This window comes from Ochrobactrum sp. C6C9, from assembly GCF_022627935.1.
GTDB classification, from domain to species: domain Bacteria; phylum Pseudomonadota; class Alphaproteobacteria; order Rhizobiales; family Rhizobiaceae; genus Brucella; species Brucella teleogrylli.
On sequence record NZ_JABXGB010000005.1, the window covers coordinates 55,164 to 112,834 of the forward strand.

The window sequence follows — 57,671 nt, forward strand, 5'->3', positions numbered from 1 at the left end:
GGTATTGCGCTGGCCGCCATCTATGCACCGAATGGCTGGATCGGCAGCCTGTTTGCGCCCTTCGGCATCCGCATCGCCTTTACGCGCATCGGTATCGTGGTCGCGCTGATCTTCATCGGCCTTCCTTTCGTGGTGCGCACGGTGCAGCCGATCATGGAAGAAATCAGCCGTGAGGTCGAAGAGGCTGCGGCGACTCTCGGTGCCACGCGTTTCCAGACCATCTGGCGGGTGCTTCTGCCCAGCCTTCAGCCTGCGATCCTGACGGGCTTTGCGCTCGCCTTCGCACGCGGCGTGGGTGAATATGGCTCGGTCATCTTTATTGCGGGCAACACGCCCTATGTGTCGGAAATCGCGCCACTGCTGATCGTCGTCAAGCTGGAGGAATATGATTACGCCGGTGCGACGGCGCTCGCCACCATCATGCTGGTGCTTTCCTTCGCGATGCTCTTGTTCATCAATCTCATTCAGGCGCGATCAAGAAAGAAATACGGCTATGGCGAATGAAACAACAGGCACTGGCCGCGCCAGCCGCACTGGCCGCGCCAGCCGTAGCGCCGTGACGGAAAGCCGGACCACGCGCATCATCCTGATTGCGCTGGCGCTGGCGTTTCTGGCACTCTTTCTGATCCTGCCGGTGATTGCGGTTTTTGTGGAAGCGTTCCGCAAAGGCCCGACCGAATATCTCGAAGCCTTGCTGGAGCCGGACGCCTGGTCGGCGATCAAGCTCACCTTGACGGTCGCGGCCATCGCCGTGCCACTCAATCTGGTTTTCGGCGTTGCCGCTGCATGGGCCATCGCCAAGTTCGAGTTCAAGGGCAAGGCGCTGCTGACCACGCTGATCGACCTGCCGTTTTCGGTGTCGCCGGTGATTTCCGGTCTGGTCTTCGTGCTGCTGTTTTCCAGTCACAGCCTGCTTGGGCCATGGCTGGAGCAGCACGGGATCCAGATACTCTTCGCGGTGCCCGGCATCGTTCTGGCGACGGTCTTCGTCACTTTTCCCTTCGTGGCGCGCGAGCTGATCCCGCTGATGCAGGAGCAGGGAACCGGCGACGAAGAAGCGGCGATTTCACTTGGCGCCAATGGCTGGCAGACATTTCGCTATGTCACGCTGCCGAATATCAAATGGGGCCTTCTCTATGGCGTTCTGCTCTGTAATGCCCGCGCCATGGGTGAGTTCGGGGCGGTATCCGTGGTATCGGGCCGCATTCGCGGTCTCACCAATACGATGCCTTTGCACGTGGAAATCCTCTATAACGAGTATAATTTCGTTGCAGCATTTGCGGTGGCTTCGCTTCTGGCTCTGCTTGCGCTTCTGACGCTGGCGATCAAGACAATCCTGGAGCTGCGCTATAGCGATGAGCTGGCGGGCAGCAACGGGCACTGAAGGCAATTTGGAAAGCTGACCCGGGTGGTTGAAACCGGGCGCGGCTTCAAGGATAAATGGCCGCGAAGCGGCAGGGGAAGGATAGGGAATGGAAGTTCGTGTTGCCGACGTGCGTAAGGAGTTTGCCCGTTTTCCGGCTTTGCATAATGTGTCCCTGGATATCCGGTCTGGCGAACTGATCGCGCTGCTCGGCCCGTCCGGTTCGGGCAAGACGACGCTGCTGCGTCTGATCGCCGGGCTGGAAAGACCGACGGAAGGCACGATTTTCTTCGGTGAGGAAGACGCCTCGCAGAAGAGCGTGCAGGAGCGCAATGTTGGTTTTGTGTTTCAGCATTATGCGCTGTTCCGGCATATGACGGTCGCGGACAATATCGGTTTTGGCCTGAAAGTGCGCCCCGGTTCGACCCGTCCTGCCACCAGCGAAATCCGTCGCCGTGCGCTGGAATTGCTCGATCTGGTGCAGTTGCAGGGGCTGGAAAAGCGTTATCCCGCCCAGCTTTCCGGTGGTCAGCGCCAGCGCGTCGCGCTTGCCCGCGCCATGGCCATCGAGCCGAAGGTTCTGCTGCTCGATGAGCCTTTTGGCGCGCTCGATGCGCTTGTGCGCAAGGAATTGCGCCGCTGGCTGCGTGAAATTCACGACAAGACCGGCCATACGACCGTTTTCGTCACGCATGATCAGGACGAAGCGCTCGAACTCGCCGACCGCGTGGTGGTCATGAGCCAGGGACGGATCGAACAGCTCGGCACGCCCGATGAGATCTATGACAATCCGAACTCGCCTTTCGTCTATGGATTTATCGGCGAGTCCAGCACGCTTCCGGTCCGGGTCGAAAATGGCGAGGTCTGGCTGACGGATCGCAATATCGGCCTCACCGCCGAGGGCGCGGCAGAGGGCGAGGCGCAGCTCTATTTCCGCCCGCATGATGTGGAACTGCTCGACGGTTGCGGCGGCTGCATCGCAGGCACGGTTGTGGCAAGCCGACGCTCCGGCGGTAAGCGCCGGGTGGAGCTTGAAGTGGGCGGCGCGCGTGAGCGCATCGAAATCGAAATTCCTGCCGAACACCCGGCTGCGGAGAAAAGCCGCATCGCGTTTCGTCCGCGCTACTGGAAGCTGTTTCCGGCAGGCGGACCGGAAAAGGCTTCGAGTGAAACTTCGGCGAAGATTGGTGCCTGAATCGCGGTTTTTGACTGGCTAAGCAGACTAAAAGCGGCCTCCGCACGATGATTCTCGCGCGGAGGCCGCTTTTTTTGCCGTTCTGGACGAGAATGGCGGCGCGCGTTAAAATGGCTGCGACCGTACCCAGGGTGGTATTTTTTATAAATTCAATATGTTAGGGTTGTATTCAACGAGTTGATCCATAACGCAACATTACTACCGGGAAAGAATTGTGCGTTGCGATTTAAACGGTTTGAATATCAGCACAATCCGCCGTCGCATTTTGGCCAAATGCGGGCGACATGCAGGGAACCGATTACGGATACTGTCGTTTCCCTACATTGAATTGAAATGAATTTAGTATCCACCGCCGCAGATAACTCATCCCTTCGGAAAGGCTGTTAAGGCAGATGCCGGAATCGTCTTCGTCGCACTCCCATTCAACCTCAACCGAGAATAAATCGTCAAAGCCGCCCAAAACGAATAGTCCGATGGAGCCGAAATCCACTGGGCAGGGCGGTTCTGATCAGATTCCGCCGGAACAGCCATCGCCGATCCGCGCGCTTTACAAGACGGAAGATGAGCTGCGCGTTCTGGCGAGCACCGTTGCCCGCGGGGAAGACATTCCGCTGCCGGGCTATCTGGCGTTTCCGTTCGATCAGCGCCTGTCCGAAAACGGCAAGCTGATCCTGCATGCCTATCGCGCGTCCGACGCCGCGTCGCGTGCCGGTGAGACGATTACGCCTGCCGCGCAATGGTTGCTCGATAACCATTATCAGATCGACAAGAATGTCCAGCAGGCACGCCGCGATCTGCCGCGCCGATTCATTCGCCAGTTGCCGCCTTACAAGGCTGTCGAAGGCATGCCGCGCATTTTCGCGCTGGCCTGGCTTTATGTCGCCCATACGGACAGCAATTTCTCGCTCAAAACCCTGACGGCCATCGTAAAGGGCTTTCAGGAAGTCGAGCCGCTGAAGATCGGTGAATTGTGGGCGCTGCCCTCTGCCGTGCGCTATTTCCTGATCGAAAATGCGCGCCGTCTGGCTCTGCGTGTCGATCGTGCGCGCCTGATGCGCAATCTCGCCAATACGGCGGCCGACCGCATCGTGGTCGCTGCCGACGGCGCGGAACTCGATGCGGTTCTGGCGCAATATGCGCAGGCCGCCCGCGACAGCACTTTCGCCACGCATCTTCTCTATCGTCTGCGTTCCGCCTCCACCGACACGACGGCGGCGGCAAGCTGGCTCGAACGGATTCTGGAACAGGAAGGCAGCAACCCGGAAGACGCCATCGTCGAGGAACATGCACGCCAGTCCACTGGCGGCGTGACGATGGGCAACGTCATTCGCAGCCTGAAATCCATCGACGACGTGGATTGGGAAACCTGGTTCGAAACGGTCAACGAGGTCGATGCGATCCTGCGCGACCACAGCGATTTCGAACTCTTGGATTTCCGCTCGCGCAATGCCTATCGCGTGACGATTGAAAAGCTCGCCCGCTATTCGGATATGAGCGAAATCGATATCACCTGGGCAGCGCTCAAGCTTGCCGAGGAAGGCCAGCGTGCCGAGCAGGCCGGTCATCCGGAAGCCGAAGGCAAGGGCTCCATCGCCTATTATCTGTCGGGCGACGGTCGCAGCGATCTTGAGAAAGTCTGTGGCTACAAGGCGCCGTTCGGCGTCAAGGCGCTGCGCTTTTATCGCGGGCTTGGACTTCTTGGGCTATTCATCCCGACGGCGATCTTCACGATCCTGATTCTGCTGCTCGTCAATTACTGCATGAGCCGTGCCGGTCTTTCGACCGATCTGCGCCTGCTGTTCACGCTGCTGGCGATCTTCCCGGCGATGGATGCCTCCTATTCGCTGTTCAATGCGCTGGTGCCGTGGTTCGTGCAGCCGACGCGCCTGATCGGATTCGAATATAAGGAAGGCTTGCCTGAAGAAGCGCGCACGCTTGTCGCGGTGCCGACCTTCATCACCTCGCGTGATTCCATCGACGAGCAGATCCGCAATCTGGAAGTCCATTATCTCACCAATCCGCGCGGCGAGATTTATTTCGCGCTGGTCAGCGACTGGGTGGATGCGAAGCAGGAAATCAAGCCTGCGGACATGGAAATCTATGACTATGCGCGTGAGGAAATCGCCAAGCTCAACGAGCATTATACGGGCGGCGACCAGCCGCGCTTCTTCCTCATGCATCGCCGTCGCCTGTTCAACGACAAGCAGAATTGCTGGATGGGTTGGGAGCGCAAGCGCGGCAAGCTGCACGAGCTGAACCTGCTTCTGCGCGGCGATCAGGATACGAGCTTCTTCCCGCCGGATGAGCGTCTGCCGAAGGAAATCAAATATGTGATGACGCTGGACGCCGATACGCGTCTGACGCCGGAATCCGTCACCAATCTTGCTGGCAAACTCAGCCATCCGCTGAACCGTCCGGTCATCGATGAAAAGACCGGCAAGGTTGTTCGCGGTTATGGCATTTTGCAGCCGCGCGTGACGCCGTCGCTGACGACGGGCGACGAGGCATCGTTCCTGCAACGCGTCTTCTCGGTCAATCGCGGTATCGATCCTTACGTCTTCGCGGTTTCCGATACTTATCAGGATCTGCTGGGCGAGGGCACATTTACCGGTAAGGGTCTTTACGACATCGACGCCTTTGAGGCGGCGCTGAAGGATCGCGTGCCGGAAAACACGCTTCTCAGCCACGATCTTCTCGAAGGCGGCTATGCCCGCGCTGCACTCGTCAGCGATGTTGAAGTCGTGGAAGATTATCCGACCGGCTATAATGTCGATGTGTCGCGCCACCATCGCTGGGCGCGTGGCGACTGGCAGCTTCTGCCATGGCTGTTTTCCACCAATCGCGGCGTCAGCGCCACGACGCGTTGGAAGATGGTGGACAATCTGCGCCGTTCGCTGAACCCGATCTTGTGGTTGCTTGCCGCCGTAATCGGCTGGAGCGTGCTGCCGCTTGGCGTTGCTGCCGTCTGGCAGGGCTTCCTGATCGTCAGCATGTTCGTCGCGCCGACTTTCGGCATCGTCACCAATCTGATCCCGGTGAATATGGATTATTCGCTGAAGGGCCATGCGCAATCGGTGCTGACCGATATTGCACTGGGCACGGCGGATGTGGCGCTGCGCACCACCTTCATCGCGCATTCGGCCTTTCTGATGGCCGATGCCATTGCGCGCACGGTCTATCGTCTGTTCGTTTCGCGCCGCAACCTTCTGGAATGGCGCACAGCGGCGCAGGCCAAGACCTCACCGGACACGCTGCTGTTCTATTTCCAGCTCATGTGGCCAGCCATGGCCATTGCTGGTCTGGCGATGTTCGTGCCTCTCGCAGCCGAAAGCCACGCCGCGCTTATCGCAGCTCCCTTTGCGGTGATCTGGTTCGTCTCGCCGCTGATCGCTTGGCTGGTCAGCCGTTCGGCCAAGCCGCAGGACACGCTCGAAGTTCTGTCATCCGACAAGTCTGATCTGCGCCGTTATGCGCGCCGAACCTGGCGTTATTTTGCCGAATTCGCGAATGATGAAAACCATCATCTGCCGCCGGATAACTTCCAGGAAGACCCGCTGCCGGTGCTGGCGCAGCGTACCTCTCCGACCAATATCGGCGTCTATCTTCTGTCGATTGTCGCAGCCCGCGATTTCGGCTGGATTGGCTTCGACGAAACGGTGGAGCGTGTCGAGGCGACCGTCAATACGCTGGAGAAGATGGAGAAGTATCAGGGCCATCTCTACAACTGGTATGAGACCAACACGCTGACGCCGATGCGCCCGCTTTATGTTTCGGCGGTGGATAGCGGCAATCTCGCCGGCCATCTGGTGACATTGTCTTCGGCGCTCGAAGAATGGGCCGAAGCGCCATCCGTCTATGTGCAGGGCGACCTCGACGGTATCCTCGATGTCAACGACATCCTTGAGGAAACCATCGCGAGTATCCCGGACGACCGCCGCATCCTGCGTCCGCTGCGCCGCCGTCTGGAAGAGCGTATCGCCAATTTCCGCCGCGCCGTGCGCACCATCAAGGAAGAGCCGGAAACGGCATCCTTCCGCACGATCAACCTGTCGCTTTTCGCCAATGATATCGTGCGTCTGATGGAAGAACTCGACAGCGAGATCGAGACGCCCGCCAGCGCCGAGGCCAAGGAATGGGCGCGTATTCTGGTCGATACCTGCCAGGCGCACACCGATGACGCCATGGGCGAACGCGACACCGACGCGCTGCGCGAGCGCCTGCGCGATCTCGCAACCCGTTCGCGTCAGCTGGCCTTCGATATGCAGTTCGGCTTCCTTGAGCGGAAGGAACGTCGCCTTCTGTCGATCGGTTTCCGCGTGCAGGAAAACGAACTGGACGAAAGCTGCTACGATCTTCTGGCTTCCGAAGCCCGTCTGGCGAGCCTCTTCGCCATCGCCAAGGGCGACGTGCCGGTCGAGCATTGGTTCAAGCTGGGCCGTCTACTGGTGCCGGTGGGCTGGAAGGGCGCTCTGCTCTCCTGGTCCGGCTCGATGTTCGAATATCTGATGCCGCCGCTGGTCATGTCCGAGCCGCTCGGTTCGTTGCTCGACCAGACCAACAAACTCGTGGTGCAACGTCAGATCGACTATGCGACCTCGCGCGGTCTGCCATGGGGTATTTCCGAAGCGGCGTTCAATGCGCGTGACGCGCATATGAACTACCAGTATTCCAACTTCGGCGTGCCTAATCTGGGCTTGCAGCGCGGCCTGTCGCGCAATGCGGTTATCGCGCCTTATGCGAGCCTGCTTGCGTCGCAATATCAGCCAGCGGCTGCCGTCGCCAACCTCAAGCGTCTGGCCAAGCTTGGCGCGCTGGGCCGCTATGGCTTCCACGATTCCGTGGACTTCACCCCGTCGCGTGTTCGCGAAGGCGAAACCTGCGCGGTCGTGAAGAACTATTATGCCCACCATCATGGTATGGCGATCATCGCGGTCAACAATGTGATCTTCGAAGGCCGCATGCGCGAGCGTTTCCACTCCGATCCGGTGATCGAAGCCGCCGAACTCCTGTTGCAGGAAAAGGCGCCGCGCGAAATCCCGATGATTTACGCCAAGACAGAAAATCCGATGCGCGTGGATTCGGGCGGTTTCGACGATGCACCGATGCGCATCATCGACAAGCCGTTCAAGGCGCCGCGCACCACGCATATGATGTCGAACGGCCAATATGCGCTGATGGTCACGGCCAATGGTTCCGGCTACAGCCGCTGGCACAATTGGGATATCACCCGTTTCCACGCCGATGCGTCGGAAGACCTTCAGGGTTCCTTCCTGTTCCTGCGGGACATGGAAAGCGGCTATTGGTGGTCGGCGACCGGCGAGCCGGTGCGCAACCCGGAAGAAGAAACCAAGACCGTCTTCACCGAAGACAAGGCGGAATTCTACAAGACCGCCGGCGATATCAAGACGGTCATGGAAGTGATCGTCTCGTCGGAATATGACGGTGAGGGCCGCAGGCTCGACATCATCAACACCTCGGCGCGTGACCGCATCATCGAAGTCACGTCCTATGAGGAACTGGTGCTGACCGACAAGGACAGCGATGCCGCCCATCCGGCCTTTGCCAAGATGTTCGTCGAAACCGAAATCGCCGATAACGGTTCGACCATCTATGCCACGCGCCGCAAGCGCGCGCCGTCCGACCCGGATATCCATGTTGCGCATTTCGTCACCGATCTGACTGGCGCTGTGCGTGAAACCGAGGTCGAAACCGACCGCCGCGCCTTCATCGGTCGTGGCCGCAGCCTGCGTGATGCGATTGCCTTCGAGCCGGGTGCGAAATTTAGCGGCAGCCAGGGCTGCGTGCTCGATCCGATTGCATCGGTGCGCACCCGTGTCCGCGTACCGGCACACAAGAAGGTGAGCCTCGTTTTCTGGACCTTCGCCGGTGGCAGCCGCGATGCGGTGGAACATGCCGTGGCGATGCATCGCCATCCGGAAAGCTTTGCCCGCGAATATTCGCTGTCCTGGACCAGCTCGCAGGTGCAGCTCTACCATATTGGTATCAAGCCGGCGGAAGCTGCCGATTACCAGAAGGTCGCGGCCTATCTGCTCTATCCCGAGCGGACCTTGCGCCAGCCGCCGGAAACCATCGCCAGCGGTCTCGGCAAACAGTCCGATCTGTGGCCGATGTCGATTTCCGGCGATTATCCGATCTTCGCATTGCGGATCGACAACGAAGCCGATCTCGAAGTGCTGCGCGGCGTGTTGCGCGCGCAGGAATATTGGCGCTCGAAGGGCCTCACCGTCGATGTGGTGGCGGTCAACGAACGCGCCTTCTCCTATGCGCAGGATACGCAGCGCGCCATCGACTGGATCGTGGAAGGTTTCCGCGCCCGTGGCGGCGGGCAGCCGCATATCTTCGCGGTGCGCCGCGACCAGATGAGCGACGAAAGCTACAACACGCTCCTGGCTTCTGCCCGTATCGTCATGCACGCGCAGAACGGTTCGCTGGCCGAACAGCTGCGCCGCAGTGAGGAAATCACCGTCGATCTCGCCGCCCGCGATGCCAAGTCGGCGACCAATGGTCAGGCGGCGGCACAGGGTCTCGGTGCTGCCGGACTTGCGCCTGTCGCCATCGAACGTGGCGTCGGCGGTACGGAAGAACGCCGTCCGGTCGTCAAGCCGAAGGTCACCAATCGTCCGGCTCCGTCGGGCGACGATCTCCAGTTCTGGAACGGTTATGGCGGTTTTGCGGAGGATGGCAGCTATGTGGTGCGGGTCAATGGCCTCACCAACACGCCCCATCCGTGGATCAATGTCATCGCCAATCCGTCCTTCGGTTTCCATGTCTCGGCGGAAGGTTCGGCCTTCACCTGGGCTGGCAACAGCCGCGACTATCAATTGACCCCATGGGCCAACGATCCGGTCACCAACCGTCCGGGCGAGGCGATCTATATCCTCGACCGCGAAACGGGCCGCACCTTCGCGCCAACGTCGAATGTGCTGCGCGACGAGGCGGTGACTTACGAAGCCCGCCACAGCCATGGCTACAGCACTTTCGCCGCACAGCATGGCGAACTGGCGCTGGAACTGACCCATATTGTCGATGCCGACAAGCCGGTGCGCCTGTCGCGCCTGACGGTGACCAACAAGGGTCGCTCCAAGCGCAAGCTGCGCGCCTATGGTTACGTCGAATGGGTGCTGGGCAATGCCCGCGCCAAGAACGTGCCGTTCATCGTGCCGTCGCATGATGATGAACTGGGTGCGCTCTTTGCGGGCAACCCGTATCATCCCGACAAATCGGGCCAGATCGCCTTCTTTGCAGCGACTGAAAAGCCGCAATCGGTGACGGCTGATCGCAGCGAGTTCATTGGCACCACCGGTTCGGTGGACAGGCCGGAAGTCGTGCTCGCGGGCAGGGCGCTCTCCAACACGGTGGAAGCCGGACGTGATCCGTGCGCGGCGCTTGCGCTCGACATCGAGGTCGGTCCTGGCGAAAGCCGCGAATTGGTGTTCCTGCTCGGCAATGCCGCCGATCAGGTGCAGGCGAAAAAGCTGATTTCCGACGCCCGCACCGCGTCTTTCGAGGACAAGCTGCAGGCGGCGAAGAACCAGTGGGAAACGCTCTTCAATCGCGTGCAGGTGAAGACGCCTGATCCGGCCTTCGATCTTCTGGTCAATGGCTGGTTGCCTTATCAGGCGATTGCCTGCCGTATCTGGGCGCGTGCCGCTTTCTATCAGGCCAGCGGCGCCTTCGGCTTCCGCGACCAGTTGCAGGACACGCTGTCGCTGCTGCTCGTCGATCCGACGCTCGCCCGCGCGCAGATCCTCAATGCCGCATCGCGCCAGTTCCCGGAAGGCGATGTCCAGCATTGGTGGCTGCCCGCCACAGGTGCCGGTGTGCGCACACTGATCTCGGACGATGTGGTCTGGCTCGGCTATGGCACATCGCTTTATGTCGAGACCACGGGCGACCGCTCGATCCTCGATGAAAAGCTGCCATTCCTCGTCGGACGCAAGCTGGAAGAAGGCGAACATGATGCCTTCTATGAGCCGGAAATCTCCAAGGACACGGTGAGCCTTTACGAGCATTGCGCGCTGGCGCTCGACCTTGCGGTCGACCGCACCGGCAAGCATGGTCTGCCGCTGATCCTCGGCGGCGACTGGAACGACGGCATGAACCTTGTCGGTGTGAAGGGCGAAGGCGAAAGCGTGTGGCTCGGCTGGTTCCTGGCCTATACGCTGCGCCAGTTCATCCCGATTGCCGAAGCGCGCAAGGATAATGTTCGCGTTGATATCTGGAAAGCGCATCTGGACAGCCTGACGGCGGCGCTCGACCGCGACGGCTGGGATGGCGAATGGTATCGTCGTGGCTTCTACGACAATGGCGCGCCGCTTGGTTCGAAAGACAGCGACGAATGCCAGATCGACGCCATCGCGCAATCCTGGAGCGTGTTGTCCGGTGTGGCAGATCCAAAGCGCGCCGAACAGGCGATGGCTTCGCTCCAAAAACGTCTGCTGGATGAGGAGGGCGAACTGCTTCGCCTATTCACGCCGCCTTTCGACAAGACCGTGCAGGAGCCGGGTTACATCAAGGGCTATCCGCCCGGCGTTCGCGAGAACGGCGGTCAGTACACCCATGGCGCAACCTGGGCCATTCTGGCGCTGGCCCGCATGGGAAAGACAGCGGAAGCCTGGCGTCTGTTCTCGCTGATCAGCCCGGTCAATCATGGCCGCAACCCGGACACCTACCGTGTTGAACCTTATGTGATCGCAGCAGACATCTATTCCGTCGAGCCGCGTCGCGGGCAGGGCGGCTGGACCTGGTATACGGGTTCGGCAGGCTGGTTCTACCGCGTGGCAACCGAGGGCATCCTCGGTGTGACAAAGCGTGGAGACAGGCTGCATCTTGATCCGGCATTGCCGCCGGAATGGGACGGCTATGAAGCCGAGCTTCGTTTCGGCGAGGCGCTCTACCGGGTCAAGGTTGTCGCTGGCGCTAAGGATAAGGCGATCAAGTTCAACGGCCGCAAGGTCGGCAAACCGGACGAAGGCGTGCCGATCAAGCCGGATGGCGAACATGAAATTGTGGTAGAGCTTCCCAAACAGAAGTGAACCGATTAAAAAGGCGGGTGAAAACCCGCCTTTTGCACGACTCAGGCTAAGTAGAATTAGCCCTTGTGCCATCGGATACTTGTTGTTTGCTGGAGGCCGTGATGGCCAGAACTGATATCGCGCGCCGCGTCTATAACCATGCCTGGAAGCTCGATCCTATTATCCGCAGCCTGCTGGATACGGATTTCTACAAGCTTCTGATGCTCCAGATGATCTGGGGCCTCTATCCCAAGGTGGACGCGACCTTCTCGCTCATCAATCGCACGACCTCTGTGCGCCTCGCCGACGAGATCGAAGAAGGCGAGCTGCGCGCGCAGCTTGATCATGCGCGCACGCTGCGCTTCTCCAAAAAGGAAATGATCTGGCTGGCGGGTAACACCTTCTATGGCCGCAAGCAGATTTTCCAGCCGGAATTCCTGGCATGGCTGCATGATTTCCAGCTGCCGGAATATGAGCTTCGTCGCAAGGACGGGCAGTACGAGCTGCATTTCCACGGGCCGTGGTCTCACACATCGATGTGGGAAATTCCAGCGCTTGCCATCATCAACGAACTGCGTTCGCGCGCGGCGATGAAGAACCTCGGGCCGTTTTCGCTCGATGTGCTCTATGCCCGCGCCAAAGCCAAGATGTGGAGCAAGGTGGAACGGCTGCGCCTGCTGCCGGATCTGAAGATTTCCGACTTCGGCACCCGCCGTCGACATTCGTTCCTGTGGCAGCGCTGGTGCGTGGAGGCGCTGAAGGAGGGCATCGGCGATTCCTTTACCGGCACCAGCAACGTGCTTCTGGCGATGGATACCGACCTTGAAGCGCTCGGCACCAACGCGCATGAATTGCCGATGGTGCTGGCCGCACTCGCCAAGACCGACGAGGAACTGCGCAGCGCGCCCTATCGCGTGTTGCAGGACTGGAACCGTTATTATGGCGGCAATCTGCTGATTGTTCTGCCGGACGCTTTCGGCACCGCGGCCTTCCTGCGCAATGCGCCGGACTGGGTTGCCGACTGGACGGGTTTTCGTCCCGACAGCGCCCCGCCCGTCGAAGGCGGCGAACGCATCATCGAATGGTGGAAATCACGCGGAAAAGACCCGCGTGAAAAGCTGCTCATTTTCTCCGATGCGCTGGATGTCGATACGATCGAAGACACCTATCGCCATTTCGAAGGCCGTGTGCGCATGAGCTTCGGCTGGGGCACAAACCTCACCAATGATTTCATGGGTTGCGCGCCCAAGAGCATCGAAGGGCTGAATGCCATTTCGCTGGTCTGTAAGGTCACGGATGCCAATGGTCATCCGGCGGTCAAGCTTTCCGACAATCCGCAGAAAGCGACGGGCGACCCGAAGGAAGTGGCGCGTTATCTCAAATTCTTCGGCAATGAGGAAAGAGTGGAGCAGCTCGTCAGAGTTTAAACGTCAGCGGATATTCGGGTTCTGGTGGCCTGCAAATACCGCTCTTCTGCGCTTCCGGTGCTCACGTACCTTTAAGTACGCTGCGCGCCGGTTCTCGAAGAACGGCATTTTCGTCTCACCATAACGCCGAATCTCCACTGACGTTACGAGCCGCGTTTTACCGCTATTCCATCAGCCGTGCTGTGCCGGAAAGGCGGATTGATCCGCCGCGTTCCGTGCCGATCTGGGCGCGAAGATGCGACGGACTGCCCATATCCTCGCCCTGAAACACTTCGATCTCGCCGCCATGCGGCCAGCCGATATCGCGCAGATAGGCGGCAAAGGCCGCCGTGGAAGCGCCCGTCGCCGGGTCTTCATAGACGCCACCAGCAGCAAACGGGTTGCGGCTATGGAAGCGTTGCGGCGTTTCCGAATGGATCAGCAGGATGGTCGTCCAGCCCTGCCGCTTCATCATTACGCGGCCACGCGCCAGATCGTAATGCATCGAAGCAAGCTTCTCGCGTGAGCGCAGCGGCAACAGGATATGGTCCGCGCCCGCATGGATCAGCGCCGGCGGAATGCCGGGCGCGAGATCGTCCTTGTCGTAGCTGAACAGCGAGAGTGCCTGTTCCACCTCGACTTCAGCGGCGGCACGGTTGCGCGTCGGCGGCGATTGCAGGCTGGCGGCGAACAACTCGCCTTCCTTGCGACCGTCCACGCTGATGGTACTGTTATTGAGCTTCAGGTTGAAATGTCCGTCGCCCATGCGCATGGCCAGCGCTGCACCGAGCGCAATGGTGGCATGGCCGCAGAACGGCACTTCCATTTCAGGCGCGAAATAACGCACGCGCCAGCTTTCGCCGTCCGGCGCGGCGAAAGCCGTTTCAGAAAAGCCCACCTCCTTGGCGATTTTCTGCATTTCCTCTGGAGAGGGGAGGCGGTCCGCAATCAGCACACCTGCTGGGTTGCCGCCCTGATTGCCTTGTGAGAAGGCTGCGATGCGCAAGACGTCCACTGAATTGTCCTTCGCCATATTCGATTCTCTCCCACCCACTCCCTATAGAAGGCGGGAATTGAGTCGGGTCAATGGCGTAGGTTAGAAGGCGCTGTCTTATCTGTAGATGACGGAATCAATCGCGCATTTCTGCGGCCCATGGCGGGTTTGCGCCCGCGCGGGAAACGGTGACGGCAGCAGCCCGGACGCCAAGCGCAATAGCAGAATGAATCTGGTCTTCGTTCAGAGTTGCGATGGCCGCCTTGTTGAGCAAGCCCTGATTGTGCAGGCTGACCAGAATGCCCGCATTGACCGTATCGCCCGCGCCAACCGTGTCCACGACATCAACTTTGACGCCCGGCACACGCACCGTTGCATGGGCCGTATAGGCATCGGCGCCATGGGCGCCCTTGGTAATGACGATCAGCTTTGGACCGAGCTTCAGCCATTCGGCGGCGATTTCGTCATGGCTGCCATGTTCGCCGAACCAGTTGAGGTCTTCGTCGGACAGTTTCACGATATCGGCCAGCGCGATCATGCGTTTCATGCGCGCCAGATGCTTCTCGCGGTCGGTGATGAAACCGGCGCGGATATTGGGATCGAGGAACATGACCCGCTTTTTAGCTTCACGGGTCATCAGCGCTTCATAGACGCTGCCGCATGGCTCGGAAATCAGGCTGATGCAGCCAAACAGCATGGCGTCGATGCTTTCATCCACGAAAGGCATGTCGCTTTCGGAAAGCATGCGGCCAGCCGTATTCTCGTCGTAGAAAGCATAGCGCGCCTGACCGTCCACGAGGCGGACGAAGGCAAGCGTCGTCGGGCGATCCGAAATGGCGGCAAAGGAATAATCGACATTGGAGCGCGCCAGCGTGTCACGCAGCACTTCGCCGAAGAAATCCGAGGAAATGCCGGAGAAGAAGCCTGTCGGCACGCCAAGTCGCCCAAGCGCTATGGCCGAATTGAAAACCGAACCGCCCGCAAAAGGCACGAAGGCTGTTTCGCCGGTCGCGGCTTCGCGTGGCAGCATGTCGATCAGGGCTTCACCGCAACAAAGGATCATGGCTCGGTTTCTGTTGAATTGGGTTTTAAATCGATTGAAGGCAGCTAAACAAAAAGCGCGGTGTTTTTCAACAGCCGCGCTTTGCATTTGTTAGACGTGCTGGCCGCCATTGATATGGATTTCCGATCCCGTGACATAGGATGAAGCTTCAGTGCACAGGAAGTAGATGGTTTCCGCGACTTCCGAGGTTTTGCCAAGGCGGCGCATGGGCAATTGTTCCACCAGCTTTTCTGTGCCCGGCGACAGGATCGCCGTGTCGATTTCGCCCGGCGCAATAGCGTTGACGCGGATGCCATAGGGGCCGAAATCCGAGGCCATTTCGCGCGTCAGCGAGGAAAGCGCTGCTTTCGACGTGGCATAAGCGGTGCCTGCAAAGGGGTGAACACGGCTGCCTGCAATGGAGGTCACATTGACGACCGAACCCTGTGCGGCTTCCAGTTCCTTGAACAGGCCACGCGCCAGCATGATAGGGGCCATGAAATTGACCTGAAACACGTCGCGCCACACGGCCATCGGCGTTTCAATCGAATTCAGGCGGCGGCCGCCCTGTGCTTTCGGCGAAATGCCTGCATTGTTGACGAGCGCATGCAGCTTGCTGCCATTGGCTTCAAGGCGACGGCGGATTTCGGCAATCGCTTTGCCGACGTCTTCCTGATCGGCCAGATCGACCTTGATATGGTCTTCCGGTCCGGCGGGCCATGGGCAATTATCGGAAAAATCCTGCCGCGAGCAGGTAATCACGCGCCAGCCTGCACGCGAAAAACGCTTGACGGTCGCATGGCCGATACCGCGGCTGGCGCCGGTCAGAACCAGTGTCTTGCGCTCTTCGTCAACCTTCGGGGCTTCAGATGGGGACGCGTCTGTTTTGGTCATTTGGGTCATGGAAAACCTCGCTCTCAAATCTTGAATAGACCATGCCGCTCAAGATTTCGAGGGGAATTAGCAATTGCGTGCAGAAGGTGCTTCACTTGATCGCGACTGCGGGAGCGGACTGTCATCCACTCCCGCATTTCTTGCAAATCTCTACTGCGAATTGCCCATGATGATGTCAAGCAACGTGGTGGAGCCACCCTGCCGTCGCTGCGGCTGCTGCACCGGCTGGCCACCGACCTCGCCGGGTGGCATCGGGCGGTAGGTGTCGTCATACCCGCCGGATGCGTTGCCCTGCGGGCCCGGCGCATTCACAGGATAAGCGCCTTCCGGTGCAGCCTGCTGGATGTCGTTGCGCGTGGTGGTTTCCGGCGCTGGCGGCCAGTAACCATCGTCGCCATTTCCAGCCATCGGCTGATCGCCATAGCCGCCCTGTGGCATCATGTTGGGATCGTAAGGCGCATTCGGGTCCATGCCGTCGCTGCCGCCGGGAACGACATTCTGGATGTCGTAATGGCCGGGCAGTTCGGAGATGGGCACGCCCTTGTGCGCTTCCTGCATAAAGCTTTTCCAGGCGGCAACCGGCAAGGTCGAGCCGAAGACGCGCTTCATGCCCTTGCCATCGTCATTGCCGAACCAGACGCCAGTGGTGAGATTGGATGTGTAGCCGACGAACCATGCGTCGCGGAAATTCTGGCTGGTGCCGGTTTTCCCCGCTGCGGGCCAGCCGCCAAAGGCCGCCTTGCGCGCCGTACCGTCCTCGACGGTGCGCCGCAACATGGCGTTCATCATGCCGACATTGCGCTCGTCGATGACACGCGGGCCAATGGCGTCATCTTTCTGGTAAAGCACCTTGCCATCGGCATCCGTCACCTTGGTGATGAAATAGACCGGCGCGCGATAGCCGCCATTGGCAAAAGGCACATAGGCATCGGCCAGTTCGAGAAGGGTCACTTCCGAGGTGCCAAGCGCCAGCGAAGCGTTGGGCTCAAGCTTCGATTGCACGCCAAGACGGTGCGCGGTATCCACCACGGTCTGCGGGCCGACTTCCATCACAAGCTGGGCGGAAACCGAGTTGAGCGAGTGCGACAGCGCGGTCGCCAGCGTCACTTCGCCCATATATTTGCCGTTGTCGTTGCTGGGCGTCCACTTGCCGATGCGCACCGGCGCATCGTTGCGCACCGAATCCGGTGTGCGGCCCTGTTCCAGCGCCGAAAGATAGACGAACGGCTTGAAGGAGGATGCAGGCTGACGGCGCGCATCGGTCACGCGGTCAAACTGGCTGGCGGCATAATCGACGCCACCGACCATGGCGCGCACCGCGCCGGTGCCGTCGATGGAAACGAGCGCACCCTGGCTCACATTCATTTTCTTGCCGCTTTGGGAAATCTGGTCCTTGATCGCCTCTTCGCCTGCCGATTGCAGGCCGAGATCGATGGTCGTTTCCACCGTGATATCGGTCTTCGCCTCGCCGATCAGGGCTGGCAATGCCGACACGACCTTGTCGGCGACATAGTTTTCCGAACCCTGCCAGAAGGATGGCGCGCGGGTCGGCGGTTCGCTTTCGGCGATCGCCAGTTGTCTGTCATCGATCATGCCTTCTTCGCGCATGGCACCCAGCACCAGCTTGGCGCGGGCGGCGGCGGCTTCCGGATCGCGGGCGGGCGACAGGCGGGACGGGGCTTTGAGAAGGCCAGCCAGCGTGGCGGCTTCCATCAGGTTCACATCCTTGGCCGACTTGTTGAAATAGCGCCGCGAAGCCGCGTCGACGCCATAGGCGCCCGAACCGAGATAGACCCGGTTCAGATACATCTCCAGAATCTGTTCCTTGGTGTATTTATGCTCGAGCCATACGGCGAGCATCACTTCCTGTACCTTGCGTTCCAGCGTGCGGTCAGGTGACAGGAACAGGTTTTTGGCCAGCTGCTGTGTCAAAGTGGAACCGCCCTGCACGGCGCGCCCCGAAACAACATTGGTCACAATTGCGCGGGCAAGGCCGATCGGGTCGATGCCGAAATGCGAAAAGAAACGCCGGTCTTCAATGGCGACAACCGCCTTTGGAATGAAGGCCGACATTTCATGCAGACCCACAGCCTCGCCGCCGGTGGTGCCGCGATTGGCAATCAGCTTTCCGCTAACATCGACAATGCGCACGTTGGGTGGACGGTCGGGAATTTCCCAATCCGTCGTCGGCGGCATCTTGGCTGCAAAATAGACGAGCACACCGGCAAGGCCGATGCCGCCCCACAGGCCGAGCACGAAGCACCAGTAGATCGCCCGGCGCAGAAAGCCGAAGAAGCCGCGCGGCTTCGCCTTGCCGCGGCGTGCCGCACGCGGTTCGCGATCCCGGGACGGGGTCCGTTTGCGTTGCTGCGAGCGCGCCATACGCTCCTCCTCATCGACACGGAAATCGTCCTCGTCAGTCCTCTTCTCTTCTTTGCCGAAAGAAGGGTCGATGCGTCCGTTCCTGTCGTCTCGCGATGCCATAGTCTGCCTAAGTTACCCACCTGCGCGCCGGTCCGTTATGCGTGCGAACCGATCATTTTCCAAAATTAATCTGCATTGCCGTCATGTTATTCAGCCAATGCGAAGAAGGGTCTACCCGGTGCAGGGTAAATGCGGCGGTTTAAAGGGACGTAAATCGCCGGTTAATAAAAAGCCCGCCATGCGGCGGGCTTTTCCAGTTTTACGAACAGCTTACTCGCTGCGAGGCTTCTTGCTATAGCCGCCTTCGGACTTCTTCGGGCCCTTTTTGAAGCCGTCACCACGCGGCTTGTCACCCCAGGATTTTTCGCCACGCGGCTTGTCGCCCCATGACTTTTCCCCACGTGGCTTGTCGCCCCAAGGCTTGTCTCCGCGCGGCTTGTCGCCCCAGGATTTCTCGCCATAAGACTTTTCACCACGCGGCTTGAAGCTCTTGCTTTCGCGGCGTCCGGCATCTTCACCGGCGCCAGCAACCGCAGGACGGATCACCAGACCCTTTTCGCCCGTGCCGCGCTCGGCAACCGACTGACGGAATTCATCGGCCTTCGATGCGGCGATTTCAAAGCGGGTTTCGCCGTCGAGGATCTTGATCGAGCCGACATCGCGCTTCGACACGTCGCCGGCCTTGCAGATCAGCGGCAGCAGCCACTTCGGATCGGCGCGGTGCTTTCGACCAGCCGAAACCGAGAACCAGACGCCATCGAAATGCGCATTGCGGTCGAAGCGTTCGCCCGGTTCGCCGCGTTCTCCACGATCAAAACGGTCGTTACGCTCGAAACGATCGCCGCGGTCAGAACGTTCGCGCGGTTTCTTGCCGCCAACCGGATGAACCGGCGCGTCCGACACTTCTTCCGGTGCAGGCGCCAGCGACAATTCGCGATTGAGATAGGCGGCTGCCAGCTGTTCCGGCGTGTAACGCTCCAGAAGCGCTTTCAGCACGTCCTGATGTTCTTCCTCAACCGGCTGGCCAAATGCCTCGGCATTGAGAATGCGTTCGTTGTTTTTGGCCTGAACGGCAGCAATGCCCGGCGCAGGGATGGTCTGCGCGTCGAGCTTCGCCATATGCAGAAGGCGCTCGGCGGAACGGCGGCGCGAGAACGGCACGACCAGCACGCAGGTGCCCTTGCGACCGGCGCGACCGGTACGGCCCGAACGGTGCAGCATGGTTTCAGGATTGTTCGGCAGATCGGCATGGATAACCAGATCGAGATTCGGCAGATCGATACCGCGTGCGGCAACGTCGGTCGCCACACAAACGCGGGCGCGACCATCGCGCATGGCCTGCAGCGCATTGTTGCGCTCGGCCTGGCTCAGTTCGCCCGAAAGCGCCACCACTGCAAAGCCGCGATTGGAAAGGCGGCTTGCCATGTGCTTTACCGCTTCACGGGTTGAGCAGAAGATGATCGAGTTCTGTGAATCGTAATAAAGCAGCGTGTTGATGATCGCGTGGTCGCGCTCATGCGGCGGAACCGGCATGGCGACATAATCGATATCGGCGTGCTGGCTGGTTTCGCTCTGCACGGTGAGGCGCAGCGCATTGTTCTGGAAACGCTTGGCGAGCTGCGCGATGGGCTTCGGCACGGTTGCCGAGAACATCAGCGTGCGGCGGTCTTCCGGCGCTTCACCGAGGATGAATTCGAGGTCTTCGCGAAAACCCATGTCGAGCATTTCGTCGGCTTCGTCGAGCACGACGACGCGCAGCGCAGACATGTCCAGCGCGGAGCGGGTGATATGGTCGCGCAGGCGGCCCGGCGTACCAACGACGATATGGCTGCCACGTTCCAGCGCACGGCGCTCGGTGCGGATATCCATGCCGCCAACGCAGGATGCAATGCGCGCGCCGGTATCGGCATAAAGCCATTCCAGCTCGCGTCGCACCTGAAGCGCCAATTCGCGCGTCGGCGCGATGATCATGGCAAGCGGCGCACCCGCTTCGCCGAAGCGAAGCTCGTCTTCCAGAATGGTGTTGGCCATGGAGAGACCGAAGGCAACGGTCTTGCCGGAACCGGTCTGGGCGGAAACGAGAAGGTCGGAATCAAGGGTTTCAGGCGCCAGCACGGCGTTCTGAACGGCGGTGAGGGTATTATAACCGCGAGCGGCAAGAGCTCCGGACAGGGCCGGAGCGATGGTTTCGGGCAGAGACATGGACAACTTTCACAAAAGCTTCACAAGTCGCAAACCCATTGGCCGTAAACCTAACGTTCACGGCTCCCCTGGCGACCACCGAAGCAACAGAATTGCCGCTTCCCTATAGGGTTCAGGTCGCGAGGTCAACCATGGCTGGCGACATGGCAGCCCTGCGCCCGGCGTATGCCAATTGACCGACTTACCGGGGCTCAGTTTTCATTTAATATATAAACGTCACTATCAATAATGATTGGCTATCAATTCGATTTAATCAAAGTAATTGCGAGATAAAAATGAGAAAATTATTGGCTGTTTCAGCTTTTTTAATCGTTGGCTTGATGTTTTCTGTCAATTACGGTGTCGCAAGGCCGATTTCGTACTGTGCATCTGGAATTCCTCCCAAGAGTAACCCCAATGAATATGATGATTTCAGAAATGCAAAATTCCAGCTCGACCAATATTTGAAGGGGAAGGGGCAGAGGCCCACGGTCTTCAACAATAACGAGGGAATTCTCCCGAATGTGCCTCGTATGACCTATTTTGAGTTCGATCTCGGCAAGGATCGATACGGTCGCCGTGGAAGGCACCGGGCCATTATCGGTTATGATGGGAGTGCAAATCGCACCTATTATTATACGGATAATCACTACAGATCGTTCTGTATGATCCGTTAAAATGCGGGTTGAAAGCAAGGCCGAGCCGCAACCGTCTGGCAGTGACGGCTCGGTAAAGAGTGTTAGTGGGCCTCGTCCCAGTTATGCGCTGCGCGCGCATCGACATGCAGCGGAACCGTCAGAGATACCGCCGGAAGGGCCGCATTCTCCATGATATGACGCACCAGCGGAATGGTTTTTTCCACTTCATTTTCCGGTACTTCGAAGATCAGTTCGTCGTGCACCTGCAATAACATGCGGGCGGCGAGCTTTTCTTTTTCAAGCGCATCTTCCATGCGAATCATGGCGCGGCGGATAATGTCGGCAGCCGAACCCTGAATGGGCGCGTTGATGGCCGCGCGCTCGTTGAAAGCGCGGATTTGCGGGTTGGAAGCGCGGATATCCGGATAATGGGCACGGCGTCCGAATATGGTTTCGACATAGCCATTTTCACGCGCAAAAGCCTTGGTCGCTTCCATATAATCCTTGATGCCGGGGAAGCGCTCGAAATAGGTGCGGATATATTGCCCGGCTTCCTCACGCGGGATGGAAAGCTGGTTGGCGAGACCGAAAGCGGAAATGCCGTAGATGATGCCGAAATTGATCGCCTTGGCGCGGCGGCGAACCTCCGACGGCATGCCTTCCACCGGCACGCCGAACATTTCCGACGCAGTCATGGCGTGAATATCGACGCCATCGGCAAAAGCCTGTTTCAATTGCGCAATGTCGGCCACATGGGCCAGCACGCGCAGCTCGATCTGGCTGTAATCGGCGGAGATCAGCTTGTTGCCCGGTTCCGCGATGAAGGCCGTCCTGATCTTGCGGCCTTCGGCGGTACGCACCGGAATGTTCTGCAAATTCGGTTCGGAAGAGGAGAGGCGGCCCGTCGAGGTGGACGCCATTGCGTAAGATGTGTGGACGCGTTTGGTCTGCGGATGGATAAAGCCGGGCAGCGCATCCGTATAGGTGGATTTCAGCTTGGTCAGCTGGCGCCAGTCAACGATTTTGCGCGGCAGCGGATGGCCCTCGGCGGCCAGATCTTCAAGCACCTGAGCAGAGGTGGACCATTGGCCGGTCTTGGTTTTGGAGGCGCCGGGCAGGCCCATCTTGCCGAACAGAATATCGCCGAGTTGCTTCGGCGAGCCGATGGTGAATTTCTCACCGGCCAGTTCGTAGATTTCATCTTCGTAAGCGGCGGCAGCCTGTGCCAGATCGCCAGACAGGCGCGACAGCACCTGACGATCCACGGAAATGCCGCGTTCTTCCATGCGCGCCAGCACATCGACCAATGGACGCTCCAGCCGCTCATAGACCGACATGAGGCCCTCAGCAGCGAGGCGTGGTTTGAGGACTTGCCACAGGCGCAGCGTCACATCGGCATCTTCAGCCGCATAGGCTGTCGCGCGGTCGATATCGACCATGTCGAAGGTCACGGCGCTTTTGCCGCTGCCTGCAACATCCTTATAGGCAATCGGCGTATGGCCGAGCCAGCGCTCCGAAAGCGGGTCCATGCCATGGCTGCCCGTACCGGCGTCGAGCACATAGGAAATCAGCATCGTATCGTCAAAGGATACGGTGTTGATCCCGTGACGTCGCATCACCAGCCAGTCATATTTCATGTTCTGCGCGATCTTGAGAACGGAAGCATCCTCAAGCACGGCTTTCAGCGCTTCAAGGGCCTGGCCGAGCGGTATTTGCCCATCGACCATGCCGCCGCCGAGCAGATCGCCCTGACCGGATTTGTGCTGTAGCGGGATATAAGCCGCCCTGGTCGTGCCATTCTGGCCGGGGAGAGCCAGCGAGAAGCCAACGAGTTCCGCCTGCATCGGATCAAGCGAATTGGTTTCCGTATCGAAAGCCATCACGCCGGTTTCGACTGCTTCGGCCAGCCAGAGCCTGAGCGTGGCAATATCGCGAATGCAAGTGTAAGCGCTGGTGTCGATCTTCTGCGCAGTGGCATTCGCGGCGCGCTTGTCGGCCAGCGCCTGCGGGGTGTAGCCTTTCGCAGCGGCAGGCTCGCCCGTCGCCACAGCGACGACCGTGACGTCCGCAACACTCGTCACGACGACATCGACATCGGGGCCATGCGCATCCGCGCCCCATTGCGTCTCGACATGGCACGGCTCCACGGCGGAAGCATCCGTATCGGTCGCTTCGGCCACGCGGCGGGTCAGGGAGGTGAACTCCATGGCCTTGAGGAAGCCGATCAGCTTCGGGCCGTCTTGCGGTTCTAGAACCAGACCGTCGAGATCGACATCCAGCGGCACATCGGTCTTGAGTGTCACCAGCTCGCGCGAAATCTTGGTCTGGTCTGCAAAGGCCAGAATGTTTTCGCGGCGCTTGTTCTGCTTGATTTCCGAGGCGCGGGCGAGAAGCGTGTCGAGATCGCCGAATTCTTCCAGCAATTGCGCCGCCGTCTTTGGGCCAATGCCCGGAATGCCGGGCACATTATCCGTGCTGTCGCCGGTCAGCGATTGCAGGTCGATCATCTTTTCCGGCGGCACGCCCCATTTTTCGATCACTTCGGGGATCGAAATCTGCTTGTCCTTCATGCTGTCATACATCGACACGCCCGGCGTCACGAGCTGCATGAGGTCCTTGTCGGAAGAGACGATGGTGACATCGCCGCCCGCCTGTTCGGCAAGGCGCGCATAGGTCGCGATCAGGTCGTCGGCCTCAAACCCTTCCTTTTCGATGCAGGGCAGGTTGAAGGCGCGGGTTGCCTGACGGATCAGGCCGAACTGCGGAACCAGGTCTTCCGGCGGCGCGGTGCGATTGGCTTTGTATTCAGGATAAAGCGCGTTGCGGAACGTCTTCGACGAATAGTCGAAAATCACCGCGAAATGGGTCGGCACCACGCCGACATCGGTGTTGCGCGCATCCTTCAGCAGCTTCCACAGCATGTTGCAGAAGCCCGATACGGCGCCCACCGGCAAACCATCGGACTTGCGGGTCAGTGGGGGAAGGGCGTGATAGGCGCGGAAAATATAACCCGAGCCGTCAACGAGAAAGAGATGATCGCCTTTTTTCATGGCTTAGAAGTAGATCAAAGCAGTCCTAAAGGGAACTGGCTCAATGTCAGGAGAAACAATGATCCACGCGAAAGAACCTCGTCACGGATCGATAACAAGTTTGTTACAGATTTGTAATCTTCCGTGCCCTTGAATAGCCACGATTGAAAACCAAATTTCAGTCATCGACAGTTCGTCGGTCGCCGGTTTTCTGACCCGTCCCCCGTTGGATACCGGATGTTGCGGCAGCCTCATTCCCCTCTCCGGGCTGCCGCTTTGAGTGTAGTGATATGGCCGCTGTGGTATCCCCTCACCGCAGCGGCCAAATCATTTTCGGGCACCCGCTCTCAAACCGGGTTTCCTCCTGACGATGCTGGTTGTAGTGTGCCGCCAGTTTAAGACTCGTCAGGAAATTTTCATGTCCACGGAAACGTCTCAGCAATCGCTCGACAAAGTTCTCAGCCACCTCGACGCCAATCTCGATAAAAGCCTCGAACGCCTGTTCGAACTGCTGCGGATCAAGTCGATTTCGACCGACCCGGCCTATAAGGCCGACTGCCGTAAAGCTGCGGAATGGCTGGTCGAGGATCTGAAGACGATCGGCTTCGACGCCAGCGTGCGCGACACGCCGGGGCACCCGATGGTCGTTGCGCATCACGATGGCGCCAAGCCCGATGCGCCGCATGTGCTGTTCTATGGTCACTATGATGTACAGCCGGTCGATCCGCTGAACCTGTGGGAAAACGACCCGTTCGATCCGGCGATCAAGGATGTCGGTAACGGTCGCAAGATCCTGACCGGTCGCGGCACGTCCGACGACAAGGGCCAGCTGATGACCTTCGTGGAAGCCTGCCGCGCCTATAAGGCGATCCATGGCAATCTGCCAGTCAAGGTGACGCTCTTGTTCGAAGGCGAGGAAGAATCCGGTTCGCCGTCGCTGAAGCCATTCCTTGATGCCAACAAGGCGGAGCTGAAGGCAGACGTGGCGCTGGTCTGCGACACCGCCATGTGGGACGCGGAAACCCCTGCCATCAGCGTGGGCTTGCGCGGTCTCGTCGGCGAGGAAATCGTCATCAAGGCTGCCGACCGCGATCTGCATTCGGGCTTCTTCGGTGGTGCTGCCGCCAATCCCATCCATATTCTGAGCAAGATTCTGGCCGACCTGCATGACGAAACCGGACGCGTCACCGTTCCGGGCTTCTATGAAGGCGTGGAAGAAACCCCGTCGCAAATCCTGCAATCCTGGGAAAGCCTCGGTCGTACGGCGGAAAATTTTCTCGGTCCCATCGGCCTGTCGATCCCATCCGGCGAAAAGGGCCGCAGCGTTCTGGAACTCACCTGGGCGCGCCCGACTGCGGAAGTAAACGGCATCACCGGCGGTTATACCGGCGAAGGCTTCAAGACCGTTATCGCGGCGCAGGCTTCGGCCAAGGTCTCGTTCCGTCTGGTCCACAAACAGGACCCGGCAAAGATCCGCGAAGCCTTCCGCGCCTTTGTGCAAGAGCGTCTGCCAGCCGATTGTTCGGTGGAGTTCCACCCGCATGGCGGCTCGCCCGCAATCCAGTTGCCTTATGATTCACCGCTGGTTTCCAAGGCCAAGGACGCGCTGTCCGACGAATGGCCGAAGCCAGCGGTGCTGATCGCCATGGGCGGCTCGATCCCGATTGTCGGCGACTTCGACACGTTCCTCGGCATGGAATCGCTGCTCGTCGGCTTCGGCCTCGAAGACGACCGGATCCATTCGCCCAACGAAAAATACGAGCTGAACTCCTTCCACAAAGGCCAGCGCTCATGGGCGCGTATTATGGCGGCTATCGCCGCCAAGTAGGGCTCGCATCATGGCGGCTATCGCCGCCAAATAAGGATAATAGAGAATGACCATCCGTTTTCATAAAAACGATCTGCCGAACCTCGATCACTATCAGGTCGATGCGGTCGCCATCGATACCGAGACGCTGGGGCTGAACCCGCATCGTGACCGGCTTTGCGTGGTGCAGATTTCGCCCGGTGACGGCACGGCAGACGTAATCCAGATCGAAGCCGGTCAGAAAAAGGCGCCCAATCTGGTCAAGCTTTTGAAAGACCGCTCGATCACGAAAATCTTCCATTTCGGCCGATTCGATCTGGCGGTGCTGGCGCAGGCTTTCGGCACCATGCCGCAGCCCGTCTTTTGCACCAAGATCGCATCGAAGCTCACCCGCACCTATACGGACCGCCATGGTCTCAAGGAACTGTGCAACGAGCTGCTGGACGTTTCTATCTCCAAGCAGCAACAGTCATCCGACTGGGCTGCGGAAATTCTCTCGCAGGCGCAGCTCGAATATGCCGCTTCCGACGTGCTCTATCTGCATCGCCTGAAGGCCGTTCTGGAACAGCGCCTTGAGCGCGATGGCCGCGTGAAACAGGCCGAAGCCTGCTTCAAATTCCTGCCGACCCGTTCGGAGCTCGATCTGATGGGCTGGCCGGAAGACGATATCTTCGCGCATAGCTGATACTGGGCGAAAAATCCGAAACCATCAAACGGCGGCTGTGGCCGCCGTTTTCTTTTGCGGGGCCTGATCAATATAGGCCCATGCCGGGCGGCGGAACAGAAACTGGCCATAGCCGGTCCATCGGATAAGCCCGTAAAGAATGACCGGCCCGATCACGCCGCTTGCGGTGGTCAGCAGCGATACTGTGCCGATATCGATGAAGCCGAGTTTCAGCAGCACCGTGCGCGCAATGGCCATTGGTAGGAAGAAGGCCAGATAGATCACAATCGAATGTGCGCCGAGCCAGCTTAAGGCCCGATGCAGCCAGTTGCGCGCGGACAGCAGGCTTAACAGCGACGAAATCGAGATGATCGCCAGCGCGCCGACCAGTCCCAGCAGTAGCGAGATAACGGGCAGATCGCTGATAGCGCCACGCCCGTTCAGAAGATCGCTTGCCGGCGCGATCAACGATGCGAGGCTTTCCGGCACCGGCATGAAGACGAGCTTATATTCGACAAGACCCCAGACGAGTAGCCCGGCAACGCCGACAAGAGGGCGCTGGCGCAGCCAGTCCGCAACCTTGAAGATGGCCGGTGCGAAGGCATAGCCCGCGAAGAAATAGACGAAACGCGAGCAGAATTCGTCAATCATCACCCAGCCCGTATGCACGGGCAGGATTTCCAGCACAGCCAGCACCGTAAAGGTCACGCCCACTGGCACACGCTTCAAAAGCCGCGTCGCGATAAAGAAGATTGGCAGGATATAGATGAACCACAGCGTTCCAAACGGCTCGACGAAAGCCATGAGATAGGCCTGCACGACGCCTGAAATACCGGCTTCGCTGGCAATGCCCGGCGCTTTGAACGCAAACTGGATCGTCAGCCACAGAATATAGAAATACAGGAAGTGCACAACCTTGCGATCGAGATAGCGCCGCCAGGGCCGGTCGATGACGAGGCTGAGAAACAGCCCGGAGATCATGAAGAAATCCGGCATGCGGAATGGTTTGGCGAAGGCAACCACATAATGCATCCAGCCTTCGGCACCCGCCGCCTTTTCGACGCCCAGCGTGGAATGCATCATAACGACGAAGATAATGCAGATGCCCTTGGCAATATCGACCCAGTCGATCCGTTCGCTGCCGCCCGCTATCTGCATATCAGTCTCCCACCTTTTAAGCCCGGTTTTCTATAACCCGATTGGATCGGGATTAATATAGGCCTGCACAGAGCGGCTCTTTCGGTGGTTTTTAACCGAATTTTAACTAGAGAAGGCGGTTTCACGGCTTCGTGTTCGGCTTTTTGCACATTTCGCTTGCTGTGGCTTCCTTGCTACAGACTTTTCTGAGTAGTCGCTTATATTAAGGGCAAGCTTGGTTCAGAAAATTTCCTTTGGAGGTTCATCATGAAGCTCAAGACGCTTCTTCTCGCATCCACCGTCGCCCTCGTTGCTGCCACCGGCGCAAAGGCTGCTGACGCGGTTATCGAACAGGAACCAGCACCGGTTGTCGTCGCTCCGACCTTTACCTGGAACGGTGCTTACATCGGTGGTCAGGTTGGCTATGGCTGGGGCAAGTCCGACTTCAGCGGTGACCTTTTCACTTATGGCGACGTGAAGCCTGATGGCTTCCTCGGCGGTCTCTATGCCGGTTACAACTTCGATCTGGGCAACAATGTTGTTCTCGGTATCGATGGCGACATCACCTATAATGACGTCTCGAAGGGCATCGACATCTATAATGGCGATCTCGCAGTCGGTTCGTTTGAGAACAAGCTGCGCTGGTCGGGTGCCGTTCGCGCCCGCGCTGGTTACGCCTTTGATCGCTTCCTGCCGTACATCGCTGGCGGTGTTGCATTCGGCAATGTCAAGAACAGTGGTGATATCGGCGGTATCGGCTTCTCCGAAAGCAAGACGCTTACCGGCTGGACCATTGGCGGCGGTGTGGACTATGCCGCAACCGACAATCTGATCCTGCGTCTTGAATATCGCTACACCGATTACGGCGATAAGGACCTCGATTTCGGTGGCCTGAGCGTCAACAACGACTTCAAGACCAACGAAGTTCGTCTGGGCGTTGCCTACAAGTTCTGATCCTTCGTTAAAGGATTGCAAGAGAAAGGCCCCGCATTGCGGGGCCTTTCTTTTTGCGGTTGTGATACCGCCAGATAAACAAAAGGCCTCTGCGAGCAGAGGCCTTTATTGTTGTCAGGGGCCGAGCTGGATCAGACGTCCAGATTGGCGACGCTCAGCGCGTTTTCCTGAATGAACTCGCGGCGTGGTTCCACTTCGTCGCCCATCAGGCGCGAGAAGAGCGAATCCGCATCGGTCGCATCGGTCACCTTGACCTGCAGAAGCGAGCGCACATTCGGGTCAAGCGTGGTTTCCCACAGCTGTTCGGCGTTCATTTCGCCCAAGCCTTTGTAACGCTGTAGGGTGAGGCCCTTGCGACCCGTCGCGAAAACCGCATCCAGCAGCGCCATTGGGCCGGACAGCACGTCCGACTTGTCCTTGCGGCGCAGCATGGGCGGCTCGGCGAAGGTTTCGCTCATGCGGCCTGCCACCCGGTCGATCTGGCGGGCATCGGCAGAGCCGAGCAGCGCCATGTCGAGAATGGCGACATCCTTGACGCCGCGCACCATGCGCTCGAAGCGATAGCCACCATCGTCCATGACATGGCCGGTCCAGCCGCGCTCGGTTTCTTCCGAAATCATGTCGAGGCGCGTCGCAACCGTATCGGCAGAGCGTTGCGCCGTGGCATTGTCCTTCGAAGCGTCGGGGTTGAGCAGGCCGGCAATCGCCGCCTGTTCGACAACGCGGCGGTCATAGCGGGTGTGCAGGCCATGCAGAAGCTGGCGCAATGTGCGGGCATCGTCCACGACAGCGCGCAGATCTGGCCCGGCGCGCACTTCGCCGCTTGCCATTTCAAGGGCTGCTTCTTCTAGGCCGGTCTCGATGAGGAAGTCTTCGAAGGCGGCCTCGTTCTTGATATATTGCGAGGACTTGCCGCGCGACACCTTATAGAGCGGCGGCTGCGCAATATAGATATGGCCGCGCTCGATCAGCTCTGGCATCTGACGGAAGAAGAAGGTGAGCAACAGCGTGCGAATATGCGCACCGTCGACATCAGCATCGGTCATGATGATGATCTTGTGATAACGCAATTTGTCGGCATTGAAGCCGTGCGTCTCATCCTTGCCGATCGAGGTGCCGAGCGCCGTGATCAGCGTGCCGACCTGATCGGAGGACAGCATGCGGTCGAAGCGGACGCGTTCCACATTCAGGATCTTGCCGCGCAGCGGCAGGATCGCCTGGTTCTGGCGTGAACGCCCGCTCTTCGCGGAACCGCCTGCCGAGTCACCTTCGACGATGAAGAGTTCCGACTTGGCCGGATCGCGTTCCTGACAATCGGCGAGCTTGCCAGGCAGCGAGGTCACGCTGAGCGTGCTCTTGCGGGTAATGTCGCGGGCCTTGCGCGCTGCTTCGCGGGCAGCGGCGGCCTGAATGACCTTCTCGACCACGGCCTTGCCTTGCGCCGGATGCTCTTCCAGCCAGATCGACAGCGCTTCGTTGACGAGGCTTTCGACCACCGGGCGCACTTCCGACGAAACCAGCTTGTCCTTGGTCTGCGAAGAAAACTTCGGGTCCGGCACCTTGACGGAAAGCACGGCTGTCAGACCTTCGCGGCAATCGTCGCCGGTGAGCTGCACCTTTTCCTTCTTGGTCATGCCGGAAGCATCCGCATAGCCCGTGACCTGACGGGTCAACGCGCCACGGAAACCGGCCAGATGGGTGCCGCCATCGCGCTGCGGGATGTTGTTGGTGAAGCACAGCACCTTTTCGTGGTAGGAATCGTTCCACCACATGGCGACTTCAACCGTCATGCCGTCCTTTTCGCTGCGGATATAGACCGGCTCGTCGATCAGCGGCTTCTTGTTCTGATCGATATATTTCACGAATTCGATCAAACCGCCGTCGTAATGCAGTTCGTGTTCCTTGGCGTCCGCATGACGGTTGTCCGTCAGCTTGATGCGCACACCGGAATTGAGGAAGGCAAGCTCGCGCAGGCGGCGCTCCAGCGTGTCATAGTCGAATTCGACCATGCTGAAGGTTTCCGTCGAGGGCAGGAAGGTCACGGAGGTGCCGGTTTCGCCGTCGGCCACATCGCCCGTCACCACCAGCGGCGCATCGGCGACGCCGTGGGTAAAGCTCATTTCGTGAACCTTGCCATAGCGGCGGATCTTCAGCTTCAGCCAGACCGAAAGCGCGTTGACGACCGAAACGCCCACGCCGTGCAGACCGCCGGAAACCTTGTAGGAATTCTGGTCGAACTTGCCGCCCGCATGGAGCTGGGTCATGATGACTTCAGCAGCCGAAACGCCTTCTTCCTTATGGATGTCGGTCGGGATGCCGCGACCGTTATCGGTCACAGTGCAGGAGCCATCGGCATTGAGCGTCACGGTGACGAGTGTGGCATGGCCCGCCAGCGCTTCGTCGATGGCGTTGTCCACGACTTCATAAACCATGTGATGCAGGCCGGAGCCGTCATCCGTGTCACCGATATACATGCCCGGACGCTTGCGAACGGCATCCAGACCTTTCAGAACACGAATGGAATCCGCGCCATATTCGGCGGAGGCTTCGGAATTCATCTCGGGCGTATCGCTCATGAAAATCTTTCGAAAACGTGCTGCGAATGCAGCCTGATAGCCTGCTGCAAATGCAGCCTTAAAGAACGTGTCGAATCACACGACAAACATGGCTTTAATATAGGCGCTAACGGCTTATTTTCCAAATTTCACGCGCAAATTTGCCGGGGATTCCGGTAGTTTGGGCGGATATCGACCCCATATGGCAGATGCAGCCTCGATTGGGCTTCTGGAAGCGCCACAATTACCCCTTATATGTCATAAAACAACGATATCTGGAACGCTTGGATGAAACTGCGATGACTATGCCGGAAGTGCTAGAACCCTTCGTGCCGCCCGCGCCGCGTCCGCGCGAAAAGCCGGTCGGCCGTTTCGAGATGATGCGCGTGGTTTACAAGAACCCGCTCGAATTGTGGGGCGAGCCTTCCTACAATGAGCGCTGGGTCGAGGTCAGCTGGCTCGGCATCAAAACCATCATCGCCAACGATCCGGGGCTGATCCGCCACGTGCTGGTGGACAACGCCGCCAATTATCCCATGTCCGCCATTCGGCAGCGCGTGCTGCGCCCGCTGCTGCGCGATGGCCTTCTGACGGCTGAGGGGCAGGTGTGGAAGCGTTCGCGCAAGGCCATGGCGCCTGTCTTCACGCCGCGCCATATTGCGGGCTTTGCGCAAACCATGCGCGACCGTTCCCGCCTGTTTGTCGAGCGCTACAGGACCAACGGCACCGTCACCGATGTTGCCCATGACATGACGCTTTTGACCTATGATATTCTGGCCGAAACGCTGTTTTCCGGTGAAATCGCAGGCGATCCTAATGATTTTGCGCGCCAGATCGACAAGCTGTTTGAAACCATGGGGCGCGTCGATCCGTTCGATCTGCTGGGACTGCCCGACTGGCTGCCACGCTTCACGCGCTTGCGCGGCCAGCAGTCGCTGGGCTTTTTCCGCGCGCTCGTCTCCGACACGATTGCCCTGCGCAAGGCGCGCATGGACAAGGGCGAGGCGGTGCCGAGCGATTTCCTGACGCTGCTTCTGCGCGCCGAAGGTCCGGAAGGCCTGAGCCGTTCCGAGATCGAAGACAACATCATCACCTTCATTGGCGCCGGTCACGAAACCACGGCCCGGGCGCTTGGCTGGACGCTCTATCTGCTGGCCAAGGCCCCCGAAGAGCGTGCGCGTGTTGAGGCGGAAATCGACGCCTTTTTCGAAAAGGGCGGGCGCGATCTCCCGCCGCATGAATGGCTGGCAAGTCTGCCTTTTACGCGCGCGGCTTTCGAGGAAGCGATGCGTCTTTACCCGCCTGCGCCATCGATCAATCGCGAGGCGGCGGAGAATGATCGCTATGGCGATCTGGCAATACCGAAAGGCGCAACGGTGCTTGTCATGCCGTGGGTGATCCACCGTCACCGCCTCTACTGGGATCAGCCGGATGCTTTCATGCCGCAGCGCTTCTGGCCGGAAAACCGCGACCGGCTCGACCGTTTCCAGTATCTGCCCTTCGGCGCGGGACCGCGCGTCTGCATCGGGGCGAGCTTTGCCTTGCAGGAAGCGGTGATTGCGCTGGCGACTTTGCTCGACGGTCACCGCTTCGACGTGCTGGAAACCACCAGACCGTGGCCGGTGCAAAAGCTCACCACGCAGCCGCAGGGCGGTCTGCCCATGAAGGTGGTGAGGCGATAGCAAAAAGCCCGGCCAAGCCGGGCTTTTCTGTGTCTTACAGCCGTTCTGCATGCCAGCGCAGATGGTCATCCATGAATGTCGAAATGAAGAAATAGGAATGATCATAGCCCTCGCGCATGTTGAGCGCGAGCGGAATGCCAGCTTTCTTGCAGGCTTCTTCCAGCAGCCACGGACGCAAGCCGTCGTTCAGGAAACCGTCTGCGGTGCCCTGATCGACCAGAAATGCCGGGAATTTGTAGCCATCCTCGATCAGCAACGACGCATCATAGGGACGCCATGCACGTTCTTCCGGTCCGAGATATTTTTCCAGCGCCGGTTTCGACCATCCGGCGGTCGATGGCTGCACGATCGGCGCGAAAGCCGAGGCCGACTTGAAGCGGTCCGGGTTTTTCAGCGCAATCGTCAGCGCGCCATGACCGCCCATGGAATGGCCGGTGATGGCTTGCCGCGCCATATCCAGCGGAAACTCAGCCGCAACCAGATCGGTCAGTTCCTGCGTGATATAGCTGTACATCTGGTAGTTCCTGGCGAAAGGCGCCTGCGTCGCATCGACATAAAAGCCTGCGCCCTTGCCGAACTGCCAGTTCTCCGGTTCGTCCGGAACATCATCACCGCGCGGGCTCGTATCCGGGCAAATAACGGCAATTCCCAGTTCTGCGGCCAATTGCCGATATTCGCCCTTGTCCATCACGTTTTGATGCGTACAGGTCAGGCCGGATAGATACCAGAGCACCGGCACCGGACCATCCTTGGCCTGCGGCGGCAGGAAGACGGCAAAGGTCATATCGCACTGGCAGGTCGCGCTTTTGTGCCGGTAGACGCCTTGCGTCCCGCCAAAGCACTTGGCTGTCGAAATTGTTTCGAGGGTCGTTGTCATGTGAATTCCAGTTCCTGATTTTGCGCGCGGGCCGGGCTATTCAGCTGCCGAGCGCGACGGCGGCATTGACCGCTGCCGCGACGAGAATGGTGTTGAAGAAATAGGATACCACGCTGTGCATCAGTGTCAGCCGCCGCATGGCGGTGGTGGTGACGCCCGTATCGGAAGTCTGCGCGGTCATGCCGATGACATAGGCGAAATAGGCGAAATCCCAGCCCGATGGTTCCTGCGTGCCGGGAAAGTCGAACCCGCCGCGATGGCGGCTGGCGTGGCCGTTGTCGTCACCGGCTGGTTCCTGCGGTTGCCAGAAGGCATGGGCGTAGTGAATGGCCGTCATCATGTGGATGGTCGCCCAGCCGAGCGGCACCGATGCAAGCGTGGTCACCAGCGCCAATGCATCCGCCTTCGGCTGCCGGTTGAGCAGGATGAACAGCGAGGCCACTGCGACGATAACGGTTGCGAAAGTCACCAGAAAGATGATCCAGGCCGGTTCATCGGCGGCGGCGGCGTGCTTTTTGAGAAAAGCGGCGGTGAGCTTCGGAATGGCCACAAGCGCCAGCACCAGATAAAGCACGAAGAATGTGTCCGCCCCGATCACCGGCGCCAGCGGACTGTCGAATAGCCAGGCGATGATAAAGGCCGCTGCGCCGCCGATGGCCGCAAGATAAAAGGACATATGGCGGCGCAGCAGAAACATCAGTTGCTCTTTTCCCGGCGTTCCAGCCGCATGTCCACATGCGGGATGCCGTCTTCCAGATATTCATCCGAAATGACTTCAAAACCGAACGAGCCATAGAATTTCTGCAAATGGCTCTGGCCACCGAGCTCAATGGCGATGCCGGGAAAATGCTGTTGCGTGAAGGCAATCGCTTCCTGCATCAGCCTTCGGCCAAGTTGGTAGCCCCGGTAATCCGGGGCCACGACCACACGCCCGATCTTGGCAGGTTTGCCATCACTTTCCGGCGGCAGAACCCGCAAGGCGGCTGCGAGTTCTTCGCCGTCAAGAATGCGCAGGTGGAACGCGCCAATGTCCTTGCCATCGATTTCGGGATAGGGGCATTTCTGCTCCACCACGAAAATATCCACGCGCAATTTCAGCAGCGCATAAAGCGCGCGCGGCGTAAAATCGTCCAGCTCATCCCAGCGGGATATCAGCGTTTTTTCGCTCATCAGTAGACAATCACCGAACGGATCGACTTGCCTTCATGCATCAGGTCGAAGGCCGTGTTGATTTCATCGAGCGGCATGGTGTGGGTGATCAGATCGTCGATGTTGATCTTGCCGTCCATGTACCAGTCGACGATCTTCGGCACGTCGGTGCGGCCGCGCGCGCCGCCGAAGGCGGTGCCTTTCCAGACGCGGCCCGTGACCAGCTGGAATGGACGCGTGGCGATTTCCTTGCCAGCTTCCGCAACGCCGATAATGATGGATTCACCCCAGCCGCGATGGCAGCATTCCAGCGCCTGACGCATGACATCGGTGTTGCCGGTGGCGTCGAAGGAATAGTCCGCGCCGCCATCGGTCAGGTCTTGAATCGCCTGAACCACCTTGTCATTGCCGATTTCACGCGGGTTGACGAAGTCGGTCATGCCGAACTTCTTCGCCATTTCGACCTTGGCCGGGTTGATATCAACGCCGATGATCTTGTCCGCGCCGACCATGCGCGCGCCCTGAATGACATTGAGGCCGATGCCGCCGAGGCCGAATACCACCACATTCGAACCCGGACGAACCTTTGCCGTATAGATCACCGCGCCGATGCCGGTGGTGACGCCGCAGCCGATATAGCAAATCTTGTCGAAGGGCGCGTCTTCACGCACCTTGGCGACGGCGATTTCCGGCAGAACAGTGAAGTTCGAGAAAGTCGAGCAGCCCATATAATGGAACACTTCGCCGCCATCGCAGGAAAAGCGCGTGGTCTTGTCCGGCATCAGGCCCTGACCTTGCGTGGCGCGGATCGAGGTGCAGAGGTTGGAGCGCTGCGACAGGCAGGTTTTGCACTGGCGGCATTCCGGCGTGTAAAGCGGGATGACATGGTCGCCCGGCTTGACGGAGGTCACGCCTGCGCCAACTTCGCGCACGATGCCCGCGCCCTCATGGCCGAGAATGGCCGGGAACTTGCCTTCGGAATCGAGGCCCGACAGCGTATAGGCGTCGGTGTGGCACACGCCGGTCGCCATGATTTCGACCAGCACTTCACCGGCCCGCGGTCCGCCGATTTCGACGGTTTCGATGGTGAGCGGCTTTTTTGCCTCCCAGGCAACGGCTGCACGTGATTTCATGACGATGTTCCTTCTGGATCTGGAGCGCATCCCGAGAATTTTGAAACTATCTTCCGACAGGATGGGCTCAAAAACAAATAGTTAGTCCGGTTTGGCGCCCTATTTCAGATAGGTGCGCAAAATCTGCATGATTTGATCGATCTCGGCGTCCGGGTCTGTCGCGACATCCCGCACAATGGTCTCACGCGCTTGCCCGAATGTCTCGCGGAAGTGACTTTCCAGAACTTCCGCCATCAGCCCGTTGGCCGCGCCGCGCAAGGCTGCGATCTGTTGCAACAGCGCCGCGCATTCCGTGCCCGCTTCCACGGCGCGTTCCAACGCTTCCGCCTGTCCGCGAATGCGGCGAAGGCGGGTTAGCGCACGCTTTTTATCGTCCGGTGAATGCGGCATGAATCCTCTCGATTTTGCGAAAATCTATATACTATGGGGGAGTATGTCAATTGCTCCTGAAGCGTCTTTTTCAGGAAAGGATTTGCGCGTGCGGCCAGATACGCGCAAACCTTTCAGGCCGGTATCAGGCAGGTTTTTGCTGGCGCATATGGATCAGCGGGTAGGGGCGTCCCTGATCGTCGGTTTCGGAACGTCCGGTTTCGATGAAGCCCATATGCCGGTAGAAGCCGACGGCCTGAACGTTCTGCTCGTTCACATCGACGGTCAGCGTGCCGCCATTGAGGGATTGCGCGTGGGCGATGAGCCGCTTGCCAATGCCCTTGCCGCGCTGGTCTGCCGCGATGAACAGGCTGTCGATCTGATTGTCGGTCAGCCCCATGAAGCCGACAGGCCTTCCGTCGTCTTCGATGACCCAGACTTCAGCATTAGGCAGATAATGCTCGGATACGAGGGTTTCTATTTCCCGGAAATCCTCGGGACTAAGAAAGTCATGCGTGGCGCGCACGCTGGCCCGCCAGATTTCAGTGAGAGCAGGCGCGTCGGTCGCGCTCGATAGGCGGATATGGGGCATGTGTGTTCCTGACAGAATAGGTGTGAAAGCACGCTCTTCTACCACCTTATCAGTTCGGACTTGAAGAAGCCGATTTTGCTTTTCTCCCAGACCGTTCCGTGGGCCGGAAGAGCCGCGCTGTGCCTCTGCCATGGACTGTTGGAAACGGTGCTCCATCCCTTTTGCGCCATGCCGGGTAGGCGCGGCAGGATCAGAAAACTCAAATCATCGAAACTCTTGATCGTTTCGCACCAGATTGCCGCACCCACGCCCGCAATATGCGCGTTCTTGCCCCCGCCGGGCAGGGATTTGCCCGGATTCCAGTTATAATATTCCTCGACGGTCTGGGGCCGATAGGTGCGCAGTCCAAGGCGTGCCTTGAGCGCGTTCTGCGCGGGCAGAATGGACGCTTCCTTATAGGGCACGTCGAGATAGCTATGGGCAAAAGGCGTGAGCAGGATCGGAAGCTCGCGCTCCATCGCGCGGTTGAGGTCGTTCAAACTGTTCTGGACATTCTTGACGACCATTTTCTGCAACTGGAGTGCCTGTTGCGATCCCATCTGCGCGCCGAGTTCCATATTGGCATATTTGGGGTCGGTGGAAATCCAGTGCTGAACGACGATATCGCGGTCAAGTCCGGCACGCATGGTTTCCTGACAGGCGATCGGCTTTTTCCCGGCCAGCACCGCCACCTTATGCTGATGCCGGACGAATTTCGTATAAAGCTGTTCCGGCATCCCGAAGGCTTCATCACCGCCGATATCGAGCCAGCGCCCGGGGAACACTTCCAACAGATAGGCTATGATCTCGTCATAGACTTTGAAGCTATCGGGCAGATCGGGGTTGAGCCAGGCGCGATGCTGCACCACCCCCGGCGTCAGTTCGAAACGCTGTACGTTGCTGCCCATCGCCAGTTCCGGGTGCAGCCTGATCAGTGCCGCGGCATGGCCGGGCGCGTCCGAAGATGGGATGACGGTGATGTGACGTGCCTGCGCATAGGCGACGATTTCGTTGAGATCGGCGCGGCTATAGATGGGCTCGTCATCCGGCTGTTTGCCATCCGGTCTAGCGGCTTCAATGCGCCAGGTCTCATCATCGGTGAGATGAAGATCGAGCGCGTTGAACTTGTAGAACGCAATCAGATCGATGACCGTCTTGATCTCGTCCGTGGTGAAATAATGCCGGGCAACATCGAGATGGAAACTGCGCCATTTGTAATGCGGACCGTCCACGATGCGGACAGCAGGAATTTCGATGCCGCTGGCATCCTGTTGCGGCGCGGTGGCGAAAAGCTGCAACAGCGTGGTCAGGCCCATGGCTAGCCCTTGCGAACTGTTCGCCCTGATGACCACCCCGGTTTCGTCTGCGTGCAGAAAATAGCGCTCGTCCAGATCGTCCTGCTCGGCGGGCGAGAGGCCCGTCGACCGGGGAGCCTCTTTGATTTCCGGTGTCGGACCGATTTCCAGATGAATGGCGCCCTTCGGTGAATTCGCGCTGGAACGGGGTGCGTTTACGAGTTTTATTTCCGAGAAGGGTCGTATTGCTTCTTTGAAAACGCGAATACTGTTTTCAATGGCGGGATCGTCATAGGTGATCCTGGCGCCGCTCTCGACGCGGAATTTTCCGCTCAAATTCCTGATCCTGTGCGGGGTCGGGATAAGAGGAATGGCTGCATCCGTGTCCTTCGCACCTGCATCGAAGAGGCCGGGAAAACCCGATGTCGCCAGACCGCCTGCGAGACTGGAAAGAATAAGTCCTTTTAAAAATTCTCTTTTGCTAATATTCATCCCGATTAATTCCCCAGTTTTCTTAATTTTATCAATACTATGCATAATTATACGAATAAAATATAAAGAAATACTTTTGTGAAGTCTTGTAGGATGCGGGGGCCTGTTCGGTCGGGTTTCGAATATGGATAATGGCCAGCACTTGTGTGATAAGCACAAATGCTGCTGCCCCCTGATCGACGGATATTCTTTTGACGCGCTTGCCTGATCTTCCCGTTACCCGCATTCTGCCGCAACTGGATACGGCCATGGACACCCATGCAAGCGCGGTTCTGGTCGCGCCGCCGGGTGCGGGCAAGACGACGCTGGTGCCGATCCATATGCTGGATGCGCAGTGGCGCGGCGATGGCATGATCGTGCTTCTGGAGCCGAGGCGACTTGCTGCCCGCGCGGCTGCCCGTCGCATGGCCGAGCTTTTGGGCGAGGAGCCGGGCGAAACGGTCGGCTACCGGATGCGTCTGGAGAGCAAGGTCTCGGGCAGGACGAAAATCCTTGTCGTCACTGAGGGCGTCTTTGCGCGGATGATCCTTGATGATCCGGACCTCAAGGGTGTGGCGGCAGTGCTGTTCGACGAGTTTCACGAGCGCAGCCTCGATGCGGATTTCGGGCTGGCGCTGGCGCTCGATGTGCAGGCGGCCTTGCGCGACGATCTGAAAATTCTGGTCATGTCGGCAACGCTCGACGGTGCGCGTGTGGCCGCACTCCTCGGCGATGCGCCAGTGATTGAAAGCGAGGGCCGGGCCTTCCCTGTCGATATTCGTTATCGCGAACGAAAAGCCGACGAGCGGGTGGAAGACGCGCTGGCGCGGAGCATTCGCGACGCGCTGGCCGATGAGACCGGTAGCATTCTGGCTTTCCTGCCGGGGCAGGGCGAAATCGAGCGCACGGTGCGCCTTCTGGAAGATCGCGTGCCGGCCCATGTGATACTCGCGCCGCTTTATGGCGCGATGGAAGGCCGCGATCAGGACGCGGCAATCAAGCCGGCACCGGAAGGCAGGCGCAAGGTGGTTCTGGCGACCTCGATTGCTGAAACCTCCATCACGATCGACGGCGTGCGCGTGGTGATCGACAGCGGGCTTGCTCGCCTGCCGAAATATGAACCAGCCACCGGCCTGACACGGCTGGAAACGGTGCGGACCTCGCGCGCAAGCGCCGATCAGCGGGCGGGCCGCGCCGGGCGAACGGAGCCGGGCATGGCCATTCGCCTCTGGCATCAGGGGCAGACGGCATCGTTGCCCGCCTTTTCTCCGCCCGAAATTCTGGAGGCCGATCTATCCGGCCTTGTGCTCGACAGCGCCGCTTGGGGCGTGACCGATCCGGCAACACTTGCCTTTCTCGATGCGCCGCCGAAACCGGCACTGAATGAAGCCCGTGCTCTGTTGCGCAGGCTTGGCGCGCTCGACGAGGCCGGGCGTTTGACCCCCGACGGAGAAGCCATGCGCCAGCTCGCCCTGCCTGCGCGTCTTGCCCATATGGTGGCCGAGGCGGGCAAGCGCGGCGAAGTTTTAAAGGCTGCCGAACTGGCGGTGCTCTTAACCGAGCGTGGTCTTGGCGGTAACGAAACCGATCTCGATACGCGCTTTTCGCGCTTTCGCAATGATCGTTCGGACCGTGCTCAAAGGGCCAAGGGTCTGGCAAAGCGCCTTGCCGCGAATGTGCCCAATCAGGGCGCGCCCGCTGGATCAGGCATCGGGCGCATGCTGATAGACGCCTATCCTGACCGCATCGCCAGAGCGCGCGGCCAGACCGGACAATTCCTGTTGGCCAACGGTCGCGGCGGCGAGGTGGATAGCGCGATCAGCCTCAGTCGTGCACCCTGGCTGGTCGTGGCGGATATGTCCGGCAAGGCGGGCCGTGCGCGTGTTCTTTCGGCTGCCGAAGTGTCGGAAGCGGAAATCCGGTCAGCTCTCGGCGAGCGGATCGAGAGCGGGCGACAGGTCGTCTATGACCCCGAAAAGAACGCGCTCAGGGCGCGTGAAGCCGTGCGCATCGGCGCCATCGCCCTTTCGGAAAAGCCACTGGCCGCGCCATCGGGCAGCGCTGCCGATGAGGGCGTGATCGCCGCCCTGCGCGAACATGGGCTTGGCATTCTGCCCTGGGGCAAGGAAGCTGAAATTCTGCGTCGCCGTCTTGGCTGGCTTTATCGCGGGCTTGGCGATCCATGGCGATCCATGGACGACGAGCATCTGCTGGAGACGCTGGAAGACTGGCTGCTGCCCTTCCTCACCGGTGAAGCGCAACTCGACCGCATTCCGGGTCACGTGCTGAAAAACGGCTTGATGAGCCTTGTGCCCTTCGATCTTCAGCGCAGTGTGGATCAACTCGCGCCAACGCATTTCACCGTGCCTACCGGCTCGCATATTCCAATCCGCTACGATGCCGAAGAGCCGGTGCTGGCCGTCCGCGTGCAGGAACTGTTCGGACTTGGTGTGCATCCATCTATCGCCAATGGCAAGGTGCCTTTGCTGCTGGAACTTCTGTCGCCCGCCCATCGCCCGATCCAGATCACCCGCGATCTGCCGGGCTTCTGGAAAGGATCATGGGCCGATGTCCGGTCCGACATGCGTGGGCGCTATCCAAAACATGTCTGGCCGGAAGACCCGGCCAATACGGAAGCGACCCGCCGGGCAAAGCCGCGCGGAACCTAACACGAAGCATTAACCGCCTGCGACCGGATAACGCAGTTCCGCTTGCATTCCTGTCTTCGCTTGCCCCATAAGGGGCGGGATAGAGGGACAGCAGAAAATGCACGCAGAGTTCGAGAACCGCGCTTCCAATCTTTCGCGCCGCCCGCGTTTGACCACGCTGGTTCGTGTGCGCTGGCTGGCCATCGCCGGACAGACGGCAGCCGTCATGCTGGTGGCGCTTTACCTGCAATTCCCCTTTGCAGTCGGTATCTGTTTTGCGCTGATTGCCTGCTCGGCCTGGCTCAATCTCTATCTGGCCTTTCGTTTTCCGACCAATCACCGGCTGAACCCGGAAGCGGCGAGCCTTGTGCTGGCCTTCGATATTCTGCAACTGGCGGGCCTGCTTTATCTCACCGGCGGGTTGCAAAACCCCTTCGTCATCCTGATGATCGTGCCGGTCATCATTTCGGCCACCTCGCTTTCAGCCCGGCACACGCTCGCGCTGGCTTTACTGGTCGTGGCCTGCACATCGGTGCTTTCGGTGCGGCACGAGCCGCTGCCCTGGTATCCGGGGCAGGAACTGAACCTGCCCTTCCTGTTCGTGATCGGCATCTGGTGCGCGATCACCTCGGCACTGGGCTTTACCGGTGTCTATGCCTATCGCATCGCGGAAGAAGCGCGCCAGCTGGGCGATGCTTTGAGCGCTGCGGAACTCATTCTCCAGCGCGAACATCACCTCACCGCTCTGGATGGTCTCGCCGCTGCTGCCGCTCACGAGCTGGGAACGCCGCTCGCCACCATCGCGCTGGTGGTGAAGGAAATGCAGCGTTCCTATGCCAAAAATCCGGTTGATACGGGGCTTGGCGAAGACATTGCGCTTTTGCATTCGCAGACGCAGCGCTGCCGTGAAATTCTGCAACGGCTGACCAGCTTGTCCTCGGAAAACGAGGAGCATATGTCGCGCCTGCCATTGTCCTCGCTGATCGAGGAAGTGATTGCACCGCATCGCAATTTCGGTGTCACCATCGACGTGGAGAAGGTGGAAGGGCCGAAGCCCGAGCCGGTCACGCGGCGCAATCCCGGCCTGCTTTATGGCCTCGGCAATCTGGTAGAAAATGCTGTCGATTTCGCGCGCGGCAATGTCAGTGTCACCTGGGGCTGGACCGACAATCAGGTCAGCGTGACCATTCAGGACGATGGCGAAGGTTTCAAGCCGGAAATCCTCGACCGCATCGGTGAGCCCTATATGACCAGCCGCGACAGCACCCGCAATGGCGGCGGGCTTGGCCTTGGCCTGTTTATCGCAAAAACCTTGCTGGAGCGTTCCGGCGCACAGATTGCGTTCCGTAATCGAAGCAATCCGGGGCAGGGGGCAGAAGTCAAAGTGGTTTGGCCGCGTTCAACCTTCACCCACGTCTGACGCAAAACCGCCTCGCAAAATTGTTTTTGCTCAACTTCTTGTGTTGTCTTTTAGAATTATTAATCAAATACAATGATTTATAGTCTGGCGTAAAATTCATGGCCGTAGAAATTGCTTCAACGATTCAATGGCTATTTGACTTTTTGACGCAGGGGTATCAATAAGGGATCAAAAATACAGGCAGGAAGCACCCGATGGACGACTTGAAGCAGGAAGACAGCGAAGCCATAGGCAACGACCCCACCCTCCTTCTGGTTGATGACGACAAACCTTTCTTGCAACGCCTGGCCCGCGCCATGGAAAGCCGGGGCTTTCAGGTGACCACAGCGGAATCGGTTGAAGAAGGCATCGCCGCCGCCAAGGCCGCAGCGCCCGCCTATGCCGTGGTCGATATGCGGCTGGGAGACGGCAACGGTCTCGACGTCATCGAGGCCATTCGCCTGCGTCGTTCCGATACGCGTGCCATCGTCCTCACCGGTTATGGCAATATCGCCACCGCCGTGAATGCGGTTAAGCTCGGAGCCATCGACTATCTGTCGAAGCCTGCCGATGCGGATGAAGTCTTTGCAGCCCTGACCCGCCGTCCGGGCGAAAAAGTCGCTCCGCCGGAAAACCCGATGTCTGCCGATCGCGTCCGCTGGGAGCATATCCAGCGCGTTTACGAGATGTGCGAGCGCAATGTTTCGGAAACCGCGCGCCGTCTCAACATGCATCGCCGTACCTTGCAGCGCATTCTCGCCAAGCGCGCGCCGCGCTGAGGCCTTGATTCTGCATTTTGGCGTTCGCCCGCCGAAAATTAGTAATTTCTTAATTCAGTGAAAAATCCAGTAAAACCTCCGTGTTTTGCTGGATTTTTTTATTAGAGGGGATTTCAAAGGTAATTTCCCTATATTGTGTATCATTCCTAGTGGATTGTTCTAAAGTTGAATATAAAAATCTATAATAATAAGGCAACTAAGGCACATCCCGAAAAGTGTGAAACGGTTTTCGGATAAGATGTGCTCCAAAAACAAATAGTTAGAGCGGTCCTGGTGCCGCTCTAGGGGCATTCGGAGGAGAATGCTGCGCCTTGTTCCATCGCAGCCCGGTTCTCTTGTGCTCGAATGCGCTATCTAACATTCAAGGCAACACATGACTGCTCATACTGATGCACCTTCGAGCGCCACCGCCCGCCGGCGAGCGCTTATCGCCAGCTTGACTGGCAGCTCCATCGAATGGTTCGACTACTTTCTCTACGGCACAGCCGCCGCGCTTGTTTTCAACAAGCTGTTCTTCCCCAACTTCGACCCTGTCGTCGGGTTGATGCTGTCTTATCTGTCGTTTTCGCTGACCTTCTTCATCCGTCCGCTGGGCGGCGTGATTTTCGCGCATATCGGCGACCGTATAGGCCGCAAGAAGACGCTGGTCATCACGCTGTCGCTGATGGGCGGTGCAACCGTTCTCATCGGTCTGCTGCCGACCTATGAGCATATTGGCGTCTGGGCACCCATTTTGCTGATCCTGCTGCGCATGGTGCAGGGGCTCGGCATTGGCGGCGAATGGGGCGGTGCTCTGCTGCTGGCCTATGAATATGCACCTGCCAATCGCAAAGGCTTCTTCGGTAGCGTTCCGCAGGTCGGCGTAACCATCGGCATGTTGCTGGCGACGCTTTCGGTCAGCCTGATGGTCACCCTGCCGGATGAATCCTTCATGGCCTGGGGCTGGCGCGTTCCCTTCGTGCTGAGCGCGGGTCTGGTTTTCCTCGGCCTTTGGATCCGTAACGGTCTCGACGAGACGCCGGAATTCAAGCAGGCGAAGGAAAGCGGCAATGTCGCCAAGATGCCGCTCATTGAAACCCTTCAGAACCATTGGCGCGAAGTGCTGATCGCCGCTGGCCTGAAGGTCGTGGAAACAGCACCGTTCTACATCTTCTCTACCTTCGTGGTGAGCTATGCGGTGAGCACACTTGGCTTCGAAAAGAGCGCGGCGCTGAACGCCGTGATGATCGGCGCGCTGGTCGCTTCAATCCTGATCCCGACCATGGGTCTCGTGTCCGATTATGTTGGCCGCAAGACGGTCTATGTCGTCGGCTGCATCCTGCTCGGCCTGTTCATCGTTCCCTACTTCATGCTGCTCGACACCAAGACCGTCTGGGGCCTGACGCTGGCAACGGTTATCAGCTTCGGCGTTCTCTGGTCGCCGATCACCGCTGTTCTGGGCACGCTGTCGTCGGAAATCTTTGCGACCAAGGTGCGCTATACCGGCATCACGCTCGGCTACCAGCTGGGTGCCGCGCTGGCTGGCGGTACTGCGCCGCTGATCGCCACCTGGCTGCTCGCCAAATATGAAGGCAGCTGGCATGCGGTCGCGGTCTATCTGCTGGTGACGGTGCTGATTTCTCTGGTCGCCATCATCGCGATCAGCCGCAGCCGTTCGCGCCAGTAAGCGCCGCTGCTAAAACATTGAAAAGCGGGGAAACCACATCGGTTTCCTCGCTTTTTGTTTAAAAATCGCCGCCCGGCATTTCCAGTCCGGAAAGCTCGGCATAGGTGAGGCGCGCCGCGCCCGCCCGGGCAAAGCGCAGCATCAGCGCCTTGCGGGTAGCACCTGCCAGCTTGTGTTCAGGCGCATCGCGCAGGATTTCCGCGCCATAACCGTCAGAGAGAATGAAGCCGCATTCCTCCGGGAATATCTCACGCGGCACCGCCGGATGGGTGGCGAAAAACAGCCGGTCGCAATAGGCGCGATAGTCCGGCCATTTGCGATCCGCCTTCCAGTCCTCAATCGACGACTTGATCTCGACAATCCAGATTTCGCCCTTGCGGCTGACCGCAATCAGATCGGCGCGGCGGCCGGATGCAAGCGGCAGCTCCGGCAAGGTCGCAAGCCCCATATCCAGAAACAGGCGCTGCACACCACGGCGCACAAGCATGGCGTTGTCTGATTGCCGTCCGTCGGACAGCGGATGGGTCTGGTTGGGAATCACGATGGGCATGGCGGCATTTTGCGTGCGGTTTCAAAGCGAAACAACTGAAAACGCGCGATTCTTTGTGGCGATTTTTGAGTATTGGGCCGTCAAACAAGGCGAAAAAAGGCAGAAAAATGGCCTAATAAAGAATTTTTCAATTTACGGTTAACGTACAGTTAACAATACTGCCGCATCTTCAAGCATGAATGGGCGATTCGCTCCTTTTGACGGCACATTGATTCTATCTTGGGGGAATGCATGAATTCTCGCGTCCTTAAACTGACGACGGCACTTTTTCTTGCAGGCGGACTTGCTGGCTGCTCTACTGTCGGCGGAACGTTCTACACAGCCTCTTACTCGTCGGTCACCGATGCTGGCTATGTGCTTCCCGCCATTCCGAGCGAAAAGATACCGGCGCAATATCGTCGCCAGATCGTGAAGTATCAGACCGATGAAGCCCCCGGCACCATCATCGTCGATACGCAAGCGAAGTTCCTCTATTACATCATGCCGGATGGCAAGGCGATGCGCTATGGCATCGGCGTCGGGCGTGAAGGGTTTGGCTGGTCGGGCACGGCCCGCGTTGCCATGAAGCGCGAATGGCCGACCTGGACGCCGCCATCGGCAATGATCAAGCGTCAGCCGGAACTGGCGAAGTTCCGCAATGGCATGGACCCGGGCCTCAAGAATCCGCTCGGCGCGCGTGCGCTCTATCTGTTCAACAAGGGTGGTGATACCGGCTATCGCCTGCACGGGACGCCGGAATGGTGGACCATCGGCAAAGCCATGTCGTCGGGCTGCATCCGTCTGATGAATCAGGATATCATCGATCTCTATGATCGTGCCGAACAGGGCGCAAAGGTTATCGTGAAGCAGTAAATAATGCTATATCGGCGATACACGACATTAAAGTGGTGATCGTGTATCGCCGAACTTATTTTCAAATAGTTTAAAGTCTGTTTTCAGAGCAGTGCGGGAAATATATCTGCATATTGCAGAATGACATCTGAAACGGAGTGCATAAAGTATCCATATGCCTCCTTTAGTTCTTCCAAGTCTGAACTGCCGATCGGTATATGAAACATCATGTCCTCTTTCTTGAAACATGAGTGAATCTATACTTTTTACGGGGCGCTGCAATCGCCATAGTTTGGTACACGATAAGTACGATGATATCGCTTATACTTAATATACGATATGCGCCAGGACGGCGTTGAGCGCGGCGCTTTCATAAAAAAACGCCGGTCTGGCGATCCGGCGTTTTTCAGATTTCAGTTTGTGAGACCGATCAGATCTGTTCGACCTGCTGCACTTCCGGCACGAAGTGACGAAGCAGGTTCTGGATACCGTGCTTCAGCGTCGCGGTCGACGACGGGCAGCCCGAGCAGGCGCCCTTCATGTTGAGAAACACGGTGCCGTTTTCGAAGCCACGGAAAGTGATGTCGCCGCCATCCTGCGCAACGGCAGGGCGAACGCGGGTTTCGATCAGTTCCTTGATGGTTTCGACGATTTCGGTATCGGCCTCATCGAAGAATTCTTCATCTCCATGAGCGGCTGCGGCGTCTGCATTGGAGTTGTCAGCCATGGCCGAGGCGCCCGACATGAAATGCTCCATGATCGTGCCGAGGATTGCAGGCTTCAGGTGCTGCCATTCGCCATCGTCCTTGGTGACGGTAATGAAGTCATAGCCGAAGAAAACGCCGGTAACGCCCGGAACGGCGAACAGCTTGGCTGCCAGCGGCGACGTGTTGCCGGCGGATGAAGCATCGCGGAAATCGGCGGTGCCTTCCGGCATGACCACCTTCCCGGGCAGAAACTTCAGGGTCGCCGGATTGGGCGTGGTTTCAGTCTGGATGAACATGCCAGTTCTCCGCTTTCAATTTTGGAACTGTTCTAATAATAGCGAAACCGCGCAGAAACAAGGGCTGTCGCTCTCAGGCGCGTTTCAGTTGCTATCAATATAGGGTGATTGCACAACAGTTGCAAATTCGTCAGGCCGTGGCGAAAAGAGTGATTTTCGAGTACCGGAGCGGAACGTATTTAAAGGTACGTGAGCACCGGAAGCCTCGCATAATCCCGAAAAGTTGCAGACTTTTCGGATCAGATTATGCGAACGCAAAACTCAAAATTGCTCTTTGCAGCCCGGCATCACGAAGAATGCAACTGTTGCGTCAGGTCACCGCATCAATGTCGTCATCGGTCAACCCTGCGGGAACAACGGTGACGGGGATGGGAAACTGGGCGCGGCCAGCCAGCGATTGCACGAGAGGGCCGGGGCCTTCCTTGCCGGAACCGGCAGCGAGAACCAGAATGGCAATGTCCTGGTCTTCCTCGATCAGGCTGAGCAGCTCTTCCGCTGTCTGGCCTTCACGGATGCTAAGTTCGGGTTCGATGCCCTGATCTTCACGTACGACGGCGGCGAATTTTTCCAGCGCGGATCGCGCTCGATCCTGCGCTTCGGCACGCATGATTTCGCCGACGCCCAAAATTTGCTGGAAATCGGAGTCATCAATAACGAAAAGCAGAATGAGCGAGCCGCTCGTGTTTTTGGCACGGCGTGCGGCATAGGCGACAGCGCGCCCGCATTCGGGCGTTTCATCGATGACGGCGAGAAATTTGCGTCGGTGACCGGATTCCCGGCTTAGTCGTTTGGATACCATGGCCGCAATTTGCCATCAGGATTGGCCGCCTGCAAGCCAGCATTCTTTGCTATGGCCCTGAACAGCAGGCAATTTCACAAAAACAAGGGCGACCGCAAAAAACCAGTCGCCCTTGGTGACGCTGTTGAAAATCAGTTCTGCAACCAGCCGATAATGTCGCGCACATCGCGCATGGTCTTCTCGGCGATCACACCTGCGCGCTCGCCGCCGTCCCGCAAAACGCTGTCGATATGGGCCGGATCGGCCACCAGACGGCGCATTTCATGGGTGATCGGCGAAAGCTTCGTCACGGCCAGTTCGGCCAGTGCCGCCTTGAATTCCGAGAACTGGCGCCCGCCAAATTCGCCAAGGATATCTTCCTTCGACTGCGAGGCGAGAGCCGCATAGATTCCGACCAGATTGTCCGCTTCCGGACGACCGGACAGACCATCCAGTTCCGATGGCAGGCCATCGGAATCGGTCTTGGCCTTGCGGATCTTCTTGGTGATCGTTTCTTCGTCGTCGATCAGATTGATGCGCGACAGGTCCGACGGATCGGATTTCGACATTTTCTTGGTGCCGTCGCGCAGCGACATGATGCGCATAGCCGGACCCGAAATCATCGGTTCGGTCAGCGGGAAGAAGCCCGAAACCTTCTCGTCGCCCACCTGCATATCCACGCCGATGCCAAGCGATGCAATACGGTCGGAATAGTCATTGTTGAATTTTTGCGCGATATCGCGCGTCAGCTCCAGATGCTGCTTCTGGTCTTCGCCAACGGGCACGGCGGTGGCGCGATAGAGCAGAATGTCGGCAGCCATCAGGCTCGGATAGGCAAAGAGGCCCAGCGAAGCATTTTCGCGGTCCTTGCCGGCCTTGTCCTTGAACTGCGTCATACGGCTCATCCAGCCGATGCGCGCAATGCAGTTGAACACCCAGGCCAGTTCCGCATGCTGCATGACACGGCTCTGGTTAAAGACGATGCTCTTCTGCGGATCAATGCCGGAAGCCAGAAACGCCGCCGTCACTTCGCGGGTGGATTGCAGCAGTTCAGCCGGGTCGGGCGACACGGTCAGCGCGTGCATGTCCACGACGCAATAAATGCATTCTTGGGTCTTCTGGACCTCGACCCACCGCTTGATCGCCCCCAGATAATTGCCGAGGTGGAGATTTCCGGTCGGTTGGACGCCGGAGAAGACAAGCGGTTTGAACGTGCTCATGGTTCTATCCTAAAAATGAACCCCTGCCGGTGGAGAGCAGGGGGCTTTGATGATGTGGCGTGTTTTCGCAGAGACGCAGAGGCGTTTCAAGGACAATTATGCGTCACTCTCGGGCTCTTTCTTGACCGCGCCGCGTTTGACATTGCGGCGGATCATGCCGGTATTTGCACCGCCGAGACCGAAGGCGAGGCCGAAATAGACAATCATCGCGGCAATCACCATGGCGCAGACTGTTCCGGCTCGAACGACAAAGGGCGCAGCGGAAGAAAGCTCATAGGCGAAATGGCCGATGGCATAATGAATGCCAAACGCCATGACGCCCGCCGCGATCAACAGGCGCGGAATGCGGGTGAGAAGCGGAATATCCTGTCCCCAATGGCCGCGTTTCACGAGCGTTGCAAACAGCAGAACGGCATTGACCCAGCCAGCCACGATTTCTGCTGTGGCGATGCCGGTCGGGCCGAGACGCGGGAACAGCGTGATGGCAAGCGAAACATTCACCGCAACGGAAATGGCCGCGAAGATCATCGGCGTACGCGTATCCTCGCGGGCGAAGAAGCCCGGAATAAACGCCTTGATCAGCACGAAGGCGGGCAGACCAAGACCGTAGATCGCCAGAATGTTGGAGACGACGATTGTGGAATCCGGGCTGAATTTGCCGCGCTCGAACAACAGCCGCACGATGGGCTCCGACATGACGAGCAGTGCGGCGGCGGCTGGTAGCGTGAGGAACAGCGTGAACTCGACCGAGCGGTTTTGCAGGTTCGAGGCTTCCTTCATGTGGCCGCCGCGCAAGGCGCGCGACAGTTCCGGCAGAAGCACGGTGGCAACTGCAATGCCCACGACGCCCAGCGGCAGCTGATAGATGCGGTCGGCATAGACCAGTGAGGAAACAGCGCCTTCCATGCCGGAAGCGATGTTGGTGTTGATGAGCAGGTTGATCTGCGTGATGCCCCCGGTGATTGCGGCGGGCAGCGCCAGCACCAGCAGCCGCTTGACGTTTGCAGTCAGGCGCGGACGGCGAAAGCCGATCTTGATGCCCGCATTGCGCACCGCGAGCCAGACGATGGCGAGCTGCACCAGACCTGCCGCCATGACGCCCCAGGACAGGCCGTAGCCGACAGTCAATGGATCATGACCGCGCCACCAGGCAAAGGCCAGAACGCCGATCAGGATGATGTTGAGGAAGACAGGCGCTATCGCTGCCGCGAAATAGCGGTGCAGCGAGTTGAGCATGCCGCCCATCATCGCCGCCAGCGACATGCAGGCGAGATAGGGGAACATGATGGTGGCGAGCCGCACCGTGTTGTCGAACTTCACCGGATCGTCCATGAAGCCCGGCGCAATGACGGTGCGCACGATAAACGGCATCGAAAGTTCCATCACGATGGTCAGCGCCAGCAGCACCGTGAACAGCACGCCGAACACTTCCTCGGAGAAGCGGCGGGCGCCGTCCATGCCGTTCTTTTCGATTTCCTTGGCGAAAAGCGGCACGAAGGCCGAGTTGAATGCGCCTTCGGCGAAAAGCCTGCGGAACGTGTTCGGAAAGCGGAATGCTGCGTTGAAAGCATCGGCCACCGGGCCGGTGCCGAGCGCTGCCGCCATGAACATCTCGCGGGTGAAGCCGAATATGCGGCTCATCAGCGTGCCGGATGCCACCGTGGCGAACTTTTTGACCAGACTCATGCTTTTGAGAAACCTAACTTATGCTGCCTGCGACGAGCGGCCATTGGCCTTGCTGCCGTTTTCGCCGCTGAGCAACGCAAGAACCTTGCGCCGGATATTGCCCTGGCGGGTGGCGTTTGAAATCTTGTGACCCACGAGGTCCGTTACATAAAAACTGTCGATGACCTTTTCGCCGAAGGTCGTGATATGCGCCGAAGCAATATCCAGCGAAAGGTCGGAAATAAGGCCAGTCAGTTCCGACAAAAGGCCGGGACGGTCCAGACCTTCCACTTCGATGACGGTGAACTTGTTCGACAGCGTGTTGTTGATCTCGACACGCGGTTCCACGGTGAAGGCCTTGGCGTTCTTCTTCGGCTTGGTGCGCTTGGCCAGCACATCGGGCAGATGCGCCTTGCCGGAAAGCACATCTTCGATCACCTTGCCCACGCGCTCGGCGCGGCGGCGTTCATCCTCATCCAGATCGAATTCGCGGCTGATCAGGATCGTATCGAGCGCGCGTCCGTCGCCGGTGGTGAAGATCTGCGCATCGACGATGTTGCCGCCTGCGGCAGCGCAGGCGCCGGTGATGATCGACAAGAGGCGCGGATGGTCGGGCGCAAGAACGGTGATTTCGGTCACGGCTTCGAAGCTCTGTGGCTTGGCCATGGTGGCAAGGGCGCGGCCCGCCCGGTCGGCTTCGCGGATGAAATGGGCGTGGCGCACCTGATCGTCTAGGCTGACGGTCAGGAAATAATTGATGTAATGCAGGCCAAGATAGGCGTCGCGCTCAGGCGTTGGCCAGTCGGAAAGCTTTTCGGCCAGCGCTTCACGGGCCTGCCGGTCGCGGTCGGCGCGCGACAGCTCGGAGAAGCCGCCGGTCAGCACCAGTTCGGTTTCATAGAAAAGCGTGCGCAGAAGCTGGCCCTTCCAGCCGTTCCAGACACCGGGGCCGACGGCCTTGATATCGCAGACGGTCAGGATCAGGAGCAGCTTCAGCCGTTCCATGGTCTGCACCGTGTCGCCAAAGTCGATGATGGTCTTGCGGTCGTTGAGATCGCGCGACTGGGCCACCATGCTCATGGTCAGATGTTCGCGCACCAGCCATTCCACCGTCTCCGTCTCGGAAGGGGAGAGGCCGAAGCGCGGGCAAAGCTTGCGGGCAATGCGGGCACCGGCAATCGAATGATCTTCCGGGCGACCCTTGGCGATATCGTGCAGGAGAAGTGCCACATAGAGCAGATTGCGGTCGCGCTTGATCGTGGTGATTAGATGGTTGGAAAGCGGATGCTCGTTTTCCAGTTCGCCATGCTCGATTTCCGACAGCACGGCAATGCAGCGTAAGAGATGTTCGTCCACCGTATAGTGGTGATACATGTTGAACTGCATCATGGCGACGATCTTGCCGAAATCCGGGATGAACTTGCCCAGCACGCCGGATTCGTTCATGCGGCGCAGGATCAGTTCGGGATTGCGCGGCGATGTCAGAACGTCGAGGAAAAGCTTGTTGGCTTCGGGGTTCTCGCGCAGATCGGCATTGATGAGTTTCAGCGAGCGGGTCAGCTGCTGCATCGCTTCCGGGTGAAACTCCAGCCCGTGCTTGTCGGCCAACTGGAAGATGCGGATGATATTGACCGGATCTTCCGAAAACACGTCGGGGCGCGCGGTGTTGATGCGATGGTTTTCGGAGACGAAATAGCCATCGGTCGAAAGCTTGCGCTTGCGGCGCGAAAAGGTGAGGAAAATGCGGTTGAAGCCCGGCACATGCTTGGCCTGTTCCTCTTCCAGCGCGGCGCAGATGATGCGGGTCAGGTCGCCGACATCCTTGGCCACGAGGAAATAATGCTTCATGAAGCGCTCGACATGGTTCTGTCCGGGATGCGCGGTATAGCCAAGGCGCTGGGCGATTTCCGGCTGAATGTCGAAGGAAAGGCGCTCTTCCGCTTTCAGCGTGGCGAAATGCATGTGGCAGCGCACAGCCCAGAGAAAATCTTCCGCCTTGTTGAAAATGCGCAATTCGGCACGTGACAGCACGCCGAGCTTGACCAGCTCTTCCTTGGTTTTGACGCGATAGAAATATTTGGCGATCCAGAACAGCGTATGCAGATCGCGCTGGCCGCCTTTGCCTTCCTTGACATTGGGCTCCACCAGATAGCGCGTCTCGCCCGCCTTGCGGTGGCGTTCGTCGCGCTCGGCAAGCTTGGCCTGGATGAATTCGGGCCCGGTATCCTTGACGATTTCCTCATCGAAGCGGGAGACGAGCGCGGTGAACAGATCCTTGTTGCCGGTGAGAAAACGCGCGTCGAGAATGGCGGTGCGGATCGTCATGTCTTCGCGCGACAGCCGGATGCACTCATCGATATTGCGTGTCGAGTTGCCGACTTTCAGCCCCATGTCCCAGAGCATGTAAAGCATATATTCGACGACCTGCTCGCCCCACGGCGTCTGCTTGTAGGGCAGCAGGAACAGAAGGTCGATGTCGGAACCCGGCGCCAGCCCGTTGCGCCCATAACCGCCGACTGCGACGATGGCCATGTTTTCCGCCTTGGACGGATTGACCATCGGATAGACCTTGGTGGTCGCAAATTCGAACAGCGCCTCAATCAGCGTGTCCATGAGATAGGAGAGGCGGCGGGCGCAGAGCGTGCCGCCGCCATCCTTCATCAGCAGCCCTTCCGCATTGGCGCGACCGCGTACCAGCGCATCTTTTAGCGCGTGCAGGACCACCTTGCGCACGGGAAGGCTCGTATAGCTTTCGTCGGTCGAATCCGCCAGCTCATTGAGCTTGCGACGGAGCGTTTCGGGATTGACGATCTCTTCCAGCTTCAGGTCGTGTGCGCTCATGCGGCTTGCAGGTCCGGCTTTTCGGGAAAGGAATTGCGGTGACAAGACTATCCTATAGCGGCTTTTACAATGGATGAATATGCAAAAGGAAAGGCCGGGTTTCCCCGGCCTTGTTTGTTATTATTCGCTAATATTTCAGTTCGTCGCATTATAGGCCGCGATAGCCGCCATATTGACGATATCGGAATCCTTCGCGCCGATGCTGACGATCTGCGCCGGCTTGTCGAGACCGACCAAAAGCGGGCCAATAATGGTCGCGCCGCCCAGTTCCTGCAACATATTGGCGGCAATCGACGCCGAATGATTGTCTGGCGTTACGATGACATTGGCGGGACCCGACAGGCGGATGAACGGATATTGTTCCATTAGCTTAGGGTTCAGCGCCACATCAGCGCTCATTTCGCCGTCGAATTCGAAATCGACATGGCGCGTGTGGAGAATGCGCACCGCTTCCTGAATGCGGGCCGAGCTTTCGCCGCCCATATGGCCGAAGGTCGAGAAGGCGGTGAGCGCAACGCGCGGCACATAGCCCATGCGACGCGCCATGCCTGCGGCTTCCACCGCAATATCGGCAAGCTCGTCGGCGGTCGGCTTTTCATGCACGGCCGTATCGGCGATGAACACGGTGCGACCGCGGCAGAGCGCGATGGAAACACCAACCACGCGATGGCCGGGCTTGGAATCGACCACGCGGCGCACATCTTCCAGGCCGACCGCGTAGTTGCGGGTCACGCCCGTCACCATGCCATCGGCATCGCCCAGCGCCACCATGCAGGCCGCGAAATGATTGCGGTCATTGTTGATGAGGCGGTGGCAATCGCGCGCCAGATAGCCCTTGCGCTGCAATTTCTCATAGAGATAGTCGGCATAGGCCGAATTGCGGCTGGAAAGGCGCGCATTGATGATCTCGATGCCGGGGCGGTCGAGGTCCATGCCTGCGGCTTTGGCAGTGTCCTTGATGCGCTCGTCGCGACCGACGAGGATGGCGGTGCCGAGCCCCTGATTCACATAGGAAACGGCGGCGCGCATGACCTGCTCTTCTTCACCTTCGGCAAAGACGATGCGCTTTGGCTGGCGACGCACACGCTCGTAAATCCCGCGCAGCGTCGAGGCGATCGGATCGCGGCGCGCCGACAATTCGCTCTTGTAGCCTTCAAGGTCGGTGATGATGTGACCGGCAACGCCGGTTTCAATCGCGGCCTTGGCGACGGCTGCCGAAACGGAAGCGAGCAGACGCGGATCGAACGGCACCGGAATGATATAGCTCGGGCCGAAGCGCGGGCGGCTGCCCTGATAGGCGGCGACCACATCGTCCGGCACGTCTTCGCGGGCAAGCTCCGCCAGCGCATTGACGGCGGCGATCTTCATCGCGTCGTTGATCGTCGTGGCGCGCACGTCGAGCGCACCGCGGAAGATGTAAGGGAAGCCAAGCACATTGTTGACCTGGTTCGGATAGTCCGAACGACCGGTGGCGACGATGGCGTCATCGCGAATGCGGGCGACTTCTTCCGGGGTGATTTCCGGGTCGGGGTTGGCCATCGCGAAGATGATCGGATTGGGCGCCATGGCGCGCACCATCTCTTCGGTCAGGGCACCCTTGGCCGAGAGGCCGAAGAACACATCCGCATCTTTCAGCGCATCGGTCAGCGAACGGCGGTCGGTCTTGACCGCATGCGCCGATTTCCACTGGTTCATGCCTTCTTCACGGCCCTGATAGACGACGCCCTTGGTGTCGCACAGGATGATGTTTTCCGGCGCAAAGCCCATGGCCTTGATCAGCTCGATACAGGCGATGCCCGCGGAACCTGCGCCATTGCAGACGAGCTTGGTCGTCTTCATGTCGCGTCCGGTCAGATGCAGCGAATTGATCAGACCGGCGGCAGCGATGATCGCGGTGCCATGCTGGTCGTCGTGGAAAACCGGAATGTCCATCAGCTCGCGCAGGCGCTGCTCGATGATGAAGCAGTCTGGCGCCTTGATGTCTTCCAGATTGATGCCGCCAAAGGAGGGCCCAAGATAACGCACAGCGTTGATGAAGGCGTCGATATCGGTCGTATCGATTTCAAGATCGATGGAATCGACATCGGCAAAGCGCTTGAACAGAACGGCTTTGCCTTCCATGACCGGCTTCGACGCCAGTGCGCCGAGATTGCCGAGGCCGAGAATGGCGGTGCCGTTGGAAATGACGGCGACGAGATTGCCCTTGGCCGTATAGTCATAGGCGCGCGCGGCGTCTTCCGCGATGGCCTTGACCGGCACGGCCACGCCCGGCGAATAGGCCAGCGACAGGTCGCGCTGGGTGGTCATCGGTTTTGTAGGGTTGATTTCCAGCTTGCCGGGGCGGCCCTGCGCGTGAAAGTCGAGCGCTTCTTTCTCACTGGCTGTGGGTGTGCGTTCTGGCGTGTTGCCCTTCGGCGTCGAGACTGGCATGTTCCCTCCGGAATCTTGTGCGGTCGCATTCGATAGCGCCAGTCTGGAAATGTGTAAACAGCGCTTTTGGGAATAGTTATTCATTCAAAAACGAACGAATGCGTAATTTAATAACGCTGGTCGTGCAAAACACGCAACAAAATAAGGTTTTATAGCATGGACGTGCGGGGCGAAAACGACAAGCCGGAAGCGGAAGAAAATGCCGCACAGGAAACGGTTGTCCGTCTCACGCCCATGATGGAGCAGTATATCGAGATCAAGGCGGCGAATGTTGATTCGCTCCTGTTCTATCGCATGGGTGATTTTTACGAGCTGTTCTTCGACGATGCGGTGGAAGCGTCGGGCGCACTTGGCATCACGCTGACCAAGCGCGGCAAGCATCTGGGCGAAGACATTCCCATGTGCGGTGTGCCCGTCCATGCCGCCGACGATTATCTGCAAAAGCTCATTGCCAAGGGCTATCGCGTCGCCGTCTGCGAACAGGTGGAAGACCCGGCGGAAGCCAAAAAGCGCGGCTCGAAATCCGTGGTGCGCCGCGATGTGATCCGTCTGGTGACGCCCGGTACGCTGACGGAAGAAAAACTGCTTGATCCGTCGGAGGCCAATTTCCTGATGGCGCTTGGCCGCACCAAGGGAGACGGCGCGCTGGCGCTTGCCTGGATCGACATTTCCACCGGCACATTCCGCGTTGCCGAAACCACCGAAGAGCGGCTTTTTGCCGATATCATGCGCGTCGATCCGCGCGAGCTGGTGGTGGCCGATACGGCGTTTCACGATCCCGAATTGCGCCCGGCCTTCGATCTGGTCGGCAAGGCGGTGTCACCGCAGCCGGCAACCCTGTTCGACAGTGCGGCTGCACAGGCGCGCATCCAGCGCTATTACGATGTGGCGACGCTGGACGGTTTCGGCCAGTTCAGCCGCTCGGAGCTGTCGGCCATTTCCGGCGCCATCGCTTATATCGAAAAGACGCAGATTGCCGAGCGTCCGCCGCTGATG

Annotated in this window: 38 protein-coding genes (2 of these 38 cut by a window edge); 16 read left to right on the forward strand and 22 right to left on the reverse strand. The window is 59.0% G+C overall.

Annotation, left to right across the window (positions count from 1 at the left end; all coding sequences use genetic code 11):
• The 5 genes from cysT to pncB form a co-directional block, all read left to right on the forward strand.
• On the forward strand, positions 1-504 hold the 3' portion of the coding sequence (gene cysT / locus HWD97_RS05325) for a sulfate ABC transporter permease subunit CysT (RefSeq protein ID WP_109368142.1). 363 nt of this gene lie to the left of the window's left edge; 504 of the gene's 867 nt are visible here — the last part of the coding sequence; the start codon falls outside the window, past its left edge; its stop codon occupies positions 502-504.
• Positions 494-1,384 (forward strand): sulfate ABC transporter permease subunit CysW, encoded by an 891-nt coding sequence (cysW, locus tag HWD97_RS05330; RefSeq protein WP_109368143.1) that lies wholly within the window; start codon positions 494-496, stop codon positions 1,382-1,384. Before cysT ends, cysW begins: the two co-directional genes overlap by 11 nt.
• An 88-nt stretch (positions 1,385-1,472) precedes the next feature.
• Positions 1,473-2,558 (forward strand): sulfate/molybdate ABC transporter ATP-binding protein, encoded by a 1,086-nt coding sequence (locus tag HWD97_RS05335; protein WP_121537064.1) that lies wholly within the window; start codon positions 1,473-1,475, stop codon positions 2,556-2,558.
• Between the two features lie 473 nt (positions 2,559-3,031).
• Positions 3,032-11,614 (forward strand): GH36-type glycosyl hydrolase domain-containing protein, encoded by an 8,583-nt coding sequence (locus HWD97_RS05340; protein WP_371830793.1) that lies wholly within the window; start codon positions 3,032-3,034, stop codon positions 11,612-11,614.
• Positions 11,615-11,715: 101 nt separating this feature from the next.
• Positions 11,716-13,020, forward strand: a complete 1,305-nt coding sequence (pncB, locus tag HWD97_RS05345) for a nicotinate phosphoribosyltransferase (RefSeq protein WP_121537068.1) — start codon at positions 11,716-11,718, stop codon at positions 13,018-13,020.
• Between the two features lie 163 nt (positions 13,021-13,183).
• Here the strand turns inward: pncB and HWD97_RS05350 are convergent, their stop codons facing one another.
• The 5 genes from HWD97_RS05350 to HWD97_RS05370 all read right to left on the reverse strand — a co-directional run bounded on the left by HWD97_RS05350 (position 13,184) and on the right by HWD97_RS05370 (position 20,555).
• The gene (locus HWD97_RS05350; RefSeq protein WP_109370143.1) at positions 13,184-14,014 is read right to left on the reverse strand and encodes a PhzF family phenazine biosynthesis protein; all 831 of its coding nucleotides are present in this window, start codon (positions 14,012-14,014) and stop codon (positions 13,184-13,186) included.
• 115 nt (positions 14,015-14,129) lie between these two features.
• Positions 14,130-15,056 carry a carbohydrate kinase gene (locus HWD97_RS05355; RefSeq protein ID WP_121537070.1) on the reverse strand — a complete coding sequence of 309 codons (927 nt, stop codon included), beginning with the start codon at positions 15,054-15,056 and terminating at the stop codon, positions 14,130-14,132.
• 90 nt (positions 15,057-15,146) lie between these two features.
• Positions 15,147-15,938 (reverse strand): SDR family NAD(P)-dependent oxidoreductase, encoded by a 792-nt coding sequence (locus tag HWD97_RS05360; protein ID WP_121537072.1) that lies wholly within the window; start codon positions 15,936-15,938, stop codon positions 15,147-15,149.
• Positions 15,939-16,079: 141 nt separating this feature from the next.
• Positions 16,080-18,413 (reverse strand): transglycosylase domain-containing protein, encoded by a 2,334-nt coding sequence (locus tag HWD97_RS05365; RefSeq protein WP_121537074.1) that lies wholly within the window; start codon positions 18,411-18,413, stop codon positions 16,080-16,082.
• Positions 18,414-18,623: 210 nt separating this feature from the next.
• Positions 18,624-20,555 carry a DEAD/DEAH box helicase gene (locus tag HWD97_RS05370; RefSeq protein ID WP_121537076.1) on the reverse strand — a complete coding sequence of 644 codons (1,932 nt, stop codon included), beginning with the start codon at positions 20,553-20,555 and terminating at the stop codon, positions 18,624-18,626.
• Positions 20,556-20,830: 275 nt separating this feature from the next.
• Here HWD97_RS05370 and HWD97_RS05375 point away from each other — a divergent pair, with 275 nt between their 5' ends.
• A complete protein-coding gene (locus tag HWD97_RS05375; protein ID WP_121537078.1) occupies positions 20,831-21,211 on the forward strand; it encodes a ribonuclease domain-containing protein in 381 nt (126 codons plus the stop codon).
• A 62-nt stretch (positions 21,212-21,273) separates the two neighbouring features.
• On the opposite strand, the gene polA is transcribed toward HWD97_RS05375, so the two are convergent.
• A complete protein-coding gene (polA, locus tag HWD97_RS05380; RefSeq protein ID WP_121537080.1) occupies positions 21,274-24,222 on the reverse strand; it encodes a DNA polymerase I in 2,949 nt (982 codons plus the stop codon).
• A gap of 397 nt (positions 24,223-24,619) precedes the next feature.
• On the opposite strand from polA, the gene HWD97_RS05385 reads away from it, so the two are divergent.
• Both HWD97_RS05385 and HWD97_RS05390 read left to right on the forward strand, forming a co-directional pair.
• Positions 24,620-26,029, forward strand: coding sequence for a dipeptidase (locus HWD97_RS05385; protein ID WP_371834857.1), 1,410 nt, complete (start codon positions 24,620-24,622; stop codon positions 26,027-26,029).
• A gap of 46 nt (positions 26,030-26,075) precedes the next feature.
• Positions 26,076-26,693 (forward strand): ribonuclease D, encoded by a 618-nt coding sequence (locus HWD97_RS05390; RefSeq protein WP_109368154.1) that lies wholly within the window; start codon positions 26,076-26,078, stop codon positions 26,691-26,693.
• A 24-nt stretch (positions 26,694-26,717) separates the two neighbouring features.
• On the opposite strand, the gene HWD97_RS05395 is transcribed toward HWD97_RS05390, so the two are convergent.
• Complete coding sequence (locus tag HWD97_RS05395) at positions 26,718-27,830, reverse strand: acyltransferase family protein (RefSeq protein ID WP_121537084.1); 1,113 nt, start codon at positions 27,828-27,830, stop codon at positions 26,718-26,720.
• Positions 27,831-28,076: 246 nt separating this feature from the next.
• Here HWD97_RS05395 and HWD97_RS05400 point away from each other — a divergent pair, with 246 nt between their 5' ends.
• Positions 28,077-28,763, forward strand: coding sequence for an outer membrane protein (locus HWD97_RS05400; RefSeq protein WP_121537086.1), 687 nt, complete (start codon positions 28,077-28,079; stop codon positions 28,761-28,763).
• 131 nt (positions 28,764-28,894) lie between these two features.
• Here the strand turns inward: HWD97_RS05400 and gyrB are convergent, their stop codons facing one another.
• Complete coding sequence (gene gyrB, locus HWD97_RS05405) at positions 28,895-31,339, reverse strand: DNA topoisomerase (ATP-hydrolyzing) subunit B (protein ID WP_121537088.1); 2,445 nt, start codon at positions 31,337-31,339, stop codon at positions 28,895-28,897.
• Positions 31,340-31,623: 284 nt separating this feature from the next.
• On the opposite strand from gyrB, the gene HWD97_RS05410 reads away from it, so the two are divergent.
• The gene (locus tag HWD97_RS05410) at positions 31,624-33,000 is read left to right on the forward strand and encodes a cytochrome P450 (RefSeq protein WP_121537442.1); all 1,377 of its coding nucleotides are present in this window, start codon (positions 31,624-31,626) and stop codon (positions 32,998-33,000) included.
• Positions 33,001-33,034: 34 nt separating this feature from the next.
• On the opposite strand, the gene fghA is transcribed toward HWD97_RS05410, so the two are convergent.
• From fghA to HWD97_RS05445, 7 genes are all read right to left on the reverse strand, one after another.
• On the reverse strand, positions 33,035-33,877 hold the full coding sequence (gene fghA, locus HWD97_RS05415) for an S-formylglutathione hydrolase (protein WP_121537090.1): 843 nt from the start codon (positions 33,875-33,877) through the stop codon (positions 33,035-33,037).
• A 40-nt stretch (positions 33,878-33,917) separates the two neighbouring features.
• Positions 33,918-34,574 (reverse strand): DUF1345 domain-containing protein, encoded by a 657-nt coding sequence (locus HWD97_RS05420; RefSeq protein WP_121537092.1) that lies wholly within the window; start codon positions 34,572-34,574, stop codon positions 33,918-33,920.
• Entirely contained in the window at positions 34,574-35,047 is a 474-nt protein-coding gene (locus HWD97_RS05425; protein WP_109368160.1) for a GNAT family N-acetyltransferase, read from the reverse strand. The genes HWD97_RS05420 and HWD97_RS05425 overlap by 1 nt, the downstream gene beginning before the upstream one ends.
• Entirely contained in the window at positions 35,047-36,159 is a 1,113-nt protein-coding gene (locus HWD97_RS05430) for an S-(hydroxymethyl)glutathione dehydrogenase/class III alcohol dehydrogenase (RefSeq protein ID WP_121537094.1), read from the reverse strand. Before HWD97_RS05430 ends, HWD97_RS05425 begins: the two co-directional genes overlap by 1 nt.
• 99 nt (positions 36,160-36,258) lie before the next feature.
• A complete protein-coding gene (locus tag HWD97_RS05435; RefSeq protein WP_109368162.1) occupies positions 36,259-36,549 on the reverse strand; it encodes a metal/formaldehyde-sensitive transcriptional repressor in 291 nt (96 codons plus the stop codon).
• A 124-nt stretch (positions 36,550-36,673) separates the two neighbouring features.
• A complete protein-coding gene (locus HWD97_RS05440; RefSeq protein ID WP_121537096.1) occupies positions 36,674-37,120 on the reverse strand; it encodes an acetyltransferase in 447 nt (148 codons plus the stop codon).
• A gap of 38 nt (positions 37,121-37,158) precedes the next feature.
• Positions 37,159-38,886: a family 20 glycosylhydrolase gene (locus HWD97_RS05445; RefSeq protein ID WP_167836048.1), complete on the reverse strand. Its 1,728-nt coding sequence runs from the start codon at positions 38,884-38,886 to the stop codon at positions 37,159-37,161.
• 191 nt (positions 38,887-39,077) lie between these two features.
• Between HWD97_RS05445 and hrpB the strand changes: the two genes are divergently transcribed.
• The 4 genes from hrpB to HWD97_RS05465 all read left to right on the forward strand — a co-directional run bounded on the left by hrpB (position 39,078) and on the right by HWD97_RS05465 (position 45,357).
• Positions 39,078-41,534, forward strand: coding sequence for an ATP-dependent helicase HrpB (gene hrpB, locus HWD97_RS05450; protein ID WP_371834858.1), 2,457 nt, complete (start codon positions 39,078-39,080; stop codon positions 41,532-41,534).
• 97 nt (positions 41,535-41,631) lie between these two features.
• Complete coding sequence (locus tag HWD97_RS05455) at positions 41,632-42,933, forward strand: ActS/PrrB/RegB family redox-sensitive histidine kinase (RefSeq protein ID WP_121537102.1); 1,302 nt, start codon at positions 41,632-41,634, stop codon at positions 42,931-42,933.
• Positions 42,934-43,127: 194 nt separating this feature from the next.
• On the forward strand, positions 43,128-43,691 hold the full coding sequence (gene regA, locus HWD97_RS05460) for a global response regulator transcription factor RegA (protein ID WP_078339656.1): 564 nt from the start codon (positions 43,128-43,130) through the stop codon (positions 43,689-43,691).
• 373 nt (positions 43,692-44,064) lie between these two features.
• Positions 44,065-45,357, forward strand: a complete 1,293-nt coding sequence (locus tag HWD97_RS05465; protein WP_121537104.1) for an MFS transporter — start codon at positions 44,065-44,067, stop codon at positions 45,355-45,357.
• 58 nt (positions 45,358-45,415) lie between these two features.
• On the opposite strand, the gene HWD97_RS05470 is transcribed toward HWD97_RS05465, so the two are convergent.
• Positions 45,416-45,907: an MmcB family DNA repair protein gene (locus HWD97_RS05470; protein WP_109368168.1), complete on the reverse strand. Its 492-nt coding sequence runs from the start codon at positions 45,905-45,907 to the stop codon at positions 45,416-45,418.
• Between the two features lie 231 nt (positions 45,908-46,138).
• Here HWD97_RS05470 and HWD97_RS05475 point away from each other — a divergent pair, with 231 nt between their 5' ends.
• The gene (locus HWD97_RS05475) at positions 46,139-46,759 is read left to right on the forward strand and encodes a L,D-transpeptidase (protein ID WP_121537106.1); all 621 of its coding nucleotides are present in this window, start codon (positions 46,139-46,141) and stop codon (positions 46,757-46,759) included.
• A 409-nt stretch (positions 46,760-47,168) separates the two neighbouring features.
• On the opposite strand, the gene HWD97_RS05480 is transcribed toward HWD97_RS05475, so the two are convergent.
• The 6 genes from HWD97_RS05480 to HWD97_RS05505 all read right to left on the reverse strand — a co-directional run bounded on the left by HWD97_RS05480 (position 47,169) and on the right by HWD97_RS05505 (position 56,675).
• On the reverse strand, positions 47,169-47,741 hold the full coding sequence (locus HWD97_RS05480) for a NifU family protein (RefSeq protein ID WP_121537108.1): 573 nt from the start codon (positions 47,739-47,741) through the stop codon (positions 47,169-47,171).
• Positions 47,742-48,051: 310 nt separating this feature from the next.
• The gene (locus HWD97_RS05485) at positions 48,052-48,540 is read right to left on the reverse strand and encodes a universal stress protein (RefSeq protein ID WP_109368171.1); all 489 of its coding nucleotides are present in this window, start codon (positions 48,538-48,540) and stop codon (positions 48,052-48,054) included.
• Between the two features lie 131 nt (positions 48,541-48,671).
• Positions 48,672-49,739 (reverse strand): tryptophan--tRNA ligase, encoded by a 1,068-nt coding sequence (gene trpS, locus HWD97_RS05490; protein ID WP_109368172.1) that lies wholly within the window; start codon positions 49,737-49,739, stop codon positions 48,672-48,674.
• Positions 49,740-49,835: 96 nt separating this feature from the next.
• On the reverse strand, positions 49,836-51,425 hold the full coding sequence (gene murJ, locus HWD97_RS05495) for a murein biosynthesis integral membrane protein MurJ (protein WP_121537110.1): 1,590 nt from the start codon (positions 51,423-51,425) through the stop codon (positions 49,836-49,838).
• Between the two features lie 18 nt (positions 51,426-51,443).
• Positions 51,444-54,245: a [protein-PII] uridylyltransferase gene (locus tag HWD97_RS05500; RefSeq protein WP_109368174.1), complete on the reverse strand. Its 2,802-nt coding sequence runs from the start codon at positions 54,243-54,245 to the stop codon at positions 51,444-51,446.
• A gap of 135 nt (positions 54,246-54,380) precedes the next feature.
• Positions 54,381-56,675, reverse strand: a complete 2,295-nt coding sequence (locus HWD97_RS05505) for an NADP-dependent malic enzyme (RefSeq protein WP_109368175.1) — start codon at positions 56,673-56,675, stop codon at positions 54,381-54,383.
• 156 nt (positions 56,676-56,831) lie between these two features.
• Between HWD97_RS05505 and mutS the strand changes: the two genes are divergently transcribed.
• A protein-coding gene (gene mutS / locus HWD97_RS05510; protein ID WP_121537112.1) for a DNA mismatch repair protein MutS crosses the window boundary here: on the forward strand, positions 56,832-57,671 show its 5' end (the start). The gene runs 1,893 nt beyond the window's last position; only the first 840 of its 2,733 coding nucleotides appear in the window; its start codon is at positions 56,832-56,834; the stop codon falls past the right edge of the window.

Bases quoted from the DNA above. Each gene is read 5' to 3' on its own strand.
- murJ (WP_121537110.1), bottom strand. From the start codon at position 51,425: ATGAGTCTGGTCAAAAAGTTCGCCACGGTGGCATCCGGCACGCTGATG.
- HWD97_RS05475 (WP_121537106.1), top strand. From the start codon at position 46,139: ATGAATTCTCGCGTCCTTAAACTGACGACGGCACTTTTTCTTGCAGGC.
- HWD97_RS05505 (WP_109368175.1), bottom strand. From the start codon at position 56,675: ATGCCAGTCTCGACGCCGAAGGGCAACACGCCAGAACGCACACCCACA.
- HWD97_RS05410 (WP_121537442.1), top strand. From the start codon at position 31,624: ATGCCGGAAGTGCTAGAACCCTTCGTGCCGCCCGCGCCGCGTCCGCGC.
- HWD97_RS05395 (WP_121537084.1), bottom strand. From the start codon at position 27,830: ATGCAGATAGCGGGCGGCAGCGAACGGATCGACTGGGTCGATATTGCC.
- HWD97_RS05480 (WP_121537108.1), bottom strand. From the start codon at position 47,741: ATGTTCATCCAGACTGAAACCACGCCCAATCCGGCGACCCTGAAGTTT.
- HWD97_RS05400 (WP_121537086.1), top strand. From the start codon at position 28,077: ATGAAGCTCAAGACGCTTCTTCTCGCATCCACCGTCGCCCTCGTTGCT.
- regA (WP_078339656.1), top strand. From the start codon at position 43,128: ATGGACGACTTGAAGCAGGAAGACAGCGAAGCCATAGGCAACGACCCC.
- polA (WP_121537080.1), bottom strand. From the start codon at position 24,222: ATGAAAAAAGGCGATCATCTCTTTCTCGTTGACGGCTCGGGTTATATT.
- HWD97_RS05340 (WP_371830793.1), top strand. From the start codon at position 3,032: ATGGAGCCGAAATCCACTGGGCAGGGCGGTTCTGATCAGATTCCGCCG.
- HWD97_RS05470 (WP_109368168.1), bottom strand. From the start codon at position 45,907: ATGCCCATCGTGATTCCCAACCAGACCCATCCGCTGTCCGACGGACGG.
- HWD97_RS05355 (WP_121537070.1), bottom strand. From the start codon at position 15,056: ATGATCCTTTGTTGCGGTGAAGCCCTGATCGACATGCTGCCACGCGAA.
- HWD97_RS05375 (WP_121537078.1), top strand. From the start codon at position 20,831: ATGAGAAAATTATTGGCTGTTTCAGCTTTTTTAATCGTTGGCTTGATG.
- HWD97_RS05360 (WP_121537072.1), bottom strand. From the start codon at position 15,938: ATGACCCAAATGACCAAAACAGACGCGTCCCCATCTGAAGCCCCGAAG.
- HWD97_RS05485 (WP_109368171.1), bottom strand. From the start codon at position 48,540: ATGGTATCCAAACGACTAAGCCGGGAATCCGGTCACCGACGCAAATTT.
- HWD97_RS05370 (WP_121537076.1), bottom strand. From the start codon at position 20,555: ATGTCTCTGCCCGAAACCATCGCTCCGGCCCTGTCCGGAGCTCTTGCC.
- HWD97_RS05445 (WP_167836048.1), bottom strand. From the start codon at position 38,886: ATGAATATTAGCAAAAGAGAATTTTTAAAAGGACTTATTCTTTCCAGT.
- pncB (WP_121537068.1), top strand. From the start codon at position 11,716: ATGGCCAGAACTGATATCGCGCGCCGCGTCTATAACCATGCCTGGAAG.
- HWD97_RS05365 (WP_121537074.1), bottom strand. From the start codon at position 18,413: ATGGCATCGCGAGACGACAGGAACGGACGCATCGACCCTTCTTTCGGC.
- gyrB (WP_121537088.1), bottom strand. From the start codon at position 31,339: ATGAGCGATACGCCCGAGATGAATTCCGAAGCCTCCGCCGAATATGGC.
- HWD97_RS05435 (WP_109368162.1), bottom strand. From the start codon at position 36,549: ATGCCGCATTCACCGGACGATAAAAAGCGTGCGCTAACCCGCCTTCGC.
- HWD97_RS05465 (WP_121537104.1), top strand. From the start codon at position 44,065: ATGACTGCTCATACTGATGCACCTTCGAGCGCCACCGCCCGCCGGCGA.
- HWD97_RS05385 (WP_371834857.1), top strand. From the start codon at position 24,620: ATGTCCACGGAAACGTCTCAGCAATCGCTCGACAAAGTTCTCAGCCAC.
- HWD97_RS05425 (WP_109368160.1), bottom strand. From the start codon at position 35,047: ATGAGCGAAAAAACGCTGATATCCCGCTGGGATGAGCTGGACGATTTT.
- HWD97_RS05390 (WP_109368154.1), top strand. From the start codon at position 26,076: ATGACCATCCGTTTTCATAAAAACGATCTGCCGAACCTCGATCACTAT.
- HWD97_RS05420 (WP_121537092.1), bottom strand. From the start codon at position 34,574: ATGTTTCTGCTGCGCCGCCATATGTCCTTTTATCTTGCGGCCATCGGC.
- HWD97_RS05455 (WP_121537102.1), top strand. From the start codon at position 41,632: ATGCACGCAGAGTTCGAGAACCGCGCTTCCAATCTTTCGCGCCGCCCG.
- trpS (WP_109368172.1), bottom strand. From the start codon at position 49,739: ATGAGCACGTTCAAACCGCTTGTCTTCTCCGGCGTCCAACCGACCGGA.
- HWD97_RS05335 (WP_121537064.1), top strand. From the start codon at position 1,473: ATGGAAGTTCGTGTTGCCGACGTGCGTAAGGAGTTTGCCCGTTTTCCG.
- HWD97_RS05500 (WP_109368174.1), bottom strand. From the start codon at position 54,245: ATGAGCGCACACGACCTGAAGCTGGAAGAGATCGTCAATCCCGAAACG.
- fghA (WP_121537090.1), bottom strand. From the start codon at position 33,877: ATGACAACGACCCTCGAAACAATTTCGACAGCCAAGTGCTTTGGCGGG.
- HWD97_RS05430 (WP_121537094.1), bottom strand. From the start codon at position 36,159: ATGAAATCACGTGCAGCCGTTGCCTGGGAGGCAAAAAAGCCGCTCACC.
- cysW (WP_109368143.1), top strand. From the start codon at position 494: ATGGCGAATGAAACAACAGGCACTGGCCGCGCCAGCCGCACTGGCCGC.
- HWD97_RS05440 (WP_121537096.1), bottom strand. From the start codon at position 37,120: ATGCCCCATATCCGCCTATCGAGCGCGACCGACGCGCCTGCTCTCACT.